At 60.1% G+C, this 57,092-nt stretch carries 54 protein-coding genes, 1 tRNA gene and 1 pseudogene (1 of these 56 running past the window's edge); 21 read left to right on the top strand and 35 right to left on the bottom strand.

Annotated elements, in window-relative coordinates:
* Window positions 1–842, bottom strand: partial view of a hypothetical protein gene (locus FJ320_03340; GenBank protein MBM3925010.1) — the 5' portion only. 7 nt of this gene lie to the left of the window's left edge; 842 of the gene's 849 nt are visible here — the first part of the coding sequence; the start codon lies at window positions 840–842; its stop codon lies beyond the left edge, outside the window.
* A gap of 376 nt (window positions 843–1,218) precedes the next feature.
* Here FJ320_03340 and FJ320_03335 point away from each other — a divergent pair, with 376 nt between their 5' ends.
* Window positions 1,219–2,811: an amidohydrolase family protein gene (locus FJ320_03335; protein ID MBM3925009.1), complete on the top strand. Its 1,593-nt coding sequence runs from the start codon at window positions 1,219–1,221 to the stop codon at window positions 2,809–2,811.
* A 213-nt stretch (window positions 2,812–3,024) separates the two neighbouring features.
* Here the strand turns inward: FJ320_03335 and FJ320_03330 are convergent, their stop codons facing one another.
* The 5 genes from FJ320_03330 to FJ320_03310 form a co-directional block, all read right to left on the bottom strand.
* Window positions 3,025–3,978, bottom strand: coding sequence for an SMP-30/gluconolactonase/LRE family protein (locus tag FJ320_03330; protein MBM3925008.1), 954 nt, complete (start codon window positions 3,976–3,978; stop codon window positions 3,025–3,027).
* Window positions 3,979–4,155: 177 nt separating this feature from the next.
* The gene (locus FJ320_03325) at window positions 4,156–5,520 is read right to left on the bottom strand and encodes a M20/M25/M40 family metallo-hydrolase (protein ID MBM3925007.1); all 1,365 of its coding nucleotides are present in this window, start codon (window positions 5,518–5,520) and stop codon (window positions 4,156–4,158) included.
* A gap of 11 nt (window positions 5,521–5,531) precedes the next feature.
* Window positions 5,532–5,825 (bottom strand): hypothetical protein, encoded by a 294-nt coding sequence (locus tag FJ320_03320; GenBank protein ID MBM3925006.1) that lies wholly within the window; start codon window positions 5,823–5,825, stop codon window positions 5,532–5,534.
* A 24-nt stretch (window positions 5,826–5,849) separates the two neighbouring features.
* Entirely contained in the window at window positions 5,850–6,539 is a 690-nt protein-coding gene (locus FJ320_03315) for a hypothetical protein (protein ID MBM3925005.1), read from the bottom strand.
* 49 nt (window positions 6,540–6,588) lie between these two features.
* A complete protein-coding gene (locus tag FJ320_03310; GenBank protein ID MBM3925004.1) occupies window positions 6,589–7,326 on the bottom strand; it encodes a hypothetical protein in 738 nt (245 codons plus the stop codon).
* Between the two features lie 310 nt (window positions 7,327–7,636).
* On the opposite strand from FJ320_03310, the gene FJ320_03305 reads away from it, so the two are divergent.
* Window positions 7,637–8,209, top strand: coding sequence for a hypothetical protein (locus FJ320_03305; protein MBM3925003.1), 573 nt, complete (start codon window positions 7,637–7,639; stop codon window positions 8,207–8,209).
* On the opposite strand, the gene FJ320_03300 is transcribed toward FJ320_03305, so the two are convergent.
* Window positions 8,206–9,453, bottom strand: coding sequence for an MFS transporter (locus tag FJ320_03300; GenBank protein MBM3925002.1), 1,248 nt, complete (start codon window positions 9,451–9,453; stop codon window positions 8,206–8,208). The two genes, FJ320_03305 and FJ320_03300, sit on opposite strands and share 4 nt — an antisense overlap.
* 229 nt (window positions 9,454–9,682) lie before the next feature.
* Between FJ320_03300 and FJ320_03295 the strand changes: the two genes are divergently transcribed.
* Window positions 9,683–11,668, top strand: coding sequence for a hypothetical protein (locus FJ320_03295; GenBank protein MBM3925001.1), 1,986 nt, complete (start codon window positions 9,683–9,685; stop codon window positions 11,666–11,668).
* Here the strand turns inward: FJ320_03295 and FJ320_03290 are convergent.
* Window positions 11,665–12,852 carry a lipase family protein gene (locus FJ320_03290; GenBank protein ID MBM3925000.1) on the bottom strand — a complete coding sequence of 396 codons (1,188 nt, stop codon included), beginning with the start codon at window positions 12,850–12,852 and terminating at the stop codon, window positions 11,665–11,667. The genes FJ320_03295 and FJ320_03290 overlap by 4 nt on opposite strands.
* A 394-nt stretch (window positions 12,853–13,246) precedes the next feature.
* Entirely contained in the window at window positions 13,247–14,695 is a 1,449-nt protein-coding gene (gene pyk, locus FJ320_03285) for a pyruvate kinase (protein ID MBM3924999.1), read from the bottom strand.
* 279 nt (window positions 14,696–14,974) lie between these two features.
* Here pyk and FJ320_03280 point away from each other — a divergent pair, with 279 nt between their 5' ends.
* Entirely contained in the window at window positions 14,975–15,265 is a 291-nt protein-coding gene (locus FJ320_03280) for a hypothetical protein (GenBank protein MBM3924998.1), read from the top strand.
* A gap of 648 nt (window positions 15,266–15,913) precedes the next feature.
* Here the strand turns inward: FJ320_03280 and FJ320_03275 are convergent.
* The 11 genes from FJ320_03275 to greA form a co-directional block, all read right to left on the bottom strand.
* Window positions 15,914–20,392, bottom strand: coding sequence for an alpha-2-macroglobulin (locus FJ320_03275; protein ID MBM3924997.1), 4,479 nt, complete (start codon window positions 20,390–20,392; stop codon window positions 15,914–15,916).
* Window positions 20,299–20,844: a sigma-70 family RNA polymerase sigma factor gene (locus FJ320_03270; protein ID MBM3924996.1), complete on the bottom strand. Its 546-nt coding sequence runs from the start codon at window positions 20,842–20,844 to the stop codon at window positions 20,299–20,301. Before FJ320_03270 ends, FJ320_03275 begins: the two co-directional genes overlap by 94 nt.
* Window positions 20,845–21,067: 223 nt before the next feature.
* Complete coding sequence (locus tag FJ320_03265) at window positions 21,068–21,454, bottom strand: type II toxin-antitoxin system VapC family toxin (protein ID MBM3924995.1); 387 nt, start codon at window positions 21,452–21,454, stop codon at window positions 21,068–21,070.
* Entirely contained in the window at window positions 21,447–21,710 is a 264-nt protein-coding gene (locus tag FJ320_03260) for a hypothetical protein (GenBank protein MBM3924994.1), read from the bottom strand. Before FJ320_03260 ends, FJ320_03265 begins: the two co-directional genes overlap by 8 nt.
* 156 nt (window positions 21,711–21,866) lie before the next feature.
* On the bottom strand, window positions 21,867–22,073 hold the full coding sequence (locus FJ320_03255) for a DUF433 domain-containing protein (GenBank protein MBM3924993.1): 207 nt from the start codon (window positions 22,071–22,073) through the stop codon (window positions 21,867–21,869).
* A 158-nt stretch (window positions 22,074–22,231) separates the two neighbouring features.
* A tRNA-Ala gene (locus tag FJ320_03250) sits at window positions 22,232–22,307 on the bottom strand.
* 79 nt (window positions 22,308–22,386) lie between these two features.
* On the bottom strand, window positions 22,387–23,004 hold the full coding sequence (locus FJ320_03245; GenBank protein MBM3924992.1) for a pyridoxamine 5'-phosphate oxidase: 618 nt from the start codon (window positions 23,002–23,004) through the stop codon (window positions 22,387–22,389).
* A complete protein-coding gene (locus FJ320_03240) occupies window positions 22,979–23,899 on the bottom strand; it encodes an MBL fold metallo-hydrolase (protein ID MBM3924991.1) in 921 nt (306 codons plus the stop codon). The genes FJ320_03245 and FJ320_03240 overlap by 26 nt, the downstream gene beginning before the upstream one ends.
* 29 nt (window positions 23,900–23,928) lie before the next feature.
* Window positions 23,929–25,197 (bottom strand): serine--tRNA ligase, encoded by a 1,269-nt coding sequence (gene serS, locus FJ320_03235; protein ID MBM3924990.1) that lies wholly within the window; start codon window positions 25,195–25,197, stop codon window positions 23,929–23,931.
* A 3-nt stretch (window positions 25,198–25,200) separates the two neighbouring features.
* Complete coding sequence (gene lysS, locus FJ320_03230; GenBank protein ID MBM3924989.1) at window positions 25,201–26,721, bottom strand: lysine--tRNA ligase; 1,521 nt, start codon at window positions 26,719–26,721, stop codon at window positions 25,201–25,203.
* Entirely contained in the window at window positions 26,721–27,191 is a 471-nt protein-coding gene (gene greA, locus FJ320_03225) for a transcription elongation factor GreA (protein MBM3924988.1), read from the bottom strand. The genes lysS and greA overlap by 1 nt, the downstream gene beginning before the upstream one ends.
* Before the next feature lie 346 nt (window positions 27,192–27,537).
* Between greA and FJ320_03220 the strand changes: the two genes are divergently transcribed.
* The 9 genes from FJ320_03220 (at window position 27,538) to FJ320_03180 (ending at window position 35,583) form a co-directional block, all read left to right on the top strand.
* Window positions 27,538–27,999, top strand: coding sequence for a hypothetical protein (locus tag FJ320_03220; GenBank protein ID MBM3924987.1), 462 nt, complete (start codon window positions 27,538–27,540; stop codon window positions 27,997–27,999).
* Window positions 28,000–28,538: 539 nt separating this feature from the next.
* Window positions 28,539–29,090, top strand: a complete 552-nt coding sequence (rsmD, locus tag FJ320_03215; protein MBM3924986.1) for a 16S rRNA (guanine(966)-N(2))-methyltransferase RsmD — start codon at window positions 28,539–28,541, stop codon at window positions 29,088–29,090.
* Window positions 29,090–29,575 (top strand): pantetheine-phosphate adenylyltransferase, encoded by a 486-nt coding sequence (gene coaD, locus FJ320_03210; GenBank protein MBM3924985.1) that lies wholly within the window; start codon window positions 29,090–29,092, stop codon window positions 29,573–29,575. The genes rsmD and coaD overlap by 1 nt, the downstream gene beginning before the upstream one ends.
* 31 nt (window positions 29,576–29,606) lie before the next feature.
* Complete coding sequence (locus tag FJ320_03205; protein ID MBM3924984.1) at window positions 29,607–30,149, top strand: hypothetical protein; 543 nt, start codon at window positions 29,607–29,609, stop codon at window positions 30,147–30,149.
* Window positions 30,150–30,327: 178 nt separating this feature from the next.
* Window positions 30,328–33,081 carry a DNA polymerase I gene (polA, locus tag FJ320_03200; GenBank protein MBM3924983.1) on the top strand — a complete coding sequence of 918 codons (2,754 nt, stop codon included), beginning with the start codon at window positions 30,328–30,330 and terminating at the stop codon, window positions 33,079–33,081.
* 95 nt (window positions 33,082–33,176) lie between these two features.
* Window positions 33,177–33,989, top strand: a complete 813-nt coding sequence (mutM, locus tag FJ320_03195; GenBank protein MBM3924982.1) for a bifunctional DNA-formamidopyrimidine glycosylase/DNA-(apurinic or apyrimidinic site) lyase — start codon at window positions 33,177–33,179, stop codon at window positions 33,987–33,989.
* 97 nt (window positions 33,990–34,086) lie between these two features.
* Complete coding sequence (locus FJ320_03190; GenBank protein MBM3924981.1) at window positions 34,087–34,485, top strand: hypothetical protein; 399 nt, start codon at window positions 34,087–34,089, stop codon at window positions 34,483–34,485.
* Window positions 34,486–34,499: 14 nt separating this feature from the next.
* Complete coding sequence (locus tag FJ320_03185) at window positions 34,500–35,237, top strand: class I SAM-dependent methyltransferase (protein MBM3924980.1); 738 nt, start codon at window positions 34,500–34,502, stop codon at window positions 35,235–35,237.
* Window positions 35,238–35,307: 70 nt separating this feature from the next.
* A complete protein-coding gene (locus FJ320_03180) occupies window positions 35,308–35,583 on the top strand; it encodes a zinc ribbon domain-containing protein (GenBank protein MBM3924979.1) in 276 nt (91 codons plus the stop codon).
* On the opposite strand, the gene FJ320_03175 is transcribed toward FJ320_03180, so the two are convergent.
* The gene (locus FJ320_03175) at window positions 35,580–36,317 is read right to left on the bottom strand and encodes a TIGR01906 family membrane protein (protein MBM3924978.1); all 738 of its coding nucleotides are present in this window, start codon (window positions 36,315–36,317) and stop codon (window positions 35,580–35,582) included. The two genes, FJ320_03180 and FJ320_03175, sit on opposite strands and share 4 nt — an antisense overlap.
* A 135-nt stretch (window positions 36,318–36,452) precedes the next feature.
* On the opposite strand from FJ320_03175, the gene mazG reads away from it, so the two are divergent.
* From mazG to FJ320_03155, 4 genes are all read left to right on the top strand, one after another.
* Window positions 36,453–37,274, top strand: coding sequence for a nucleoside triphosphate pyrophosphohydrolase (gene mazG / locus FJ320_03170; GenBank protein MBM3924977.1), 822 nt, complete (start codon window positions 36,453–36,455; stop codon window positions 37,272–37,274).
* On the top strand, window positions 37,267–38,637 hold the full coding sequence (locus FJ320_03165) for a nicotinate phosphoribosyltransferase (GenBank protein ID MBM3924976.1): 1,371 nt from the start codon (window positions 37,267–37,269) through the stop codon (window positions 38,635–38,637). The genes mazG and FJ320_03165 overlap by 8 nt, the downstream gene beginning before the upstream one ends.
* Window positions 38,638–38,778: 141 nt before the next feature.
* Entirely contained in the window at window positions 38,779–39,027 is a 249-nt protein-coding gene (locus tag FJ320_03160; GenBank protein ID MBM3924975.1) for a ribbon-helix-helix protein, CopG family, read from the top strand.
* Window positions 39,002–39,448, top strand: coding sequence for a putative toxin-antitoxin system toxin component, PIN family (locus tag FJ320_03155; GenBank protein MBM3924974.1), 447 nt, complete (start codon window positions 39,002–39,004; stop codon window positions 39,446–39,448). The genes FJ320_03160 and FJ320_03155 overlap by 26 nt, the downstream gene beginning before the upstream one ends.
* Window positions 39,449–39,487: 39 nt before the next feature.
* Here the strand turns inward: FJ320_03155 and FJ320_03150 are convergent, their stop codons facing one another.
* From FJ320_03150 to FJ320_03135, 4 genes are all read right to left on the bottom strand, one after another.
* Window positions 39,488–40,075: a nicotinamidase gene (locus FJ320_03150; protein MBM3924973.1), complete on the bottom strand. Its 588-nt coding sequence runs from the start codon at window positions 40,073–40,075 to the stop codon at window positions 39,488–39,490.
* A gap of 22 nt (window positions 40,076–40,097) precedes the next feature.
* Window positions 40,098–40,292 (bottom strand): PspC domain-containing protein, encoded by a 195-nt coding sequence (locus FJ320_03145; GenBank protein ID MBM3924972.1) that lies wholly within the window; start codon window positions 40,290–40,292, stop codon window positions 40,098–40,100.
* Between the two features lie 109 nt (window positions 40,293–40,401).
* Window positions 40,402–41,193: a signal peptide peptidase SppA gene (gene sppA / locus FJ320_03140; GenBank protein ID MBM3924971.1), complete on the bottom strand. Its 792-nt coding sequence runs from the start codon at window positions 41,191–41,193 to the stop codon at window positions 40,402–40,404.
* Window positions 41,194–41,391: 198 nt separating this feature from the next.
* Window positions 41,392–43,032: a thiamine pyrophosphate-binding protein gene (locus FJ320_03135; protein MBM3924970.1), complete on the bottom strand. Its 1,641-nt coding sequence runs from the start codon at window positions 43,030–43,032 to the stop codon at window positions 41,392–41,394.
* 420 nt (window positions 43,033–43,452) lie between these two features.
* Here FJ320_03135 and FJ320_03130 point away from each other — a divergent pair, with 420 nt between their 5' ends.
* Window positions 43,453–44,415 (top strand): alpha/beta fold hydrolase, encoded by a 963-nt coding sequence (locus FJ320_03130; GenBank protein MBM3924969.1) that lies wholly within the window; start codon window positions 43,453–43,455, stop codon window positions 44,413–44,415.
* Between the two features lie 41 nt (window positions 44,416–44,456).
* Here FJ320_03130 and FJ320_03125 read toward each other — a convergent pair.
* From FJ320_03125 to FJ320_03110, 4 genes and pseudogenes are all read right to left on the bottom strand, one after another.
* Window positions 44,457–44,819, bottom strand: a pseudogene (locus tag FJ320_03125) (toxin-antitoxin system, toxin component, PIN family protein).
* 3 nt (window positions 44,820–44,822) lie between these two features.
* On the bottom strand, window positions 44,823–45,068 hold the full coding sequence (locus FJ320_03120; GenBank protein MBM3924968.1) for a DUF433 domain-containing protein: 246 nt from the start codon (window positions 45,066–45,068) through the stop codon (window positions 44,823–44,825).
* Between the two features lie 135 nt (window positions 45,069–45,203).
* Entirely contained in the window at window positions 45,204–47,264 is a 2,061-nt protein-coding gene (gene rhaD, locus FJ320_03115) for a bifunctional rhamnulose-1-phosphate aldolase/short-chain dehydrogenase (protein MBM3924967.1), read from the bottom strand.
* Between the two features lie 86 nt (window positions 47,265–47,350).
* Window positions 47,351–47,707 carry a hypothetical protein gene (locus FJ320_03110; protein ID MBM3924966.1) on the bottom strand — a complete coding sequence of 119 codons (357 nt, stop codon included), beginning with the start codon at window positions 47,705–47,707 and terminating at the stop codon, window positions 47,351–47,353.
* Between the two features lie 76 nt (window positions 47,708–47,783).
* On the opposite strand from FJ320_03110, the gene FJ320_03105 reads away from it, so the two are divergent.
* The 3 genes from FJ320_03105 to FJ320_03095 are packed head-to-tail and all read left to right on the top strand — an operon-like array spanning window position 47,784 to window position 50,632.
* Entirely contained in the window at window positions 47,784–48,731 is a 948-nt protein-coding gene (locus tag FJ320_03105; protein ID MBM3924965.1) for an ornithine cyclodeaminase family protein, read from the top strand.
* Between the two features lie 21 nt (window positions 48,732–48,752).
* Window positions 48,753–49,550 carry an AAC(3)-VI family aminoglycoside N-acetyltransferase gene (aac(3), locus tag FJ320_03100; GenBank protein ID MBM3924964.1) on the top strand — a complete coding sequence of 266 codons (798 nt, stop codon included), beginning with the start codon at window positions 48,753–48,755 and terminating at the stop codon, window positions 49,548–49,550.
* 17 nt (window positions 49,551–49,567) lie between these two features.
* Window positions 49,568–50,632, top strand: a complete 1,065-nt coding sequence (locus tag FJ320_03095; protein MBM3924963.1) for a beta-lactamase family protein — start codon at window positions 49,568–49,570, stop codon at window positions 50,630–50,632.
* Window positions 50,633–50,737: 105 nt separating this feature from the next.
* Here FJ320_03095 and FJ320_03090 read toward each other — a convergent pair whose 3' ends face one another.
* From FJ320_03090 to carA, 6 genes are all read right to left on the bottom strand, one after another.
* Entirely contained in the window at window positions 50,738–51,370 is a 633-nt protein-coding gene (locus FJ320_03090) for a hypothetical protein (protein MBM3924962.1), read from the bottom strand.
* Complete coding sequence (locus FJ320_03085) at window positions 51,361–51,582, bottom strand: hypothetical protein (GenBank protein ID MBM3924961.1); 222 nt, start codon at window positions 51,580–51,582, stop codon at window positions 51,361–51,363. The genes FJ320_03090 and FJ320_03085 overlap by 10 nt, the downstream gene beginning before the upstream one ends.
* Before the next feature lie 191 nt (window positions 51,583–51,773).
* Window positions 51,774–52,064 carry a Retroviral aspartyl protease gene (locus FJ320_03080; protein MBM3924960.1) on the bottom strand — a complete coding sequence of 97 codons (291 nt, stop codon included), beginning with the start codon at window positions 52,062–52,064 and terminating at the stop codon, window positions 51,774–51,776.
* Window positions 52,065–52,196: 132 nt separating this feature from the next.
* Window positions 52,197–55,505, bottom strand: a complete 3,309-nt coding sequence (gene carB / locus FJ320_03075) for a carbamoyl-phosphate synthase large subunit (GenBank protein MBM3924959.1) — start codon at window positions 55,503–55,505, stop codon at window positions 52,197–52,199.
* Window positions 55,506–55,627: 122 nt separating this feature from the next.
* A complete protein-coding gene (locus FJ320_03070) occupies window positions 55,628–56,038 on the bottom strand; it encodes a hypothetical protein (protein ID MBM3924958.1) in 411 nt (136 codons plus the stop codon).
* Between the two features lie 114 nt (window positions 56,039–56,152).
* On the bottom strand, window positions 56,153–57,092 hold a 940-nt coding region (carA, locus tag FJ320_03065), incomplete at its 5' end, for a glutamine-hydrolyzing carbamoyl-phosphate synthase small subunit (protein MBM3924957.1).

Genomic DNA, 57,092 nt, shown 5'->3' with positions numbered 1-57,092 from the left:
ATGACGGCCTTGGTGTACTCGTGATACCTGATGGGGCCCATGTGGACCATATTCACCTTGTATTCCGCTACTATGGCAGGATTGACGTAGCCGTCGTTGAAGACCCAGACCAAGGGCACGCTGATGGCGTTGGCGATCCACCAATCGCCGAAGCCGTGGGCAAGCCGAATTCTCTCCTGGGAGTCAGCGGAGGCGTCGCAGGCTTTCTTAAAGGTGGACACTTCATCGTACTCAATGTAGCCAACCCCTCCTTCATGCCACGAGAAGGATGGGGCAACGCAGATCGGGTCCAAGGAGGGGGCCGAGAAGAAGGTCCAGTTGTGACTGTCCACTTGCCTGGCCTTCACCGTGAGGCTGCCATCAAAGAAGGTGAGCTTAGTCCTGACACCGATGGCTTCCCAGTACTTTTTGATAGTTTCAACAATCTCCGCCTGCTCAAGGACGGCGGCGCTGGTAGGTGTGGCCCAAAGCTCGGTGTCAAAGCCATTGGGGTAGCCGGCCTCGGTCAAGAGCTGCTTGGCGCGGGCAGGATCATAGGGGTAAGGCCAGCCGCCCTCTTTGCCTGTCTTGCCGTTAAGACCGGGGACAGGCGCCCAGGAATCCTTGAAGTCGTTGCGCCAGGGCGGGAAGTAGTCCACAAGCGGAAAGCCTTCATTCTGAAAGAATACCTGATTTATTTCAGCGCGGTTTATCGCCAGATTAAGGGCCATACGAACCTTGGCGTTGCGCGTGGGAGAGTTGGGGTTGAAACCAGGGGTGGCGCCGGTGCGGCCGCCAGGAGGAGCTTTGGATAGATGCCGAGGGAGGAAAGGAACAACCAGGTACAGCGAGCCATATTTCACCTCCAAAGTTGTGGTGCAGTCTTCAGAAGACAGCAGCCCGCACAGGAATGAAATACCCGGAGGGTTTAGGAAGTGGTAAGGCTCCTAATAGCTGGCTGCTGCAATTCTCCTCATCGCTAAAAACTCAGGAACCGAGGGGCTACGTTAGTTATCTGTCGCCAAGACGCAGGAGGTCCTAATGAACGTAAAACGGCGAGAAACTGAGGAACTTCAGAGGGTAGTCTTCGTAGGAGGAAGAAGAAGTAATCTAGCCGCAAACTCTAAATCGAAGAATGACATATTCTGGTCAGCGGGTCAACCGCTCATTTTAGAGCGATAATTTTTGATAAGGTTGGTCTCAGGGAAGGATGGCTAACCCTCACCAGGAGCGGCTTTTGTGAACTCAACGGCGTTGCTATACTGCGGCCATCGACTGACGACGGGAGGGCTTATGGCATCGTCCATTATCAGGGGCAAGTATGTGGTCACGAAAGCGCTGAACGGGCAGTCCAGCGAGATTATCCAGGACGGGGCGGTATTCCAGCGTGACGGGGAGATTATCGAGGTAGGAAAGTTTGAGGAGGTGAGGAGGAAGCACCGGGCAGACAAAGTAGTGGGGAGCGAGAAACAGGTGGTGATTCCGGGGCTGGTGAACGCGCACCACCACGTGGGGCTGACGCCTTTCCAACTCGGCAACCTTGATCTGGCGCTGGAGCCGTGGATTGCGGTGCGAATGGCGAACCGTGACGTGGACCCGTACCTGGACACGCTGTACTGCGCTATCCAGATGGTCGAGTTTGGCATCACGACGGTGATGCACAACCACGCGACGCATCGGAAGATGCCAGGGATGAGCTTTCAGGAGGGCGGGGCGGCGGTGATCAAGGCTTACCAGGACGCGGGGATGCGGGTGGCCTTCTCCTTCTCGCATCGAGACCAGAACCAGATTGTCTATCAAGAAGACCAGGCGTTTTTGAAGACGCTGCCCAAGGAACTGGCGTCGAAGCTGGAGCAGCGGCTGAAGGTGTCGCACCTGCCGACGAAGGAGTACCTGGGGGTGGTGAACGACGTGTACCGCCAGTTTCAGGAAGACCCGAGGGTGCGAGTGTTTGTCAGCCCAGGGAACGTGCAGTGGTGCTCGGACTCGATGCTGGAGGGGATGAAGGAGTACGCGTCGAGGCGGCGGACGGGGCTGCACATACACTTACAGGAGTCGATATACCAGAAGATGTATGGCCTGCGGACGTGGGGCAAGACGCCGCTGGCACACCTGAACGACGTGGGGGTGCTGGGGCCGGAGGTGTCCTGCGCCCACGGGGTGTGGGTGACGGAGTCGGACATCGACACTATGGCGGCGACGGGGACCATGGTGTCGCACAACGCCAGCTCCAACCTGCGGCTGAAGAGCGGGGTGGCGCCGGTGAATCGCATGAACGCCAAGGGCGTGATGGTGGCCATAGGCATCGACGAGGCAGGGCTGAACGACGACAAGGACATGATGCAGGAGATGCGGCTGGTGTCGAAGATACATCGAGAGCCGGGGGTGTCCGCCGCGTGGCCGTCGAGCCACCAGGTGCTGCACATGGCGACGGTGAACGGGGCCAAGGCGACGTTCTTTGCGCCGCAGGTGGGGACGCTGGAGAAGGGGAAGCGGGCGGACATGGTGCTGGTGAACCTGGAGCATATCATGGAGCCTTACCTAGACCCGGACACGAATATTGTCGACGCGATTCTGTACCGGGCGAGGGGCGTGGACGTGGACACGTCGATAGTGGATGGGGAGGTGATTATGGAGGGCCGGAAGATGACGCGGGTGAAGAAGGAGGATGTGTGGAGGGAATTGAAGGCGCATATGGGGAGGCCGTTGGCGCCGCACGAGCAGGAGCGTCGGGAGGTATCGAAGCAGTTGCTGCCGCATGTGCAAAGGTTTTATGAGAAGTGGGAGTTGGGGAAGGGGAGGCCGCACTACTTCTACAACGAGGCTGGATAGGGGACGGGAACCTTCGGCGTCGGGTTGAGTACAGCAAAGTGCATCGTGCCTCTAGGGGTTTCACCCTCTCTTCTATTCTCCCCCATCAAGGGGTAGAAGGTGAAAAATTGGACGCTCATTACCTATGGGCAGCCGACCAAGGCGCGGCCACAACAGATTCTTCGACTGCGGGCGATGGGTACATAGGCCCTTCGCTCAGAATGACAAGCCCGGCTATTTCCAGACGGGGACGCCGGGGTCTTTGACGCGCATGTAGTAGAGGGAGGAGCGGGCGGTGAAGTAGAGGTCACGCCAGTCGGGGCCACCGAAGGCTAGGTTGGCGGGGACTTCGGGGAGCTTGATGACGCCGATGAGTTTGCCGTCAGGTCCATAGACCCAGCAGCCGCCGGCGCCTGTGCACCAGACGCGGCCTTTGGTGTCGACTTTCATGCCGTCGGGGACGCCGTCTTCGTGGGAGGACATGTCGGCGAAGACGCGGTTGTTCTTGAGGGCGCCGTCGGGGGCGACGTCGAAAACCCGGATGAGCTGGTTGGCGCAGTGGCCTTTGCCGCCGACGACTTTCTGGCAGGCGGGCCGCTTGCAGACGCCGCCTTTGGCCTTGTGGTCAACGCAGTACTGCTCCAGGCGGCTAATGGCGACGTACATCTTTTTTTCGTCAGAGGAGAGGGCGAGGCCGTTGGGGAACTCGCATTCTTTGGTGGCGACGGCGACTTTGCCGTCTGGCTTAATCATGTGAACGCCGGCGTAGTCGAGTTCGCGTTCAGACTGGGGGAGGCGGCCGGCGGGGTCGGTGAAGTAGACGGCGCCGCTGGAGTGGATGACGACGTCGTTGGGGCGGTTGAGGCGCTTGCCGTCGAGTCGATCAGCGATGACCTTCCATTGGCCGTCGGCTTCGCGGCGGGTGACGCGGCGGTTGCCGCCTTCGCAGATGACGAAGCGGCCTTGCTTATCGATGGTGGTGCCGTTGCCCTCGCCGGTGTTCTCTCGATAGACCTGGGTGCCGGTCTTGCGGGACCATCGAAGCTGGCGGGAGCGTCGGATGTCGACGAAGTAGAGGAAGCCGTCTTTGGCGTAGACGGGGCCTTCCGTGAAGGCGAAGCCGGTGGCGACCATTTCGCCTTCCAGGGTGTCCAGGATGGCGGCCATGTGGTGGTTGACGATGGACATGGGGTGACTCCTAATAGGACGGAGATTAAGAAGGGAGGGGAGAACCCCCTATCTTAATCTTCCCCCTCAAGGGGGGGAAGAGACCAGAGGGAAGGCCCCAGCCCTACGCAGCCACCATAGGATAGGGGGGAGGCAAAGGTGGGTCAAGGTGGGGAAGGGGGGTACCCTTGTACAGGACTACCCCTTCCCCAGCATATCTACCGCGAGGGCTATGGTGATCTTGGCGGCGCTGGCGAGGCTTTTGGCGCCGATGGACTCGTTGGTGCCGTGCATGCGCGCCAACATGGGGTCGTCGTCGGGGTGGGTGCCGTTGAAGCCGTAGGTGGTGGTGCCCAGGGGGCGGAGGAAGCGCGAGTCGGTGAAGCCGGTGGCGATGGAGGGTATCCAGTTCAGATCCTCGCGGCCTAGAGATTTGCGGGTGGCGTCCTTGATGCGGCGGGCGAAGTCGGTGTCGTAGGGGGAACTGTTGGGCACGGCCATGTAGTCGATTTCAAAGTCGACGCCCTGGACGCCTTGCAGCAGCTTTTCCAGCTCCTTCTTCACATAGGCGTCGTCCTGGTGAGGCAGGGTGCGGACGTCGCATATAAGCTGGCATTTCTCGGGCACGCTGTTGGACTTGATGCCGCCGGCGACGATGGTCGGCGTTACCGTCATTCTCGATAGCGCGCGCAGGGTAGAGCTAAGCTGCGGGTTCTTGGCTTTCACCTCTTCGACGATGCGGTCCACGTTCTCGGGCGTCGCCCTGTCCTCGATAGCCATGGAGGAGAGGTGCTTAAACACTACTACCGAGGTGTCGCGCTTGGGCTGGTAGCTCTGGATGCGCTGGACGACCTCGGCGAGGCGGTAGAAGGCGTTGTCGCCGGTCCAGGGGATGGAGGCGTGGGCGCTGCTGCCCTTAATCGTCAGCTTCACCTCCAGGCGTCCCTTCTCGCCGACACCCAGGAGGTACGTCGTCGCGCCGGCGATGTTAATGTGGGTGCCGCCGCCCTCGTTGACGGCCACGGGGGCCTTTATCTTGTCGGGGTGGTTCTCGGCGAGCCAGCCGAAGCCATAGCGTCCGCCGCTTTCCTCGTCGGCGCCGGAGGCCAGGACAATGTTGTCGCTGAGCTTCACGCCGCTGCGTTTGAGGACTCGGAGGGCCATGAGGTGGGAGGCCAGGAGACCTTTGCAGTCGTAGGTGCCGCGGCCGTAGATGCGGCCTGCATCCATCTCGCCGCCGAAGGGGTCGTAATTCCACTTGGACACGTCCTCGACAGGCACGACGTCCAGGTGGGACATAAGCAGGAGCTTGTTCTGGCCGGACGCGCCGGGAAGGCGGGCGATGAGGTTGCCTCGGCCCGGGGCGGACTCAATGATCTCGCTGTCGATGCCCTCGCGCTTAAGCCACTGGCGGGCGTAGTCGGCGACGGGGGTCTCGTTGCCGGTGGGCATGACGCCGGTGTTGACGGAGTGTATCCGCACCAGGCCTTTGTGCAGAGCCACCAGATCGTCGAAGCTCTTGTCGACCTGGGTTAGTAGGCTATCAACGTTCGCCATCGCCATTCCTCCTAGTGTTATCTGGTCTCGCCTTCGATAACGGTGGGGCCTTCGCTGCCGTCCTGTGGGTGTGGCCCGCGCGAGCGGCGGCCTCGCCACATGCCGAAGGAGACCCAGGGCGGGCGCTGGGCTATGGCGGAGGCCAGGGGGGCCATAATCAGCCACAGGGCAATGGTCACGACCATGGCCTTCTTGTAGCTAATGGTCTGCACACCCACGTCTGGAGCTATTATGCCCCAAAAGATCATGGTGAGCCAGGAACTGAAGAAAAAGCCCACCGCCGCCGAGGGGATTCTGAAAATGCCAAACATCTTGCTCCTTTATGTACGCCCGCTCTAAAACTCCAGCCGCAGCATTTCGCCCGCCATTACCATCCGCCATCGCCCTTCACGATACGCCACCGCGCGGCCTTCCCCCAGCACACGCCACGCTCCATCTTCGCCGACACATCCCGTCGCGCTATCTATTCCCAGGGCGGTGACGGTGGGAGACGTGACGTGTGCCAGCTCTTTGGCGACGCGTTTAGGTTCCGCGCGTTCGTGGTGGGGCAGCACGGCCACGCCCTTCACCAGGCCCAGGGCTTCGACGGGCCCGCCGGCGCGAGTCAGGCCCATCCATTCGGCCATGACCATAGCCCCGGCGCTGGAGCCGGCCAACACGCCTCCCTTCAACAGCCAACGCTTGAGGTCCTCCAACAGCCTGGAACCCTGAAGGACCGATAAAAGGTGGGACGGGTCGCCGCCGGTGAGGTATAGCAGGTCCGCCCCGGTTATGGCGGCGACTTTGGGGGCATCATTGGCGTCGGCCTTATTCAACACCATCAGCGCCTCGGCCTTCGCGCCCAGGCGGCGGAAGTGGGCGACGCCGTTTCGCGCCGCCTTACCCGGGTTCTCGAAGGCTGCCGCTGTAGGCACAATCAGGACCCGCGCCGTGGATGACCTGGCGCGCGACAGCAGGTATTTATCAATCGGATCACATTCCGTCGAGAACTCATCACCACCCACCAAGGCTAGGACGCCAGACATGAAATTCTCCTAGAATTCATGGATTTCATAATGAAGATACCGATAAATATCAGGCGGGGAAGATGCGCTGGAGGAGGTGGTCCTGGCGGTTTTGGGCGCGGGACCAGATGCGCTGAATGTCGGGGCGCTGGAGGTATTTGCCAAGGGACGGGTTGCTCTGGATGACCTCCGGGCCTTTAACCTCCCACAGAACGAGGTACTTGGGCGCCTGGAAGGGCAGCGAATCGACGCGACGGGCTAGGAGGCCGGCGGTGATGCCGAGGCCAGCTTTCACGGTGCGGGGCATGTGGACGGACTGCTGCCACTGCACGAACTCATTTTCGACGTCGGGAGGGAAGTCGGCGGCGACGGTGACGATGGTCTTGGACCGGACGTAGCCGACGGGGTCGTCGCGGCGGCCGGGAGGGCGGGGCCGGGGCTGGCCCATGCCGACGTCGAAGAGTTCTTGATAGACGGCGCGGGAGATGCCCTTGATGTGGCGGGTGATCTGGGGGCCGGTGGGTGTGGGAGGGTCGCCGGCTTTGTTTTTGCAGGCTAGAGTGGGGCAAGAGGGGTCACAGCGGCAGATGTATTTGTAGGCCTGGGTGTTGAAGATTTCCAGGTTGGGAATTTCGTAGAGGTGGAGGTAGGCGGGCAGGGTTAGGAGGGACTGGTATCGGACGGCGGCCCAGAAGCCGATTTCCAGGAGGTCCGGCATGTGCCGCTGGTCGCTCCACCGGGCAAAGCGGGCTTGTTCGCTGGCCTCTACGTCCACCCGGACCATATAGAGATAGGGCTTCTTGGGCATAAATTCCTCAAAAGTCAGCTTAGTATGGGTACTATGGCACAGAGAGAGGGTTGAGGCAAACCCCTGTCTGATAATATTAGGCTGACGGGGCGGCGGAGGCTGGGTTGAATGTATTTGGAGTGAAACGAATATGCGAGGCGTATCTCTAAACAGCATTTCTAGGCTGCGGCCAGAACAGATTCCCTTCGACCAGGCTCAGGACAGGCTTCGACTGCTTCCCGCCAGAGGCGGGCGGACTTCGCTCAGAATGACATGATCGCTTCTTTTTCACAGATTCAATCCTCAGTCAGTATTAGGCGCCTATAGACCCATGATGTGGTCGCCGACAGTAGTCGAAGGCAAGCCGCGTCTATTGGTCATCGACGCCTCGCGAAATGCGGCTGGCTGGGAGGCGGAGGCGGCTGGCCGCTTTGCGTCTACGATGCTGCGGCGTGGAATCGATGTTATGGGCGGCGTCCCGCTGCGTGTGGCATCGCCGGAGGAGTTGGAGGGCTATGGCCGACAGTTCGCGGAGGCTAACTGTTTAGTGCTGTTGACGCAAGGGCAGGCCGGCGGCGCAGCGGACTTGAAGGCTTATTGGGAGTGGCTGGCGGGGCACGTCTCGGGGCCGAAGCTGGTGACCGCGTGCTCCTGGGGGGACTATGACGCGTCGGTTAACGGCCTCATTTTGGGAAAGCAGCAGACCTTTGCGCCGCTGTCGGTGGCGCCCAGGGCTCCCGTCAGCCAGCGCGAGGGGTCGCTTTTTCTGCTCAAGTTCTTTATCGAGCTGGCGCTGCACACAGAAGGACAGATGACGGGGAAGATGGTGTGGTTCTCCTGGTCCAAGGCCAGGGCACTGCTGAAACGGCGTCGGCTGAACGATAATTTTGGCGTGCGGGCTTAGGCCGCCTTCCTCTGCGCCGGCGGCAGGTCTGACGCGACGGCGCGTGGCTGCGACATGCTCTCCGACACCGGCAGCCTGGCCGCGGCATTTAGGGCCACCACGCTGCCGGCCGCGGCGATGGCCCAGGTGACGCCTGTCCAGGCCGCTATGGCCCCTTGGGCCAGGGATCCGAAGCCAATGCCGCTGACCACAAAGGCGTATAACCCCATCATTCGCCCTCGCATGGACTCCGGGCTGGACGTCTGCAGGAGGGTGTGGGCCATAGTGTCATAGATGGTGCCTGCAACTCCCACCAGGAATATGGCGGCCAGGGAAAGGGGCAGGGACCGCGAGACGGCGAACAGCACCAGCAAAGCTCCGAAGCAGAAGGCCGATATGACGAACACGCGGCCTTTTCGCTTGATGTCGCCAAACCCTGAGATAACCAGAGCGCCGACCACTCCGCCGACGCCCCGCAGCGTCGATATTACACCTAATACGACCTCGCCGGCGTGCAGCACGTCCCTGGTCAGGACGGGGAACATGGCCTGGGCGGAAAAGCCCAATCCATCGGTTATCAGCACCGTCCACAAGATGTTGCGCACAGGCCGGTCCTTATAAGCGAACCGCACCGCCTCGCCCAGGTTGTTCAACACCGACCCCGTGGGCGCCGTCTGCCGCACCTTAGGCACTCGCATAACCAGGAAAGCGCCAGCCCCAATGATGCCGCCGATGAACAGGAAGAGTTCGCCGGTGCCCATAGTCGCCATGACCACGCCGGCGCCCAACGGGAACACTACCGAGGCGCTGTGGCTGGACATGAACTGCCCCGCCATAGCGTTCATCACTCCATCCCGTCCCACCACGTCGTACATGAGCGTGTTCCGGGACGCCAGCTGCAGGCCCATCATCAATCGAAGAACGGCCGATACCACCAGGATGTGCCACACGTGGACCATATCGGTGACAGTCAGGACCCCCAGGGTAGTTATAGCAAGGGCCGTAGTGAGCTGGACGGCGGTCAGCACTTTTCGCCGGTCAAACCTGTCGACCAGGACGCCGCCGAAGGGGCTGAAGACCATGTTGACGCCCGCGCCGATGGCTGGCGCCAGGCCCACCATGAGGGGCGAGTCGGTTAGCTCCAGGATGAGCCAGCCTTCGCCCATGTGGTACGGACTGAATCCGGCGGCGCCGGTAAAGCTGTTGATCCACAGCCACCGGTAGCCCGGGACGCGGAAGCCTAGCAGTAGTCGATTGAGAATCACGGCGGGCTAATCATAGCTGGCCTGGGGTCGCGTGGGAATAAGCCTGGTCGCGGGCCAGAACGGCTCCCTTAAACGGCCAAAGAACGGGAAAACACGTCTTCCGGCCCAGTTGCTTTTAGGCAAGTCGTTTTGCAGAATATGTCGATTTGCCTGGCGGCTTGCCTGGAAAGACACGGCGCTTTCAAAAGATACGGTTGCTGAGCCAATTCGCCACTACAAGGGGTAAGAAATGATCTGGGTTCGCAGGCTGATTGCGGTCTTGCTGGGCCTGATTTTCATCGCCTTCGCCATGTTATTCACCGTGGCCTCCCGGGCCAATGCCACGCTGTTGAACGAGGAGTTTTACGTCCAGCAACTGGACAAGGCGGACGTTTACAACTTCATATATGACAAGGCTCTGCCCGCGGCGCTGGCCGAGGCGGACACGAAATCCACAGACTTCCCAGTGAACATGAAGCTCATTGAGGGCGACGTGGTTGGGGTGATGAGGCAGACCTTTCCACCGGAGTGGGTCCAGGAGCAGGTGGAGGAGACGATTGAAGAGGCGATCCCTTATATGCTGGGCGACGAGGACAGCTTCAAGATCACTATACCGATTAAGGACCGGGTTGTTAACGCGGGGGACGCTTTAAAGAAGACGACCCGCGAGGGCAAGGTAGTGGATATCCTGATGGACGACGTCATTATCCCGCGAGTGACCGAATCTCTGGGAGATCTGGAGGATCTGCCCTTTGGGCTGACGTTAACGGAGGAAGATGTAGAAGCGGCGGTGCGCCGAATTGTCGATAGGAAGTGGCTGGAGGAGCAGGTGACGGCGACTATAGATTCAGCGGTGCCGTACCTTCTCTCAGAAAAGGAGAGTTTCACGGTGAGGCTGGACGTGCAGAGCAGGGCGGCGCCAGCGGGGGAGGCTATTACCGATATCTTAAAGAAGGGCGACCTTCCAGATTTTGTGTTCTCGGACGTAGTGGACCCGGAGATAGACCGCCAAATAGGCGCGGAACTGAGGCTTTCCTACGGCATCAGCGTGACCAATCAGGAGGTGAAGAGCGCTGTGCGCCAGGCGCTGCCGAAGGCGTGGGTGGACCAGCGGGTGGATGAGATGGTGGAGGCCACGGTGGCTTACCTAACCAGGCCGAACGAGAAGTTTATGGTGGCGGTGCCGCTGGCGGAGCGGAAAGCGGCCGCGGTGGAGATAGTAGGCGCTCTGTCGGAGACAAAGCTGCGCCAGAGGTACGACTCGCTGCCCGTTTGCACTATCGCACAGGTGAGCCAGCTGAACATCAACAGGATTGCGCAAGAGGGCCTGACCTGCCGCATTCCAGGGGTGTCGTCCAGCCAGCTTCAGCAGCAGGCAGGAGTCATCGTGAGGATAGAGGCGGAGCGGCAGATAAACCAGAAGCTGCCGGACCAGTGGACGTTTGGGGAGGCGGAGCTTGAAGCGCAGATAGGCGAGGAGAGATTCGCGGCTATATCTTACGTCAGGGGCGCTTTAGCCCAGGGCTTTGAATACACCAGCGACAACCTGCGGGAGGCCATGGCGCGGAACGACTTCAACGGCACAGACTTGCAGTGGGACTCGATGACGCCGTCAGCCAAACAGGACTTCATCAATCGCAGCAGTTCGGTGGAGCGCATCAGCGACGTGCGGGGCTGGGTCAGGGACGGGATTGTCCTTGACCACGAAAAGCTGCGAGAGCAGATTGGAGAGGACGACCCGGACAGCCTGAGAGGTTTCGACAATTTCCGAGATTCTATAGGCACGTTTAGGAGTGTATTGTGGATTGGCTGGCTGCTGATAATAGTCATGCTGGCGGCCATAGGGTTCATTGGGGGGCGGAGCATGGTAGGGAGGCTGGTGTGGCCCGCAGTGTTCCTGGCAATCGCCGGGGTGGCGCTGTTCGTTATGGCGGGGCCGGTCTATAACAGCGCGGTGGAGCCAAGGCTGGAGGAGCAATTAGCGGAGTCGTTGGAAGAGTCGGAGGGGTTTGAGGCGCTGATGACGGAGAAGTTTGGGCGGATGGGGATAACGGCGGCGGGGGACGCGATATCGAGTGTCAGAAATCGTGGGATTTTGTTCCTCGGCCTGGCGGCGGGGATGGTGGTGATGGGGGTGGCGCCTTTGAGGGCGATGGGCGTGGGGAAGTCCAAGGGCAAGGGTGAGGAGGGTGACGGGATGGGGAAGAAGAAAGGGAGGAAGAAGGGGAAGGGCTAGGGCACGCAGAGGACGTCGTCAACGATCTGTTGATACATGCCTTTGTATTCCCAATAGGCGGTGTGGGACTTGCCGCCGTCCACGCCCATCTCTAAGCGCCGGTTGTCCTCCCTGGCTACCTGATAGAAGTCCAGGGGGCCGCTGATAGGGTCTTCCGAGTCCCAGAAATTGATCCATCGCACTCCGGCGTCCAGGTAGGGCTTGATATGGCTGTGGATGAGATGCGGAGGCGTCCAGCCCGGCTTGAGGTTCTTGGCTTTGAAGCCGATGTACTGAGAGAGAATCTGGTGCTTGATATATCGATGCTCCTCGACTCGCACGCGGAAGAAGAAGGCGATTTTGTCCAGGGGCGAGCCGAAAGTGACCAGCCCCCTAACCTTGGCGGCAAGCTCAGGGTTGAGCCTGCCGGAGTTGAAGGCGTTGTTCACTCGATTAAGGGCGTCGTAGGCGACGACGCTGCCCAGGGAGTGGCCGACGACGATGATGCGCTGGTACTCAGGGGCCTTGGACTTGATTAAGGCTTCCAGGCTGTCGGTGGCGCCGTCCAGGATGCGCTTTCGCACCTCGAAGTGCTGGGACTTCATATCGACGGCGGTGTATATGGCGATGTCGCCGACGACGTCCACGATTATCGGCCTGACCAGTTTGGCGACGGCGGTGAGGGCCAGCTTTATGGGCGCGCCGATGATTGGCGAGGCCCAGGCCACAGGCCCAAGGGCGCCGATAAGGAGGTGGAAGATTTTGAGACCGCTGGCGGCGTACTTCAGATACCAGTACTTATCGAAGCGGCGGCGGCCCTTCAGAGGCGAGTAGCCGAAGGGCGTGTCCTCCTGGCCCTCATAGGCCTTCACTAATGCCAAGTTCTCGTCGTAATACTTGCGGGCGGCCTCGCCGGTGGTCACCAGCCAATCGAAGACCTGGGAGACATTTATCTGCCGCTGGGTAGCGTGGGCCCAGTAGTACTCGAAGCAGTCAACAGATGTGGCGTCATTGCCGTTATTGACCAGGGATATATAGTTTTGCGCCCAGCCGTCCTGGAGGAATAGCTTGTGGTGGGCGTCGATGGCGGTAGTGTCGAGGGACGACAGGAGCCCGCGCACGAATGCGTCCAGGGTGTCGAAGGGGTTTTGCTGGCCGATGCCGTGGATGACGAGGATGGCGGTCTTTTCTTTAGGCCAGTTCATGGAGGGCTGACCTTGTTCTCAAGCGGATCGCCCTCATCACCCTTTATCCCTCTTCTCCCGACTACGGGAGAAGAGGGAAAGAAATTAAAGACACCACAACCCCCTCTAGCTCCCCCTTCGCCTTCCAGGCCGAAGGGGGAGAACCTGATGGGACACCCAGCCCCATCCGACAAAATACCGCGAGGTTTTTCGTAAGCTAAGCTATTAATACGCATCACCGGTCTGCTGAAAGGGGAGGGAAAATTTCACACCATAATCTACCTGTCGCTCCTCCTTCGCCTTCAAAGATGAAGTAGGAACACCTGAGGAGAGACCCACTCCCCATAAGAGCATCGGCTGACAGGCTAACCATCCCAAATGGGAATGCCAAAGTCATTTTGTTCTGCAGAGACGACTAGCGCGCTCCGGTGGGGACGGCCTCAGACTTCTGGTTGGCGGTAGCCATGTATTCGCGGAGGTCCAGGACCTGGATGGTGTTGGTGGTGCCGGTGACGCCGGTGAGAAAGCCGTGGACTATTGTGACAACGTCGCTCTCCTTGACGGCGCCGGAGCGGAGGGCGGCCTGGATGACGCGTCGAAGCAGGGCCGTGGTGTCTTTTCCCGGCGGCATGACGCCGGCGGGATTCATACCCCAGGCGATGCACAGGCGGTTGAGGACGGCGTCGGAGTGGGAGAAGACGGTGATGTTGGCGTTGGGGCGGAACCTGGAGACCTCCCTGGCGGCGCGGCCGGTGCTGGTGAGGACTATGGGCTGGGCGTTAAGTTCGCTGACCAGGTCGGCGGCCGCGCGGGCAATGGCCTGGGTGCGGTCTCGCGAGGCCAGGTTTTTATAATAAGGATAAATACTTTCAGCCTCCTGGATGGTGCGGTCGGCGGTCTGGACGACCTCGACGGGGAACTGGCCTACGGCGGTCTCATCGGAGAGCATGATGGCGTCGCAGCCGTCCAGGACGGCGTTGGCGATGTCGGAGATTTCTGCGCGGGTAGGGTAAGGCGAGGTCATCATGGAGTGCATCATCTGGGTGGCGATGACGGAGATGCGGGTGGCCTCATTGGCCTTGCGTACAGCCTCCTTCTGAACGATGGGAACGCGGGACATGGGGATTTCGATGCCCAGGTCACCGCGGGCGATCATGATGGCATCCACCTCTTTTAAGATGGAATCCAGGTTCTGAATGGCCTTGGTGCGCTCCAGCTTGGCCATGACAGGAATAGAGCCGCCGTTGCTTTCGATCTGCTTGCGGACGTCGCGGACGTCCTGGGCGGTGCCGACAAAGGAGGCGGCGATCCAGTCCACCTTTTGCTCGACACCGAACTTAATGGCCATCTCGTCGGCGCGGGTGAGGACGGGCTGGTCGATGTCCACGCCCGGCAGGTTGACGCCTTTAAAGGAGGTCACGTGGCCGCCGTGGCGGACCTGGGCTTTGACGGCGCCGTCGACATTTTCCAGGACCTCCAGGCAGATGGTGCCGTCGGATATGAAGACCTGGTTGCCTTTTTGAAGGCTTTTCAGGGCGCCGGGCTGGGGAAAGGGCAGGATGTCCCTGCTGCTGGAGGCGGTCTCCGGCACTATGGTAAGGACATCGCCGACGTTGAGGTGGAAGGTGCCTTTGATGCGGCCCAGACGCATCTTTATGCCGCCCAGGTCCTGGAGGATAGCCAGGGGCCGCTGGTGGCGCTCGGAGATGCGGCGGAGGTTGGTTATGACCTCGCCGTGCTCCTCAAAGGTGCCGTGGGAGAAGTTGAGGCGGGCGCAGTCCAGGCCGGCCAAAAAGAGCGATTCCAGGGTTTCAGGCTTTCTGGAAGCGGGGCCGACGGTGGCGATAATTTTGGTCTTTCGCATGACTGGACTCCTGAAGCCGTACTATCTGTCCACTTTAGTCTCAGAGAAGGCGCAAGTAAAGGCCCATGTATCGCAAGTATCGGGAGTTCCAGCATCAGGTACTGCGGGTTTACGGCTGATATCGCGCGGAAACGTCATTATCTTATATGAGCATTGAAGTGTGTTAGGACAGCGTTTCGGCCCTGTTCATTTGAAGGGCGGCAATAGGCCAAAAATGCGTGCCTGCCATATGGAGACGGCCCCATTATCAATATGATAAGTCCAAAGGAGGACTCTTTAATGGCGCCTCAACAGCCTTTGTTGACACAGGAACAGAGGGAAGGGGTACTGCTGGCGCTGCTGAAACACCTGGAGGAGCGCAGCCCGTTCATGGACGCCTTTGTCGATAGGATTGTTGACCAGCACCCGGACGCCGTAACCATTGAGAGGCAGGAGGACAGCCTAGACCCCGTGGTCAAGGTGCGCATGTCCAAAATTGTGTCGCTGGCGATAGGGGAGTTTATTTTGGATGCGTTTGGGAAGAATTATGTGCTTTATGTTACGACGGATTCGATGGAGGACTGGTCTTAGGTGGTGAGTGGGTTTTTAATAGCCGTTCTCGTTCATAAGCGGGATACCATCCCCTTAATCCCCTTCCTGCTGACGCGTGATGCAAATTACATTCCTGGTCATAAGCGGGGCGCCCTCATCACCCTTTATCCCTCTTCTCCCGACTACGGGAGAAGAGGGAAAGAGAAATAAATTACCACAACCCCCTCCTTCGGCCAGGCTCAGGACGGCGTCTAGCTCCCCCTTCGCCTTTCAGGCCGAAGGGGGAGGACCAGATGAGACCCCCAATCCCCATTGGTGCAAAGGGCTGGTTGTATTCCTTAATCAAGCCCATGATAAGAAGGCCCGGCACTTCCTTTAATGTGCATCACACGTCTGCTGAAGGGGAAGAGAAAATAAGGATCACCTCATCACTCTCCAATTCCCTCTCCTTCCCGATTTACATCGGGACAGGCTCTTTGCAATAGGAGAAGAGGTAGAACCAGATGGGACACCCATACCCCGTCTGTCTAAGGTTCGCGTTTTTATCAGCCAAGTCTTAAATATGCCTCACGGGCCTGATAGAAGGAAAGATACGCCCCATCATCCTCTAGCCCTTCTTCTCCTTCGAAGGAGAAGAAGGGGAACCTCAGGGAAGAGACGCCCAGAACGACAAATCGTGCCTAGCGGCTACTCAACCACCACGTCTACGCTTTGGGACTGGCCGCTCCATTCCGGGCGGTAGTAGGAGTAGGCCTGAGAGGAGACGGCCTTGGCTTTGACGGGGTAGAGGGCCCGGGCCTGGAACTGGAAGGACAGCTTCTCGCCAGGGGTCATGTCTTCGATGTAGAGGATGACCTTTCGGCCCGCGACATCGAACCGCTTGACCTTGGCGCTGTTCTGGACGACGCGCTCCAGGCTTTCCCTGACGGCGTTGAAGCCGGTGGGGACGGAGACGTCCAGCACTACCATGCCGGCCTTCACGGGCTTGGGCGGATTAAAGGTGACGCTGGCGGAAATGGTTATGAGGTCGTTGACTTCCACCTTGTCGGCGCTGTACTTCATGTCGAGGTCGAAGACTTCATCGCCGGCGCCGGGTTGGGGCAGGACGTTGTAGCGGCGGACCACCTGGAGGACCGCCTGGCCCTTTCCTTCGACTCGAACATCCACACTTTGGCCTACAGGCACATCCACGACTTGCAGCACGTCGAAGTTGTCCTTGTTAATCGTGAGCTTCTTCTGGCCGAAGTCGCCGCTGAGGGTCACGGTCAGGTCAACGTCGGCCTGGGCGCCCGTGGAGTAGGTGGTAAGGGCCTGGAGGCCGATGACAGTGTCCTGGGTGGAGGTGTAGCCGCCATAGGCGTTGCGCTGGCCTACAAGCCATCGCGAGGCGCGGGAGGCGTTCAGAAGGTCGCCGTGGCTGATAAGGGCCAGGGTGGCGTAGGCGGTGGTCTCGATGGCGGCGCTATGATGGGGGTATAGGTCTATAGGCATGACGCCGGGCCGGCCGGGCTTGGGCTCAGGCAGGGGCCGGGGTTCGTCGCCCCAGTAGAGAGCGCCGTCGTCCTCTTTGGCTATCGACATCAGCTTCTGGTAGGCGTCGTTGGCGCGGGGGCTTTTGGCTAGCTCCAGGGCGTAGGCGGTGATGGCGAGACCGTAGGCGTCGTCCATGGCGTTCAACTGCTGCTCCAGGTATCGGACGGCCTTGCCGGAGGCCGACTCCTCGCCAGCCTCGCGGAGGGCGATGGCGACGAAGGCGGTGAGGGCATCCTTGCCATCGAGGCCGCCCAGGAGCTCCTGGTGGTGCACGAAGCCGACCTGCGGGAAGGAGCCGTCTGAAAGCTGCTGCTTGATGATCCAGTCCCTGGAGGAGTTCAGGACAGCGTCATCGATGAATATCAGGCCTTTGGCCTGGGCGAAGGTCTTGAGGACAAAGGCGGTGAGCCAGAGGCTGCCTTCCTTGTCGCTCTCGCCGAAGGCGGAGAAAGAGCCGTCGCCGCGGCGGTAGGTGAGCTGGCGCTGGTAGCCGGTGATCATGAGCTTTTCGGCCTTAGCCATGACCTCAGGCTTAAGCTGGTTGGTGGTCTTGAGGTACTGGAGGACAAAGGTGTTGGGGGCCATGAGGAGCATGTTCTGCTCGCCGCAGCCGAAGGGCATCTTTAGAAGCTGCTCCAGCCCCTCCATGGTCTGGGTGAGGTAGCTGCCGGTGACTGATATGTAAGCGCGGGCCGAGCCTTCGACGATGCCGCCGGGAACGTGGGTATCCAGCTGGCGCGCAGCGCCGGGGGAGAGGACAAGGTTTTCGACGGACTCCTGCTGCAGGCCTTCCGCCTCGACGAGGACTTCCTTCACGACGGCGTCGGCGGCCTCTTTGCTTCGGGCCGAGATTTTGACGGTGCGGGTCCCCAGGCCTACGGGCCGCACTTTAAATTCGACGCCGCCGACCTCTTGCGGGGCCACGGTCACGGTCTTGGTGGTGTTGTCCAGGATATCGAAGCCCTTGGCTTCTTCCAGGTTGACGACGATTTCCTGGGGCTTGTCCAGGTAGTTATAGAGAGAGATTTTCAACGGGACTTCCTCGCCTCGAATCAGGGAGAAGGGCAGGTCGGGCTGGAGGAACAGGGGCTGGAAGACGCGAAGCTGCGCCTCGCCGATGCCAAGGCCGTGTTCCTTGGACAGGGCGACGGCGCGGAGGGACCAGGTGGTGATGCTGTCCGGGGCTTTGACGGACAGGGTGGCCTTGCCGCTGCTGTTGGTGGTGACATCCGTCCAGAGCCAGGTCTCGGGGAAGAACTGGCGGACGAGGCCGACTTCCGCCAAGTCGGCCTCGGGGCCGGCGGCGGTTTTGGCGGCAGGGGGCGCGCTGGAGGCGGCGGAGTCCTGGGCGGCGGCCCTGGCTTCCAAAGCGACACCGCGGCCTCCAAAGAAGTTGTTTCCTTCGTATTCCTGGCTGGCGGGCACAGTCTTGTTGCTGAGCACCAGAAGTCCGGCTTCTTTGATGGTATCCTCTGCGCCGCGAGCCTTTACGCCGCCTTCATAGAAGTCGCGGATGTCATGGAGTTCTATTTGCGGGAGGAGGTAGAGGCGCTCCAGCTCGTCGAAGACCTGCTGAAGGTTCAGGCGGTTCTCGGCGAGGATGAAGACGGAGCGGTCCACGGCCACCAGGGCGACCTTGGCGCGCCCGTCGGTCTGAACGTTTATGTCAACCCCCTCGGAAGGCTTGACCTCTTCCTTTCCGAAGCTGGTCTGCACCTGCAAAGGATAGCCAGATTCGACGTTGAAGGGGAGATAGTCGGCGGCGACCTCGCTGTTGGGGAGGAGCTGGTAGACCAGGAGGCGGGCCGAGGGCGACATCTGGGGGGTGACGGTGAAGGCGATGTCGCTGGACTGGGAGAAGTCGGAGAAGACAACCTTGCCGCGGGCCACCACTTCGTAATAGTAGTTGACGGTCTCTTTGGTGGAGTGGACTTTGAAGCTGGCCTTATCGCCGACCTTCAGCGAGGCTTCGGATAGCTGCTCAAGGTGGATGAAGCTGCCGCTGGGGGAGTATTCGGCACGGAGGGCCAGGGGAGCGGAGGAGTCCTGTATGGAGTTGTCCCCGGCGTCCGCCTCGATGGTCACGGCGGCGGCGTTGGAGGGAGGCGTCACTTTAATAAGACCCTTGCCCCGGGTTGTCCTTACTTCTTGCTTCTCCTCTTTAATATTGTCGAGTTCCTTGTCCATCCAACGCAGCCTTAGACTCACGGTCTTGTCCAGAGGCTCGTTGCCCGGGGTCTCAGAGATTACCAGGAGGCCCATGGGAAGCTGAGGCTTGAAGACGCTGCTTTCGGGGATGACCTGGATTCTGACGGGCGAGGAGGCGATATCGATGAGGCGGGTGGTCTTCTCCTCGTAGCCGGTGGCGGGCTCGCGGACCGACACGTCCAAGGTCACCTGGCCCAGGCCGCCGGCGCCGGGGACGCCAGTGACGTAACCGACGGCTGGTATGGCAAAGTCGGCCTGACCGTCGATGGGCCTGGTCACGCGGGCATACTCCTCCCATGTGCCGACGTAACGCTTGGCGATGATTTCGACTTCACCCTTCACTGGCTTGCCGAAGGAGTACTCAGCCTGAATTTTGCCGGTGATGCGTTCGCTGACCAAGGCCCAATCTTTTGCCAGGTCAACTTTCACTTCATACTTGGGAAGGACGTACTCCTCGACACGCACGTCCACCTGGGTCTTGCTCTGGCCGGCCACGGCAGACACTTTCCAGACGCCGAGGTTGGGTTCGGTGGAGAGGGGCATTTCGAGGCTGGTCATGCCATAGTCGTCAGTGGCAACAACTTTTTTGAATACTTTGATGCCCTTGGCGTCCATGACCTCAACGGTCACCTGGCCCTGGACGGGTTTCAGGTCGGAGTTGAGGGTCAGCACGCGCATCATCACCGTCTGGCCGGGCTTATAGATAGGCTTGTCGGTCTCTAAGAAAACCAGGGTGCCTTCCTGGACGGATATGGCGGCGGTGTCTCTAAAGCCGGGGCCTCGCACCTGTATTTCATATTGGCCGGCGGCGCCCTGAGGCACGTTGAGGCTTAACACGCCTTTGCCTTTGATTTGAGACGAGGCGTCGGCGACTTTCTGACCGTCCTTCAACAGCGACACTTCGACATCACCGCGGGCCGGGGTCTCGCCATCGAAGAGGGCGACGGAGATGTCCTCCGTCTGGCCGGAGCGCAGCACGCGGGGAGCCATGGCGACATAGCCGTCTACCAGGGGTGAAAGGGCCACAACCGCACCTCCATTATCACCATTGCCGCCCAACCGTCCCGAGACAAACCATGAGGTGAGGCCGGCCACCAGCAGGACGAAGACTGTGGCGAAGGCGGTGGCGGTGCGAAGGACCTGGGGCTGAGACAAACGGCGATACCAGGGGATGGAGGCTCGGCGCCGTTCCTGCTCCAGCCTGGGGGCTAGACGCGCCCAGAGGCTACGGTCAGCCTCTGGGATGTCCTCACGCTCAGCGCGATAGAAGGCGCGGAGCTTCTTTTCCAGTTCTTCAAATTCGTTGTTGTTTCTGGCCATGGATTCCTCTATTAAAGTGAGGCTTGCACTGTTTCGGATTGGAGGACGGTGCGGAGCTGGGCGAGGGCGCGGTGAAGCCTGGACTTGACAGTGCCTTCCCGGCATCCCAGGACGCGGGCTACTTCAGGGATGGTAAGGTCGGCGAAATAACGGAGGACGGTAACCTGGCGCTGGGCCTCTGGCAGGGTCTCCAGGGCGCCGCGAATGCGCTGGCGCTCTTCGTCCGCCAGGACGAGCTCCTCGCTGTTGCTGTCGCCGGCCTTGCTTTCCACTTCCACCAGTTCCGCCTCCATAACTCGCTTCTTGCGCCGCTCGCTGATGACCTTATTGACCAGGATTCGGACCAGCCAGGCCTTCAAGTTGCCGCTGGCGCGAAGGGTGCCGATGCCGCGCCAGGCCAGGAGAAAGGTCTCCTGGAGCAGGTCATCGACCTGGGCGCGGTCTCGGGTCATAAGGTAGGCGGTGCCGCCCAGGACGCCGCTGTAACGCTCGACAATGAGGCGGAAAGCCTCTTGGTCGCCATTCTGACAGCGCCGGACAACCTCCGATTCATCCACTCAAAGGCTCCTATCCTTGGTCATGGGCCCTTTCACTTAATAGAACGCAAGAATTGGGCAAATCGTTCCATGGCAGCGAGCCAAAGCCAACATTTGGTGCCGAGACGTGTGTACTTTAAGGGAGGAGGGGGAGAGGGGCAATATAAAAGAGGGGTGTAATGAGGGTTGAAAGGGGGTGTTTAAACGCGAAGCAGGACTGAAGCAGGCAGGCGCATAGGGTCTGCTAAGGCTGACGCAGCAACTGGACTTCCTGCATGGGGAAGTCCTTGGCGTTGGCGGTGACCAGCGTAGCCCCTTCAGCCACGGCAGCGGCGGCAATCAGCGTATCAGCGAGGGTGAGGATAGTCCCTTGACGGGCGAACTGATAGCGAAAGTCTCCCGCTTGCTTAGCTGTCTCGCGCGTCACCTGGTAGTAGTCTAAACTTTCGATGAGCGCGTTGGCCCTGGCCTGTTCTTCCCTGCTCAAACCTGCATAGAGTTCGGCAAGGTTGATGCAGCATACCCCTAGTCGGTGGCCCTGGCCAGCCAGTTTGGTGAGGAGTGCCACCGCCGCCGGCTGGCCTCGCAGATGGTCTATGAGTATGGTGGTATCGAGGAGGTAGCTAGGCACGGGTTGGCTTCTCCGACCGGTATTCGTCGCGCCGTCGAGATTCTCTTACCCAGGCCGCCGCCTGTTTCGAGGCAGCCCACTGGGGATGGTCCTCAGCGGAGAGCATTCCAGCTGTTGCAGAAAGGGCCGCAAGCAATGCCTCCCTCCGCAGTTTTTCCCGTACCGCTTCCTCAACGAACCGGCTCCTCTTCCGCTTACCTACGGTCGCATCTACCTGCTTGACCAGGTCATCAGGAAGGATTAGGTGAGTGCGCATACTGCGACTTCCTTTAGCGTGTTACTCACACAGAGTATACACACACACAATGGGCCGACACAACGCCAGGGAGGCTTTAGAGAGGATAAACGCCATGACCAAGGCCCCTGAGCCTAGGAAGCAAGGACTCTGGCAAATTCTCGTCGATCAGGATGCTTAAGCAGCGGTTAACTGGTCAGACTGGGCTAATTCCGCTAAGGTTCCTTTTATGGCACTCTCGCTAAGACTTGGGTATTCCCGCACGATCTCGTCGATAGACATGCCAGTAGTCAGGAGTTCGAGAAGCTGAGCAACAGATACACGCGTGTCACGAATACGCGCCGCACCGCCCAGGTGGTCCTGATCGGAAACAATCCACTTCATGGTATGCCACATAGAACTTAGGGATCAAACTCTTATCCATGATAGAAGAACCTGATGACGCCACTTCTACAGTCTTAGGGCGTTATTCTGCAGACATGGGAGCGCGACTACTGAAGGGAGGAATGTCGGACTACGAATAGCGATGGCAGGGTAAATATTGGTGGAGCTGAGGGGACTTGAACCCCTTACCTCTTCAATGCCATTGAAGCGCTCTCCCAGCTGAGCTACAGCCCCACTCGAACTAATATACCAACAGCCTCAGTAACCCGCAATAGAGGACTAATCCAAATTAGGCATGGATTAGCTACGAGAATTATCTTGAGCTTCTTCTCTTGGTCTCTTTGAAAACCCACCTAGTCGCACTCGTAGTGAAGTCTTTCTCTCGCCAAGCGAAGGCCTTAGACACATCCATGTAGTAAAAGCCAGCGGGACGGACTTTGTATTTGGCGTCGTATTCATCGACGAGACGCCGCAGAAGGGGCGGGTCATCCAACAATCCGGCGGCGCCTTCCAGAATTACAACCTCATCACCGCTTTCCAGATGCACCATCATCGACGGGTTTTTGCCCAGATTGCGGCCTTTAACCGACCTGGGGTCGGTGCCGAAGTAGAACCGGTCTTCAAACCAGAGGCCCCATACAGGCGCGGCGTGGGGGCGGCCGTCGGGGCGGGTGGTGGCAACCCAGTAGTTGCGAGACGAAGCCATGCGCTCGGTGACGAAGCTCCAGGGCAGGATGCCTTCGGTGGCTTTGCGGTCGACGCCGTAGCCTTTGGTGAAGTGGGGTCGGTGCCCTTTGGGGGGATTGGGCTGTTTAGGCGGTTGTTTTCGTTGGCTCAAGGCTGCTCCAGCTTCCCAAGATTTTTGCTCGACGCCAGTCTCCTTATCTCCGTCCATACCGCCCTGCTTACTCGGCTGAGGGCGCCTTAGCATCCGTAGCAGCCATAGCCGCCATAACGCCCTCGAAGGCCTTTTGCTCCGGCCCCAGCAGGGGTTCCATCCCAATAAGCCGGCGCAGGGCCTTCAGATGTGCCTCCGTACGGCCACGGGCCATGGGGGAATGGCATCCAGCAATAACCTGAGGGCCTAGACGGCGGATTTGTTCAAGCACTGTCTCTATCTTGGCTGGGTCTGCCCAAGCCGACCAGGGGTGATTCCCGCGGTTAAAGATTTCAAAGCCCTGGTTATATTCGGCCTCAGGTATGTCGCTAATGTCTTCACCCAGGTTGGGAATGAACGCGCCAAAGGAATCTGCGCTGAATAATACGCGGGACTTGCTATCGAACAGCGCCGAGGTTGATGGCGAGTCGAAAAGCGGCGGGCGCAGGACCACGATCTTACGGTCGTCCACATCGAGCACCTGTCCGGGGTTCGCCATTTGAACACGCTCCGGCCGCATATGATACGCGGTCTCCAATCGGGCGTAGCCGATGAACTGCGTGACCAGTTTGGCGTTGGTAGCGGCGCTGAGGACCTCAATCAGATTTCCCGAATGGTCTACGTCATCATGGGTCAAGAAGAGCCATTTGACGTCTATGGGGTCTATCAGGGACCAAAGAGACTCCAGGAACTCTTCCCGTACTACGGGCATCCCAGTATCGATGACCACTGGCTCGCGGCTTTTGATGAGGTAAGAGTTCAGCACAATCAGCCCCAGGCCTGGAACGCGTAGGTAAGACGGCAGGACCCAGGTGTCCGGGGCAGCACGGTATGGTTTTAGTGCAGGCACGTTACTACTCCTAAATGTCTGTAACAAATAATGCTTAATGCTGCTAACAACCACTCCAACGACTGGCAAGGGAAGCTGATTGCGAGAAGCCGCCCGAATCTATAGAAACGGTCTTGTTGGTAAGAGTATTACGAAGGCTTAATTACGTCAAAGCCCGTGTAGGGCTGCAGGACTTCAGGGATAACAATAGAGCCGTCTTCCCGCTGGCCGTTTTCCAATATACAGATGACGACTCTAGGCAAAGCGAGGCCGGAGCCATTGAGGGTGTGGACGAACTGGGGGTAAGCGCCTTCGGCGGGGCGGTACTTGACGTTGGCGCGGCGGGCCTGGAAGTCGGTGCAGTTGGAGCAGGAGCTGATTTCCAGCCATTCTCTAGAGCCAGGGGCCCACATCTCGATGTCGTAAGATTTGGCGGAGGGGAACCCCATTTCGACAGCGCAGAGGCGGATGATGCGATAGGGCAGGTCCAAAAGCTGACAGATGCGCTCGGCGTTGGAGAGGAGGGCTTCCAACTCCTGGTCGGAGGTCTCCGGCGTAGTGAACTTGTACATCTCTACCTTATTAAACTGATGGACGCGCTTGATGCCTCGTGTGTCCCGTCCCGCCGCGGCCTTCTCGCGTCGGAAGCATGGGGTGAGGGCGGCGAAATTAAGCGGCAGGTCTTTGGCGGCGAGGATTTCATCGCGATAGAGGTTGGTGAGGGGCACCTCGGCGGTGGGGATGAGCCAGAGGTCGTCCTCGGCGTCATGGTAGAGGTTATCGCCGAACTTGGGGAGGTTGCCGGATCCGACCATAATTTCGCGTTTGACGAGGGCGGGAAGCTGCATCTCTCGATACCCGTGATGCTGCGTATGCTGGTCCAGCATGAAGTTGTAAAGGGCGCGCTCAAGGCGGGCGCCGGCACCGGACTGGACGTAGAACCGAGAGCCGGAGAGCTTGGCGCCGCGCTGGAAGTCGATGATGCCGAGGCGCTCCGCCAGATCCCAGTGGGGTTTGGGCTGGAAGGGGAATTCCTTGGGCTGGCCGACGGTGCGGAGGATTATGTTATCTTCCGGACCTTTGCCGTCAGGCACATCGTCGCGAGGAATGTTGGGGAGGTCTAGGAGCAGGTCGTCCAATTGCTTCTCGACGTCCTTGACCTGCTGCTCTAGCTGAGAAATCTGGTCACCGACCTGCCGCATCTGGGTGACCAAAGCGTTGCGCTCGTCGCCTTTCATGCGGCCTATGGCTTTGCTGACCTCGTTGCGCTGGGCGCGGAGGGCGTCGCCCTGGGCGATGAGGTCGCGGCGATTCTTGTCGAGGGAGAGGATTTGGTCTATGGGCGGGGTTTCGTCACGGCGGGCGAGGGCGCGGCGGACGGCTTCGGGGTCGCGGCGGATGAGGTCAAGAGAGAGCATGGGCTAGGCCTTAGAGCGAAGCTGAGGGAAGAAGACCACGTCTCTTATGGTGGGCTGGGAGGTCAGGAGCATAACAAGCCTGTCGATGCCGATGCCGAGGCCGCCGGTGGGGGGCATACCGTGTTCGAGGGCGGTGATATAGTCCTCGTCGGTGCGGTCCGCCTCCTCGTCGGCGTAGCGGCGGCGGATCTCCTCCTGCATCTGGAACCGGCGCTGCTGCTCGATGGGGTCGTTGAGTTCGGTAAAGGAGTTGGCGATCTCCATGTTAGCGGCGAAGGCCTCGAACCGCTCGACCAGATACGGCTTTTCCGGCTTCTGCTTGGCCAGGGGAGACATGACCAGGGGGTGGTCGGTGATAAAAGTGGGCTGCACCAGATGCGGCTCGACGGCCAGGGAGAGGATTTTGTCGAAGACCTGATGGGGCGGGCCATTCTGGACCTGGAGGCCGCGCTCCCGCGCCTCGCGGATTAGAGAGTCAACGTCCTTCTTTTGCTGGACATAGGGGTCCAAGTCAATGCCGGTGTGCTGGTACACGGCCTCGCAGAAAGGGAGACGGCGCCAAGGCGGAGTTAGATCGATGGCGTGGCCTTCGTGCTGGACGGAGGTGGAGCCGAGGACCTCCCGGGCGACGGTGGAGACCATATTTTCCACCAGGGACATGATGTCGTTATAGTCGGCGTAAGCCTCGTAGCTCTCCAGGAGGGTGAACTCGGGGTTATGGTCCTGGTCGATGCCCTCGTTTCGGAAGACGCGGCCTATTTCATACACCTTGTCCAGCCCGCCGACTATGAGCCGTTTGAGATAAAGCTCAGTGGCGATGCGCAGGTATAGCTGTTGGTCGAGGGCGTGGTGGTGAGTGGCGAAGGGGCGGGCCAGGGCGCCGGCGGCGACGGGCACCAGGATGGGGGTGTCGACCTCGATGTAGCCGCGCGAGTCCATAAAATTTCGGATCCCCTGGATGATGCGGCTGCGTTTAATAAAGGTAGGCTTGACCTCTTCGTTGGCGATGAGATCAAGGTACCGCTGGCGGTAACGCTGCTCCACGTCCTTGAGTCCGTGCCACTTTTCGGGAAGAGGCCGGAGGGACTTGGAGAGGACGGTGAATTCTTGGACTTCGACGGTTATCTCGCCAGTGCGGGTGCGGAAGAGGGGACCGGCGGCGCCGAGGAAATCGCCCAGGTCCAAATCTTTGAGGATGGCGTAGGCGTCCCCTAAGGAGTCGCTTTTGAAGAGGAGCTGGACTTTGTCCGTGCCGTCACGCAGGTCGGCGAAGGTGTTCTTGCCCATGGAGCGCATCGCCATAATACGGCCGGCCAGGGTCACGGGCTGGGTCCTGGCGGCCTGGCCCCCGGCCTGTTCGGCCTCGTCGAAGAAGCTGCGGGCCTCGGCGTTGGTATGAGTCCGCTGGAATCGCGGCGGAAAAGGGTTAATGCCGCGGTCTAGGAGTCGCTGAAGCTTTTCTCGTCGGGCGGCAAGGAGGGCGGCCTCGGTGCTGGTGGGCGAATTTTGGCTGGGCGAGACGATTACTGAATCTCCAGGATTTTAAGCTTCAGGACGCCGGCGGGCACCTTGACCTCGGCCACCTGTTCTACGCGCTTGCCGAGGATGGCTTTGCCGATGGGCGACACGTTGGAGATGCGGCCCGCGGCGGGGTCCGCTTCCGGGCTTCCGACGATATGGAACTTCTCTTTTTTGTCCCGGGCCTGATTGAGGACGGTGACTTTGGAACCCACCTTCACGACACCTGCCGGACCTTTGGCGTTTTCGATAATGGCGGCGTTGTTAATAATGTTTTCGAGGTCCATGATGTGGCCTTCGATGAAAGCCTGCTCTTTTTTGGCCTCGTCATATTCGGCGTTGTCCACGGTGCCGCCGATGGCGTTGGCGAGCTGAATGCGCTCCGCGACCTCTTGTCGCTTGGTGGTGCGGTACATATCCAGCTCTTCCTTCAGCTTGACGAGTCCGTCGCGGGTGAGGTAAGTAGGTTGAGTCACACTGCCTCCAAAAAGGAAAGAACTAGGCCATCACGTTTGTGTGAAGAGGCCCAGTCGTGGTCATTTTAGGCTAGGGAGGAGAATTTGTAAAGGTTTGTTGAGGGTTTTCCCATGGAGGGCTGGCTTTTTCTTAGTTGGGATAACATCCGGCGCTTTGCCCTTTCACGTCGCAATCCCAAAACCGTAATGCAACGTATTAAATGAATATATGACGAGAAATGTTGATGACACTACGGCTGCTCTAAGTTAATCAGCTTCTATTTGAGCGTTTTGGCGTCTTCCCGTATCAGTATCAAAAGGGGACTTTACATATGCTAAGAAATCGTAAATGTGGTAAATCCTTGCAGTGGTCGTTGTAACACTCGCCCTGGCGGCGGCCTGTGGCGGCGGCCAAGCGGCTAATACTCCTACCGTACCCGCGGGCACTGTCTTGCCCGGCACCACTGCCACTCCAGGCGGCGGAGGTCAAACCACAGCTTATACCGAGACCAAAGAAGTGAATATCACTCCAGCCAATTTCTGCTCCATTCCGGTACAACTGAAAAGCGGAGATTCATTAAAAATCGAAGTAAAGGTGCGGTCCTCAGCGGTAGGTCTGGGGGACACGGAGGGTCAGAATAAGGCCGATGCCGGCATTATTATGGCTATTAACGACCAGCTTGGAGTCCAGATATTGCCGCCCACCTCATCAGATATTGAGCAAAAAGCTGAGATCACAGCAGACGCAGACGGGGAACACGTGATTGCGTTCCAGAACCCTTTCCCTCTGGCAATGATGATTGTGACGACCACGTATAGCCTTAACTAATAGCGGCTACAGAGTTTGCATTAAAAGGCAAGCCAGCCTTTCTCTGAAAAGATGCTGTCTTCCAGTTTGTCCCTAGGTGCGGATGAGTAATGATCAACACATGTCTAGTCATAAGCGGGGCGACCTCATCACCCTTAATCTCGCCACGGCGAGCTTACAGCCCTCTTCTCCTTTCTGAGAAGAGGGAAAGAATAAAGAAATACCACAACCCCCTCTTTAGGCATACTCAGGACGGCGTCTAAATCCCCCCTTCGCCTTCCAGGCCGAAGGGGGGAGAACCTGATGGGAAGGTAACCCTATACCTTGTTCCCTTAGGCCAGGGCCGATCCTCCTACGGGGACGAGATCCCTCCCGCTCATGTAAAGCCGGGGAGCTAGCGGGATTAAAGTAGCGTATAGTGGTAAAGGTTAGGCAGAGAGTCTTGCGACGACTAAGCCATAGGCCCGAAAAATAAAAAAATGCTAAAACTTGTTAAAAATTGGGGCTAAAATTATTTACTCTAGCCAAGCAGCAAGCCTAAAATCCCAGGATAGTCTGAAATGCGCGTTGTTGGAGGGATAGCCAAGGGAAGAAGGCTTAAACCCCCGGCCATCCCGGACGCCAGGCCCACCTCAGAGCTGGTTAGGACGGCGATTTTCAATGTCCTGGGCCCTGAGATGGTGGAGGGGGCCAGAGTGCTGGACCTCTTCGCGGGGACTGGCTCCCTGGGAATAGAGGCTTTGAGCCGGGGCGCCCAGTGGGCCGATTTGGTGGAGCAAAACCACCGGCAGTGCGCAGTCGCCCAGGGAAACCTGGAAGCGACCAGTTTTTTAGACCAAGGGCAGGTCTATTGTATGGCAGTGGAGCGAGCGTTGTCGGAGTTAAAGGGACCGTATAGGCTGGTCCTGATGGACCCGCCGTATAAGCTTTCTTCTATTGACCCTGTCCTCCAGGGCCTGGATAAGGCCGGGATGGTGGAGGACGGGGGTATTGTGGTTGTCGGGCACTCCAAACGCCAGGAATTGCAGGCCGCCTATGGCCGCATAGTTCACCTGAAAACCCGCCGCTACGGCGACAGCGTGGCCGACTTCTACAAGGCAGGCCCTGTCTAATGACCGTAGCCTTGTATCCGGGCACTTTTGACCCCGTTACCCTGGGCCACCAGGACATCGCTGTACGCTCGTCGAAGATATTCGAGAAGGTGATTGTGGGCGTGTACGCCAAGTCGCCTCGAAGCCTTATGTTCACTGTAGAAGAGCGCATCGATATGTTCAAGAAGGCGGTGGCGCAATACCGCAACATCGAAGTGCGGCCTTTCGAGGGGCTGGTGGTTCATTACGCGCGGCAGGTGGGTGCCGACGTCATTGTGCGGGGCCTGCGTAGCGGTGTGGACTTCGATTATGAATACGACATGGCTTTTATGAACAAAAAGCTGGAACCGGACATTGAGTTGGTGTGCCTTTTAACCCGCCTGGAGTACCAGTTCATCAGGGCCAGCCTCTTAAAAGAGGTGGCGGCTCTGGGCGGCGACATTAGAAACCTGGTGCCGCCTCATGTGGCTGAGGCGGTAAGAAAAAAGCGGAAGCAGTCCAGGTAGAAAATCAATCAATACTTAGGAGGATTCAGGTATGGCCATGGACATTGTCAGCATTTTGGACCGGATGGAGGCGTTGATCAGCACTAGTCTCAAGGTGCCCGCGACTCAGAGGACGTTTCTGGATACCAAGAAGCTCCAGGAGCTCGTCGACCAGCTTCGCATGTCCGTGCCACAGGACGTGAAAGCTGCGAAAGAGATACTGGCCAAGAAGGACGAGATAGTAAACCAGGCGGAACTGGAGCGCCGCAAGATCAGGTCTCAGGCGGAGGACGAGTACAGGAACCGGCTGAACCAGACCGAGGTAATGAAGGACGCCCAGCGCAAGGCCGCCGAGACCATTGAAGATGCGGAGCAGAAGTCGCAGCGCATGCTCAAGCACGCCGACACAGAGGTCAAGGGACGGAAGGCTGAAGTGGACGCCTATTCAGTAAAGACCCTGCGGAATTTGGAGCGGCAATTGACGGCCAATCTGACCAGCATTCGGAACGGCCTAGCATTACTTAATGGAATTGACACATTTGAAGTTGTAGCAACCGGCAACGGCTCCTCGGCAAAAGTCGAAGCGGGCCGCTAAAGCAATAATTTATAATATTTAGGCCCGCGGGGCGTCTTGCTCCGCGGGCCTTTTCTTTATGCGCGGCCCGGCCTGAGACAAGGCCTCCGATTTTGTGCCTGGATAAGAGGCCCTCATGGTGTATAATTCGCCTTGTTAATATGACGCAAGGCGGTGCTTGATGGCGTCGTCGGTAGGAATGAATCTCACGTTACCCTTAGGCCGCGATAAGCCTTTACTGATGCTTATGGACGGCCATGCCATGGTGCACCGCGCGTTCCACGCCATATCGGTGCGGCAGGCGCTGACCACACGATCGGGAGAGAACACCAGCGCCGTGTTTGGGTTCTCCAACACCTTCCTCAGGGCCATCAACGACTTAAAGCCCACCCACTGCATCATGGCCTTCGACACCCACGGCCCTACCTTCCGGCATAGCATGTTCATTGAATACAAAGCCCACCGGCCCGCGGCGCCCAGCGAGATGGTGCCGCAGTTCGAGCGCGTGAAGCAGCTCATGGCGGCTTTCAACATTCCGGTCGTCGAGATGCCAGGGCTGGAAGCCGACGACATCATCGGCACGCTGACAAAAAAAGCGGACGAGCAGGGCATCGAGACCATAATTCTGACGGGAGACACGGACACGCTGCAGTTGGTGTCGCCATACACTCGAGTCCTGCTTTCGTACAGCATCCAGGAGCAGAAGGTCTATGACGAGACGGCGGTGAGGGAGCGGTACGGCGGCCTGGCGCCCAGCCAGCAGATCGATTTCAAGGCCATCAAGGGTGACACCTCGGACAACATCCCGGGCGTGCCCGGGCTGGGGGATAAGACGGCGTCCAAGCTGCTGTTACAGTTCGGCAATCTGGAAGGCGTCTACGAACACATCGGCGAGGTGACGCCGCCGAGGATTCGAGAGCTTCTAATCCAGCACAAGGAGCAGGCGTTCAAGAGCCGCGTGCTGGCGACCATTCGCCGCGACGCGCCGGTGGAGCTGGACCTGGAGTCCTCCAAGTTCTGGAACTACGACCGCCAAGACGTGGTGAACCTGATGCGCGAGCTAGAGTTCACGAGCGTGATACCTCGCGTGCCGGAGGGGCTGAAGACGTCGGTGCGCGACGGCGCGCAGGACAAGAAGGACGTATCGCTGGACTACAAAGTGGTGGACACGCCGGAGGCGCTGGAGGCGCTGAGCGCGGCGCTGCACGAAGCCGGGTCTTTCGCCTTCGATACCGAGACGGACAGCCTGGACCCGATGCGGGCCAAGCTAGTAGGGCTGAGCTTTTCGACATCGCCGGGGCGGTCGTGGTATGTGCCGGTGGGGCACCAGGAGGGGAAGCAGCTGCCGCTGGAGGCGGTGTCGTCGAGGCTGAAGCCGGCGCTGGAGGACGTCAAGCTGTCCAAGAGCGGCCATAACCTGAACTTCGACGTAACGGTGCTGGCCGAGCATGGCATATTGGTCAAGGGCATCACCTGCGACACCATGATCGCCGCCCACCTGCTGGGTCGGAAGGCGTTGGGATTGAAGCAGATGGCGCTGGACGTGCTGCACCACGAGATGACGCCGATAACCGCGCTCATCGGCACTGGACGGAAGCAGAAGACTATGGACCAGGTATCGATTGCCGACGTGGCACCATACGCTTGCGCCGACGCCGATTACGCGGGACAGCTGCAGACGATTGTGGAAAAGGAACTGAAAGAGCAGGGGTGCTGGGACCTGTTCCAGAAGGTGGAGGCGCCGCTGGTGGAGATCCTGGTAACTATGCAGCGCAACGGCATCACGCTGGAGCCAGGCATTTTAGAGCAGATGTCGATAGAGATGGAGGCGCAGATAAAGGCGCTGGAGACGGCTATATACCAGGACGTGGGCCACGAGTTTAATATCGGCTCGCCGCAGCAGCTTAGCGACGTGCTGTTCAACGAACTGAAGCTCGGTAAGGGCAAACGGACCAAGACAGGCTATTCGACAGACGCCAGCGCGCTGGAGGCGCTTAAGGGCACTCACCCGGTCATCGAACGCATCCTGGAGTACCGGCAGGTGACCAAGCTGAAATCGACGTACGTCGATTCGCTGCCGACGCTTATCAACCCCAAGACCCACAGGCTGCACACCAGCTATAACCAGGCGGGGTCAGCCACGGGCCGCATATCCAGCAACGACCCTAATTTGCAGAACATTCCGGTGAGGACGGAGCTGGGCAGGAAGGTGCGAAAGGCCTTTACCGCCACCAGGGACGGTGGCGCCAACTGGCTGCTGTTCTCCGCCGACTACTCGCAAATTGAGCTTCGAGTGCTGGCGCACATGTCCCAGGACCCGGCGCTGGTGGAGGCGTTCCTGCGAGGCGAGGACATACATTCGGCCACGGCGTCGATGATGTTTGAGGTGCCGATAGAGCAGGTCAAGTCGGACCACCGGCGGGTGGCTAAGATACTAAACTTCGGCGTGATATACGGGCTGTCGGCCTTCGGCATATCGCAGCAGACCGAGTTCTCGCCTGACGAGGGGCGGAGGTTCATCGAGACCTATTTCGCCAAGTACCCGGGCATAAAGGGGTACCTGGACGGCGTGAGGGAGCAGGCCCGCAAGACGGGGTATGTAGAGACCCTGCTGGGCCGCCGCCGCTACATCCCTGAGGTGGAGGCCAGCAACGCCATTGTGCGGCAGGCTGGGGAGCGCATGGCTATCAACATGCCGATTCAGGGGACGGCGGCGGATATTATGAAGCTGGCGATGATTCGAGTACACCGCCGGATGCAGGAGGCCAGGCTTCAGTCTAGGATGCTACTGCAGGTCCACGACGAGCTGATGTTCGAGGCGCCGGAGGCGGAGGTGGCCTTGCTGACGTCGATTGTTACCGAGGAGATGCCCAACGCGCTGGAGGGCTTCGCGACGATGGCGGTGCCGCTGAAGGTGGAGGTGAAGACGGGTCTTACGTGGGGGAATATGTAAGGGCGCGCCCTTAACCCTTTGCTTTGCGATTCTTGGTTCCGGCCGAGAAGTAAGTTCCCGAATGCAGGCCAAATTATTATCGGAATGTTTGATAAATGCCTGAACTGCCAGATGTAGAGGCTTTCCGGCGGGCGCTGGAGGCACAGGGGCTGGTGGGCCGGCGGTTTACCGGCGCGACAATTTTGTGGCCCAAGGCGGTGCAGACCAAGCTCATCGAGGATTTTGTGCTGGGGCTGACGGGGCGTCGGGTGCGGGAGATGGGGCGGCGGGCCAAGTATCTAATCGCGAGGCTGGACAACGGGCACAGCCTGATATTTCACCTGCGCATGACCGGGTCGCTGCTGGTGGAGCCGTCGAAGCTGGCGCGGCACCCGATGACTCGGAACTACTTCTCGATGGACGACGGGCGGGAGCTGCGGTTTGTGGACCCCCGGAAGATGGGGATGGTGTGGCTGGTGGAGGAAGAGTCGGAGGTCTTGGGCGGGCTGGGGCCGGAGCCGCTGGAGCCAGCGTTTACGCCATCGGTTCTGGCGAAACAGTTAAGCGGGCACAAGGCGCCCATCAAGGCGTTGCTGTGCGACCAGTCGGTGGTGGCGGGGATTGGGAACATTTATGCCGACGAAGCGCTTTTCGCGGCGGCGATTAATCCGTTGACGTTAGGCACAGACCTGAAGGATACACAGATAAAGCAGATGCACAAGGCTATCGTGTCAGTGCTGCGGGAGGCGGTGGAGGCAATCGCGCCGCTGGGATACCAGGCGGGGCCGCCCACCGAGTCGTCGGAGGGGCTGGCGACGCTGCGGGTGCCTCGACGGGAGGGGTCGGCGTGCCGCAGGTGCGGCGGGGCTATTCGGAGGACGCCGGTGAGGGGACGGAGCACGTACTGGTGCGGGAAGTGCCAGAGGTAGGGGTTGAGTTCTGAAGTACAATTCGCTTTTACTTTAAGGTCTTGCAAACCAGCAAAGCGAACTTGACCAGTTTAAACCATCTTCCTATGATGAGGTCATGGGCACATTCAGTGTAAATATTAGGATAGGGGACGTCCAAGGGCGGCAATGGGAAAGCATTCCAGCCCTAGTAGATACTGGCTCTACATATACCTGGGTTCCTAGAGATATCCTAGACCGCTTGGGGGTTCAGCCAGAATTCCGCCAGGAGTTCGAAACTGCTGATGGTCGGGTAATCGAACGAGAGATGGCCCAAACGAGAGCTCGCCTTAATGGGCAAGAGCGTATAACAATGGTGGTGTTCGGCGGGGAAGGAGATGCAGCATTACTTGGCGCTTATACTCTGGAAGGTTTTTCCTTAGCCCCAGACCCAGTGAACCGCCGCCTTATTCGAGTGCGAGGCTTGGCCATGGTTGGCATTCGCTCGACTAGACTTCATCGACGCAAATCTCCTTAGTCAGAAGGTAATCCGTGCGAGAGTATGAGCCTTCTTCCTACGGCGAACGAAACGCCGACGTCTATGACGAAATGTATGAAAGCATGCAGGACGTGGGGCCTGTCGTTGACTTGCTGGCGGAGCTGGCGAAGGGCGGCCGGGCGCTGGAGCTAGGCATCGGCACGGGGCGCATTGCTATTCCTCTGTCGAAGCGGGGGGTGAAGGTGGAGGGGATCGACGGGTCGGAGAAGATGGTGGACAGGATGCGACAGAAGCCGGGTGGGGAGCGCATACCGGTGGCCATCGGCGACTTCGCGGAGGTGGGCGTGAAGGGCAAGTTCTCGCTGGTATATATACCCTTCAACACCATTTACAACCTGGTGACCCAGGAGGCCCAGGTGCGGTGCTTTCAAAACGTGGCGAAGCATCTGAAGCCGGGCGGGGCGTTCCTCATCGAGGCTTTTGTGCCGGACATGGCGCGTTTTACCAGGGGCCAACAACTGGAGGCCTACACCGTAAGACCAGATCTGGTCGTCCTGGATGCAGGGCGCCTTCATCCCACCGATCCCCAGCGCGTCCAGTATCAGAACGTTCATATCAGCAATAATAGCGTGCGACTGTACCCCGTGGAGCTAAGGCTTGCGCCGCCTGCCGAAATGGACCTGATGGCGCAGCTAGCAGGGCTGAAACTGAAGGACAGGTGGAGCGGGTGGGGGAAGGAGCCGTTTACGACGGCGAGCACAACGCACGTTTCGGTGTATGTATGGTCGTAGATGCCCCATTTGACTTCCCAACCTGCGGTACAATAAATTAGTTCCAATTTCAGTGGAAGAGTAAAAACAGATGCCTATTTACGAGTACAAGTGCGCCCCGTGTAACAATCGCTTCGAGAAGTTACAGCCTTCCGGGACCAGTCATGCCGACTGCCCCAAGTGCAACCTGCCGGCCAAGAAAGCCTTATCCGTATTCTCGGCGGTGAGCACGGGGGCTAATGGCGAGACGGCGTCGCTGGCGGGCATGGGCGGGTGCGGGAACTGCGGCCCCGGCGGCTGCGCCTGCAGCACGGGGATGGGCGGGGGGCACGGCCATAGCCACGGCGGCCACGGACACGCTCATTAAGCCTTGGCTTCTTCTATCGTCTTCTCATGCGCCTTGCTCCAGGGAAGAGCGAGGCGCTTTGTTTTTAGAAGATAAGCTGCGCCAGCCGCCGCTATCAAAAGGCCGCCGAGGATGGAGACGAGGCCGACGAACAAAGTGGCGTCGTACCAGAAGCCGTTGGGGAACATGATGATGAGGTAGTCACAGCAGGGGTCGAGCTGCCAGAAGTCGTTGGCGAAGCTGAGCTGGTGGAAGGCGAGGAATAGCTGATCGAAGGCGACGAGGGCGGTGAGGCCGATGGCGGCGATGAGGCCGACGGTGAGGCCGCCAGCCCAAAATGCCCATCGGGCCAGGGTGGGCGTGAAGGCGCGGCCCTGCCGCCAATAGCCGAGGGCGAAGGCTGACCCGATGGAGACTAAGGCTACAGCCCCGACCACATAGACGCCCCAAATCAGCTTCTTCACGTCGCGCATGTGAGCGACTTCTTTGGGGCTGAAAATCTCCATCTCTCGTCCAAAGACAACGGCGCGTACCTGCAACGGCTCCTGGCGCGAGTTGAAGTAGCCGCGAATGCCGCGGCTGGCTTGCATGAGACCGTCGTCGCTGATGCCGCTGGCCTCGGCGATGTCGAACTTGTCGAAGCCGTGCTGGTAGAGGCGCAGGTCGTTGACGGCCCAGGTGACGCTGGCGGTGACGAGGAAGAGGGGCACGGCCACGATGAATAGGACGGCTATTGGTAGGAGGTGTTTATTCATTACGTTCAGATAATGGCTGACATCTTGTATTCTACCAAGCTGGGGAAGGACTGGATTCCGGGTTCCGCCGGAATGACGAAGAGCGTCCGACACCTTTCCTTGCCAGCAAAAGAAGGGCGAACCTATAATCGGCCTATGGCTGACGCGAATTTGCCCCAAAACCTTGGCACCTTTGACGCGTTGATACGAATTGTGGACAGGCTGCGCTCCCCAGGGGGATGCCCCTGGGACATTGAGCAGACCCACGAGTCGTTGAAGCGGACGCTGCTGGAGGAGTGCTACGAGGTGCTGGAGGCCATCGATTCAGGCGACCCGAAGCGGCTGTCGGAGGAGATGGGCGACATCCTGGTGCAGGTGGCCTTCCACGCCGACATGGCCCGGCGCGCCGGCCAGTTCGACATCGCCGACGTGCTGCGGCAGGTAAACGAGAAGCTGGTGCGCCGCCATCCCCACGTCTTCGGCGATGTGAGGGTGAAGGACGCGCGAGAGGTGGAGCGGAACTGGGACAAGCTAAAGGAGAAAGAGAAGGGCGGTCGGAAGTCGCCAGTGGAGGGGATTCCTGGGGCGACGCCGTCGCTAGCCTACGCCCAGCTTATGCAGGAGCGGGTGGGGAGGCAGGGGTTCGAGTGGGAGGACGTGAAAGGGGTGCTGGACAAGGTGGCGGAGGAGGCGGGAGAGGTAGCGAGGGCCGAGGGACAGGAGGAGAAGGAGAAAGAGATCGGCGACCTTCTGTTCGCCGTGGTGAACCTGGCTCGGTGGGAAGGGGTCCATGCCGAGGATGCGCTGCGACGGGCCAACCTGCGGTTTCGCGCACGATATTTAAAGATGGAGGAGCTGGCGGCTGAACGGGGGCAGGAGTTCAAGGCGCTGCCGCTGGAGGAGAAGGAGCGGCTGTGGCAGGAGGCGAAACGGGTGGTGGGGCAGGGCGAGGCCAGCAAAAGACATGACAATGCCTAACAATAACGCCGACCTCTCGCTTTTTTCCGACTTCTATGAACTGACCATGGCCGAGGCCTACTGGAAAAGCGGGCTAGACGACCGGGCCGTTTTCAGCCTGTACGTTCGCAGCTATGGGCCTGGCCGGGGCTATTACGTCTTCGCCGGGCTAAATGAAGTACTGTCTTATCTTGAGTCCTTCAGGTTTAGCGACGAGGCTGTCGAGTATTTAGGGTCGGAACATCATTTCGACGATGGGTTTTTGCAGTACCTGAGCAACCTGCGGTTTACCGGCGACGTGCGGGCCATGACGGAGGGCGGCATCTTCTTCGCCGACGAGCCGGTGCTGGAGCTAAACGCATCGATCATCGAGGCGCAGCTAGTCGAGACCTACTTGCTGAACCAGATAAACCTCCAGACTATCCTGACCACCAAGGCGTCGAGGGTGATGAGCGCGGCGGGGGGCAAGGCGGTGGTGGACTTCGGGTCGAGGCGCAGCCATGGGGTGGACTCGGCGCTGAAGATGGCGCGGGCAGGGTATCTGGCAGGCTTCGGCGGCACCAGCAACGTCATGGCGTCGAAGCGATATAGCATCCCCACCTTCGGCACCATGGGCCACTCCTTCGTGACCAGCTTCCCGCGCGAGATTGACGCCTTTCGTGCCTATGCCAAAAGCTTCCCCGACACCAGCGTATTTCTTGTCGACACTTATGACCCCATCGACGGCACCAAGAACGCTGTCACGGTGGGGCTGGAGATGCTGCGGGAGGGCCACTACCTGCGTGGCATACGCCTGGACAGCGGCGATCTATTGAACCTGTCGGGCAAGTGCCGGGCGCTGTTGGACGAGGCGGAGCTGCGGTTCGTACGAATCTTCGCCAGCGGCGGCCTGGACGAATATGAGGTGGAGCGGCTGGTGAAGGGCGGCGCGGCCATCGACGGGTTCGGGGTAGGAACAAAGGTGGCAGTGTCAGCCGACGCGTCATGGACCGACTGCGCCTACAAGCTTGTCGAGTACGGCGGCGTGCCGACGCTGAAGCTGAGCGCGGGGAAGGAGACGCTGCCGGGGGCTAAGCAGGTCTATCGTTGTTATGACAACCAGGGTTTATATGACAGGGACGTGATATCGATGGAGGATGAGGAACCGGCTCAGGATGGCGGCGAGCCGTTGCTGCAGGAGGTGATGCGGGGAGGGAGGCGGGTGAAGACGGCGCCGGGGCTGGAGGAGCTGCGGGAGTTCCACCTGTCGGAGATGGCGAAGCTGCCGGAGCAATTCAAGGATATAAACGCCAAGGCTAGGTTTAACGTGGAGATAAGCCCGGGGCTGGAGTCGCTGCGGAAGAGGGTGGTGCAACGGGTGCTCACGAAGGAGTTGGGGGAGTAGGGGAAACCAGCAAGCTCAGCGATGGGTCCGAAAGGCTGGGCTTGGACGCTGTACCAGGCGCTGGTGTTGACACAGAATTAGGATTTGCTAAACTGAAATGAGTAACACTAAGTAACACTCAGTCGATGCGAGGAGTGCCCCATGGGGAGAACAACCAAGACTATTACCATCTCCATTCCGCCGGAGATGGAACAACAGATTGAGGAGCTGATGCGCCTGGAAGGACGAACCCGCAGCGAACTGCTTCGGGAGGCGTTGCGCCGTTACGCAGACGACAGGCGCTTGCGGTTTCTAAGTCAGGAGATTGGTCAGAGAGTGCGAGAGGCAGGAATCACTTCGGAAGAGCAGATCAACGAGCTGATTCATGCGCAGCGGCGCAGCCGAGGATAGGCTCCGCGCGGTTTTAGACAGCAATGTTCCAGTCTCAGCATTCGCTTTTCCTGGCGGCACGCCGAACCTGATACTCCAAGGGGTTGTCGCAGGAAAAATTCTCGCGGTGGCTTCGCCATTTGTCCTGGCAGAGGTGGAGGGCGTGCTCAGGAATAAACTCCGGGTCTCCGAAGAGATTATCCACACCTCGCTGAACTTCCTCCAAGACCGCTGCCTGCTCGTTGATCCGCCTGGAATGGTGGCCATTCCAGACCTTTCGCCAGCAGACAATCGGATCCTTGATTGCGCTATTGCGACAGAAGCCGACTACCTCGTGACCGGCGATAAAGGTATCCAGCGTCTTAGAGAATTTCGTGGAATTCGCATTGTAAGCCCAGGCGAATTCCTAGATGTTATGCTTCGTAATAGGGGCGAGCGCTGAATCGGGAGCGAGGTCCTGCACAAGGAGTTAGGGGAGTAGCTAGGCGCCAGCGGGCAGGAGGCCTTTGGTGTTTTGCAGTTTAGCGCCAGCAGCTAGCATTTTTTCAATCGCACGCTGGCCGTCGCCGGGGTTGACGTTAACGGCGGCGATAGCGTCAATTAACACGCAGGTCTTGAAGCCTTTTTTGAGGGCGTCGAGGACGGTGTTGAGGACGCAGTAGTCGGTAGCGAGACCGCCGACGAAGACGCGCTCGACACCGTTGTCTCGTAGCTGCCGCTCCAGGTCCGAGTCCAGGAAGCCTGAGTAGGCGTCGACTTTGGGGTTGCTGCCCTTTTGTACAACGATGGTGTTGACCAGCAGGTGGAGGCTGGAGTGAAACTGAGCGCCGCGAGTGCCCTGGACGCAGTGAGCGGGCCAGGGACCGCCGGACTCCTTAAAGGACGAGTGGCCGGGCGGATGCCAGTCCTGGGTGGCGAAGACAAAGGCGTCGCGGTCACGAAACACGCGGGCCAGTCGCGTCAACGCCTCGGCGACGATGTCACCTTTGGGAACGGGCAGGGAGCCGCCGGGGCAGAAGTCGTTCTGCACGTCGACGATGATGATGGCGTCGCGGTTGGTGATATTCATTGGCGCCGCCGTTTAATAGGGACTAATCTTGGGGAACTAGGATAGCCGCCAGGAGGTAGACCAGGACCGCGGGCATGAAGCCGGTCAATATCATGACCAGCACGAAAATTACTCGGACCAGGGTAGGATCAGACCCCAGATACTCCGCCAGACCGCCGAGGACGCCGAAGAGCATTTTTTGGGTGCTGCTTTTGTGAAGCCTTCTGGGCGCCGCCATTATGCCCCTCCTCCCACTCGAAACGTTCGAGGTTATGCCATACTCCCACTAACGCTAATTATAAACCATCAGCCGGCAAGGTCTTTCCAATGATGGTGAGCAAGCGGCTTTATGGCAGTTTGTAGTAGAACCCCCCGCCCATCCTGGCTTCCAACTCGGCAGCAACGCCCGCGGCCATGCCACGTCCAAAGCGGCCAGCCATGCGCTCCAGGAGGCCGCGTTTGGGACGGATGTAGAGAGGCCGGGGTTGGACGTCTCCCATTCTTCCCGCTATCTCCAACGCGCGATCGAAGTCACCGATTTCGTCCACCAGGCCCAGGTCTCTGGCGCGGCGGCCGGTGAAGATTTCGCCAGTAGCGAGTTCGCGGACGCGTTCCGGCGGCATCTTGCGGCCCTTGGCGACAACGTCGATGAAGTTGTCGTGGATTTCGGCGATAAGGGACCTGAACTTGTCGTCCTCTTCGGGAGTGGGGCCGCGCCAGAAGCCGGTCATGTCCTTATAGCGCCCGCCCTTGTAGACTGTCAGGTTGACGCCTAGTTTTTCCAATAGTTCTTGCATGGCGGGCCGCAGATAGATGACGCCGATGGAGCCGACCAGCGATGAGGGCAGGGTGATGATTTTCGAGGCGGCGCAGGCCAGGTAGTAGCCGCCGGAAGCGCCCATGCTGCGCACGAAGGCTACGACGGGCTTGGCCTCGGCGATTTTGGTGATGCGGGCATGAAGCACCTCGGCGCCGCCGACAGCGCCACCCGGGGAGTCTATATCAAGGACTAGGGCCTGATAGTGGGGTTTCTTACCGACGTCGTCCAGCAGACGGGCCATCTCCGCTACCTGGCCGCCGCTGCCGATGGGGCCAAAAAATTCGACGACGGCGACGCCGCTGCGGGTGAATAGACCCATAGAAATATCTCCTAAAGTTTCAGCCTTAACTTTTCCATGATTGGACTGCCGGAGAGCACTGTGAAGTTGGTCTTAATAGCCGTATTGTAGTTCCAGGGTTTCACCCCTCAACCTGCGCCTTCTCCCACAAGGGGAGAAGGAATTTTCTTGGCGCCCGTCAGACTTGTCCGTATATTTAGACTTAGCTTGTACTAGGCGTCAGACGGCCCCGGGGGGCTGAAGCTGGAAAGGGGGAGTCCAGCTTTCGATGGGGATTTCGACGACGGTGGTCTTGTCGGACTTCAAGGCTTGCTTAAGGGCGGGGCCAAGCTCTCGATAATGGCCCAGCTTGACGCCGTTGGCGCCGAAGTCTCGCGCCACGGCGGCGAAGTCGGGAGTGTGGAGCTTGGTGCCGATGACTCGTCCCTTATACCGCACCTGCTGGTCGCGAAGTGAGGCGCCCAGGGCTTGGTCGTTGAAGACCAGGACGGTGACGTTGATGCCCTCCTGGACGGCGGTGGCCAGCTCTGACAGGCAGTACATAAACCCGCCGTCGCCGCTGACGGCCACCACGGGCTTGTTGGGGTTGCCGACCTTGGCGCCCAGGGCCGTGGGGAAGGCGTAGCCCAGGGTGGCGAAGTAGGAGGCGTTGAGGTAAGAGCGAGGGGCGCGCACCTCATAGGCCAGGTTGGACCAGTACCCAAGGCTGGCGATGCCGCTGATATACACGGTGTTGTCGGGCAGCTCCTGGCGGATGGTCTTGATGATTTCGACCTGGTTGGGAGCAAGCTGCTTGACTTCGTCGTCGGCCTTGGCCTTCTGCTGGGCTATCTCCTTGGCAGTCCATTCCGAGGCTGACTTCTTGCCTTTAAGCTCCGACAGCAGGGCCTGGAGGGCCAGTTTGGCGTCGGCGGCGATGCTGACCTTTTCGGGCCAGTTGCGGCCTAGCTCGGCGGGGTCGGCGTCGATGTGGATGATGGACTGGTGGGGCTTGAAGGTCCAGTTGGTGGGAGCCAGGAAGTGTAGGCGGGTGCCGACGGCCAGGACAACGTCGCACATGGGCATGACGTTGTGGGCGGGGCCGTGGCTGTAGTAGAAGGAGCCGGCCCATTGGGGGCTGTTCTCGGGGACGGCGCCTTTGCCCTCGGCGGTGGTGATGACGACGGCGCCGATGGCGGAGGCTAGCTGCGACAGCTCGCTATTGGCGCCCGAGGCGTTGACGCCGCCGCCGGCCCAGATAAGGGGCCGCTTGGCCTTGAGCAGAAGCTGGGCCGCCTCTTTAATCGCTTTAGGGTCGCCCTTCTGCCTGGGGAACTCCTCGCGCTCCATCAGTTCGACGTTAGCGGACTTGGGGAGGACGTCGGAGGGAAGTTCCAGGGCTACGGGGCGAGGGCGGCCGGTCTTCATCTGCCGCATGGCTTCGTGGACGGAGCCGGGGACGTCTTTGGCGTCGAAAATAGTCTTACGCCACTTGGTGACGTTTTTGACGATGTCTAGCTGGTCGATGATTTCGTGGGTGGCGCCGCGGTCCTTGCCCCGGTCGCCGGTGGCGACCTCGCCGGCGATAAGCATGACCGGCGACGAGGTGGCATAGGCGGTGCCGATTCCGGCGGAGGCGTTCTGCAACCCCGGCCCAGGCACAACCAGGCAGACGCCGGGCTTGCCGGTGGAGCGGGCGTAGCCGTCGGCCATATAGGCAGCGCCCTGCTCGTGGCGGGTGGTGATGAGGCGAATGCCGGGCTCGTTGTGAAAGGCGTCATAGATGTCCATGATCTGGACGCCGGGGAGTCCAAAGACCACCTCGACGCCCTCTCGGACCAGGGATTTGACCAGGGCTTGGGCTGCCGTCAGTTGGGGCATGGGGGTTTCCTCCAATCGTCTTATGAAGTATTACAACCGGGCTTGAGTCGCGACGAACTCATCCCCCTTGATCCCCCTTCTCTTTTCGGAGAAGGGGGAAAGAAAAAAGAAACACCACAACCCCCTCCTTCTGCATACTCAGGACGGTCCGATTGCATCGGACTCCGCGATATATGCTTAAAGGTAGCAGAGCGTCTAGCTCCCCCTTCGCCTTCCAGGCCGAAGGGGGAGAACCTGAAAAGAAGACTCCTACTCTCATCCAATCTTTCTCAACAAGCCCTGGTGGTCTCCAATGACTCGCAAGGGGCACAAAAGGGATAGGCGACGAAATCAGCCTTCATCATATCGGCTGGCGTTTTGGTGTCAACCTGGAGTTGTGGTTTGCGATAATATATAGCCGACTTCAGGCATGGGGAATGGATGGCAAGACTGCTCTCCTCGGTTCGAACTAACAGCCGCCGGGTGTGGGTGAACCGGTGGGCCAGGTGGTCGTTGATTGGCCTGCTGGCGCTGATGGCCGTGGTCTACGTGTTCATATCGTACATGATAGCGTCAGGAGTGACGGTGGCGGAGAGGAAGGAGCAGGACGACAACCCCAGTAACTACGGCGTCGTGTATGAGGAGGTGCGGTTCAGGTCGAGGGATGAAGAGGTGACGCTGGAGGGGTGGCACATCCCGGCCCAAGGGGGCGCGCCGACGATTATTTTTGTCCACGGCCTCAACAGCCAGCGCACCGCCGACGGCGCGGTGGACCTGGCGGCAAGACTGCATCAAACCGGCTACGGGGCGCTGCTGTTCGACCTGCGGGGCCAGGGGCTATCGGAGGCGGCGAGGGTGTCGGCGGGGTATTTTGAGCAGGAGGACGTGCTGGGCGCGCTGGACTATTTGATGTCGAGGGGCGTGGCGGCGGAGAAGGTGGGGCTGCTGGGGTTCTCTATGGGGGCGGCGACGGCCCTGCTGGCGGCGTCGCAGGAGCCGAGGATATGGGCGGTAGTGGCGGACAGCCCCTTCGCCAACGCCAGCGACCGGCTGTCGGACGAAACGGCGCGGCGCACCATCATACCTGCATACATGGCCCCCATGTTCCTGCCGATGGCGAAGCTCTTCGCCCAGGGGCTGTACGACATAAGCATCGGCGACGTAAGCCCGGAGCGGGCGGTGAGGAGCCTGGACTACCCGATTCTTGTCATCCACGGCGACGCGGACACTCGCATACCCATCGAGCAGGGGCGGCGGGTGCACCGGGCGGCGCCGGCGGGCAGCAAGATATGGATAGCGCCCGGGGCGGACCACGTGGATGCGTTTAACAACTACCCCGACGAGTATGTGCGGCGGGTGGAGTCGTATTTTGAGGAGAGGTTGGGGGGTAGATCGCCTGCTTAGCCTTCCCCTGTTTGTGGAAAAGGCACAACATTCACACTTAGCTACCTCTTAGGTGGCTCTCCAGACCGTATGCGAACCCGACCTGGCTCCACTGTGATGATGGCCCTATGGCTTAGTTCATCTCCGTACTGATCTAGTATACGGAGACACACGGAACCTTGCTGTTGAGCCTGGAAATTGACCAGCCGCACAATGCCAGAATGGGCTTGCCCCCGTACAATCGTGAGCTCGCCAAAGTCCTTATCGAGAGTTATTAGGACTCGGTTCTCGGAATGGGCCCTGGAAAGGATTTCCTCATCACCTGGGTCAGTGTCCTAATTGCCGGCCCAAATAACATCATGGCCGGCTTCAGAAAGGAGTTTGGTAGCACCACCCCATACACATGCGTCCAAGAGCAGCCGCAAGGACTAGGACTCGATGGTCAGAGGTTCGATGCGCTCGCGGCCTACGGTACGGCGAGCATAAACGAGGCAGGCCTGAATGTCTTCAGGCTCAAGCCAAGCATAGCCCTTGAGGATGGTCTCAGGGGTGTCACCGGCCGCCAGCATACCCAGTACGTGTTCAACGGCGAGACGATGGCCCCGAATAACAGGCTTACCGCCAAAGATTTTGGGGTTCACGATGATGCGCTCTAACAGCTTGGCCTCGTTCATAGACCGCTTCAGTTCTATGCTGGCAATGGCGTCATTTATTCTACCAGGAGTTCTGGATTCCAGCTTCCGCTGGAATGACGAGAATCCCCATCCTTTATCCTTCCCCCACAAGGGGGGAAGGTAGGGGACATGGAGCTACCTTACAAACGCATCCTTGATTCCGCCATCCAGCGGGAACATAGCGCCGGTGGTCTTGGCGGCGCGGCTGCCGGCGAAGAGCACCACGATCTCCGCGACATCGGCGGGGGTGATCTGGACCTTAAGCATGTTGCGCTGGCGGTAGAAGTCCGGAAGCTTCTCGACGGTGGTGCCGTGGGTCTTGGCACGCTGCTCCATGATGTCGCGGGACCAGAGCTTGGAGCCTTCAAAGACGGCGTCGGGGTTGATGATGTTACACCGGATGCCGTGGGATGCGTTTTCCAGGGCTATGACCTTGCCTAGCTGGGCCTCGGCGGCCTTGGAGGCGCTGTAGGCAGAGAAGTCGTTGCCGGGGGAGGTGATGTTGCGGGTGCCGATGAAGACGATGCTGCCGCCCATGCCCTGCTGCCGCATGAGCCGTACCGCCTCTCGCGACACCAGGAAGTGGCCGGTGGCATTGACATCGAAGGAGCGCTGCCAGTCCTTCAGCGGCAGGTCGTGGACGGCGCCGGCGGAGGCGATGCCCGCGTTGGAGACCAGGACATCGAGGCCGCCGTAGGCCAGTCGAAGCTGTCGGAAGGCGTCGGCGACATTCTCTTCGTTGGTCACGTCCATGACGCAGGCGGCGGCCCGGTTGTAGCCGTGCTTCTTGTTCAGCTCCTCGGCCAGCTTATGGACGCCATCAGCGTCGATATCGGTGAGGAAGACGTGGGCGCCGTCGGCGGCCAATCGCCGCGCGATGCCGAGGCCGATGCCGCTGGCGGCGCCGGTGACCAGGGCGACTTTTCGAGATAGCTCGCGGTCGGGCGGAAGCAGAGTAAGCTTGTACAGCTCCATGGGCCAGTACTCGACGTCATAGGAATCTTTATCGGACAGCGAGGAGTAGTGGCCGATGGCCGAGGCGGACTTCAAGACGCTGATGGTGTGGTGGTAGATGTCGCCGGCGATGAGGGCGGCGCGGGCGTCCTTGCCGGTGGACCACATACCCAGGCCCGGCGCGAGGATGACGCGAGGGTAGGGGTCCAGCATGGGGTGCTTGTTGTCTGTGTTGGCCTGGTACCAGGCGGCATAGTCGTCGGCGTACTGGTCGGCAGCGGCCTTTATCTGCTTTTTGGAGGCTTCTATATCGTCAGGATTGTCCAGTTCCACCCACATCGGCTTAATCTTGGTCTGGAGGGTGTGGTCGGGAGTGGCAGGGCCGATTTGGGATAACTCGGCGGCCTCCTTGGAATTCACGAATTCGAGGATGTCCGCCGCGTCGTCGTATCGCAGGACGACACCTTGCTTCCGGCTGACGGCGCCTCGCAGGGTGGGGGCCAGGGCGGCGGCGAGGGCGCGGCGGCGGTCGTCGGGGAGGGCGCGGGACTTCACTACGTTGAACACGGCCTTGCCGCGAGACTTGGAGACGATGTACTCCTCGGCCTTAGTGACGATGTCAATGTGGCGGTCGTAGGTCTGCCTGGCGTCGCCGCCCCAGGTGAAAAGGCCGTGGTTGATAAGGATGATACCGTCAACTTTAGGGTTGGCTTTGACGGTCTGGCCGACGAGCTTGGAGAGCTTGAAACCGGGGCGGATATACTCGACCCAGGAGACCTTTTTGCCATAGACGGCCTTGAGGATGTCCAGGCACTCGCGGGTGTTGGTCAGCGATACAATGGCGTCGGCGTGTGAGTGGGCGACGCTGTTGAAGGGGAGGAAGGCGTGGAGCAGGGTCTCGATGGAGGGCCGGGGCGCCTTGGGGTCCAACATGCACATGCCGAGGTACTCAACCATCTCATCGTCGGTCATGGCGTCGCGGTCGAAGAGGGCCAGGGTGTCGTCGAGGCGTAGGCTGGGGAAGTGCTTGCGCTCAATGCTTTTCATGTCCGAGCCGGAGCCTTTGACGACGAGGGCTTCGACGTGGCGGCCTCGGAAGTCCTTGACAGTGGACTTAATCGACGTGTTGCCACCGCCCCAGACCACCAGCGACGTGTCAGCGCCGATGAGGCGGCTTTGATAGACCAGGGTGTCGAGTTCGTTCTTGCCCTGGGCTTCGGACTCAGACCAGAGATTGCGCATGAAGGCCCTCCAGAAGATGGTGCGTGGTTATTATGGCGGATAGAGGACGGATGCGCCAAGAGTGGAGGGGAACAGAGGCGGAACTGCTACATCAACAAGGCTTCTTTAGGCACCAGCTTCTTCTCGATAGGGTCTACTATAAAGAGGAAGGCTTCAAGTGTATGAGCCCCTATCAGCACCGGAGTGTTTTCCGGCCCGAAGAAGCAGAGAATGGGAAGCCTTTTGCCTTCAAGCTGTACTTCAACTTGGCCTAGCTGCCACTGCTCGGTGCGGCCATCAGCAAATCGGACGGGGATGGTCTGGAGAGGCATAACACCCAGTCGCCGCAGGACGGAGGAAGGCGCGACAGTGAACATGGCGCCAGTATCTACAAGGCCATCGAAGGTCTCGGTGTGGCCATTGGCAGTGGCGTGGAAGGTGATGGGTTTAGAGAATATTCCCATAGTGTCTTAATAATAACACTTCGGAAAAATTGAGCGCCATTTGATAGACTTCACGCATCGCCTAAAGGAGTCAGTCATGACCCTTTTTCTGACCGACCAGGACGTGGACAAGCTGGTGAACATGGACGACATGCTGCCAGCCATCGAGGACATGCTGCGACACTATGGCAAGGACGAGGGGTACAACCTGGCGCGCCGCCGCGTCATGTCGCCGACGGGGGAGCTGGCGGTGATGGCAGGCGGGCTGTTCTACCAGGGCGTGTTTGGGGTGAAGGTCTATACGGTGGTAAAGGGCGGCTATAGCTTCCACGTTTCGCTGTACGACGCTTCGACGGGGCAACTGCTGGCCTTTATGCCGTCGAATCGATTAGGGCAGCTTCGCACTGGTGCGACGACGGGCGTGGCGGTGAAATACCTGGCACCGAAAAAGGTGGCGACGGTGGGTATCATCGGCACAGGACACCAGGCCCCGACGCAGTTGGAGGCGATATGCAAGGTGCGGCAGGTATCCAGTATCAAGGCTTGGAGTCCAAACTCGCAGAGGCGGCGGGAGTTTGCGTCGCGGGCCAGCAAATCGTTGGGCGTGAAGGTTGAGGCGGTGGAGACGAACCGCGAGGCGGTGGAGGACTGCGACCTGGTGGTAGGTATCGCGTCCAACATGGAGCCGGTGGTGGAGGGCGCGTGGCTGAAGCGCGGTGTGACGGTGGTGGGAGCAGGCCCGGCGACGTGGCGGGCGCAGGAATTGCATGAGGCGGCGCTGCTGAAGATGGACCGGATATATGTGGACTCGATTGAACAGGCGCCGTACGAGGCGGGGGACATGGCGAGGGCAGTGGACAAGGGGCTGCTGCAATGGCAGTCGATTATAGAGCTGCGAAGGGTGGTGGCGGGGGCAGCGCCTGGCAGAAAGAACGACGGCGAGTCGATTTACGTCAAGCTTATGGGGACGGCGGTGGCGGACGTGGCGGCGGCGCGGCTGGTGTGGGAGCGGGCGAAGGAGAGGAAGATGGGAAGGGAGATATAATTATATAAAAACGGGACGGATATGATCGAGGACCAAGCCGCCCGGAAAGAATTCAGCAAAGCCGAGGTAACAGACCAACTCCGCGCGCTGGGAGTGAGGCGGGGCGGAGTGCTGCTGGCGCACACATCGTTTCGCGCCGTACGCCCCATTGAGGGAGGGCCGCTGGGGTTGATCGATGCGCTGTGCGGGGCCCTCGGCCCCGACGGCACGCTGGTCATGCCTTCATGGACGGGCAACGACGACGAGCCCTTCGATCCCGCGAAGACACCCGCGTCGCCAGACCTAGGCGTGGTGGCGGACACCTTTTGGCGGCAGCCCGGCGTGCTGCGAAGCGACCACCCGCAGGCTTTCGCGGCGGCCGGTCCGCAGGCGACGCTGATAACTTCCGACCCCCTGCCCATTCCGCCCGCCATCCCCGAAAGTCCGGTGGGGCGAGTACACCAACTGGACGGCCAGGTGCTGCTCCTGGGGTGCGGCCACGACGCCAACACCACCCTCCATCTGGCGGAACTCCTGGCGGGCGTTCCATACCGCATTCCAAAACATTGTACCGTTATTAAGAACGGACGCCTGGTCCGAATCGACTTCGGGGAGAATGACCATTGCTGCGCCCGCTTCGCTTTTGCCGACGAGTGGCTGCGAGAGCGGGGACGGCAATTGGAGGGGCGCGTAGGACACGCTTATGCGCGGCTCGCTAGCTCTCGGGACATTGTAGAAGCCGCGGTGGAACACCTGGGCCGCGAACCGCTGCTGTTCTTGCATCCTCCAAGTGAGGGCTGTGGGGAGTGCGACGAGGCTCGAAAAAGCACATATGCCTAGAATTCAGAGGGAGGTGGATGAACATGGTCACAACGTGGCTGGACGCTATGCGGCCTGTAGTCCGAAAGGTCATGGGGGAGTATGAAGTCCCAGGCATGATAACCGCCATCGCCAGGGGGAATCGCCAGCCTGAGTATCTAGTAGTCGGCACGGATGGAGCTGGGACTGCTCTGAAGGAGGACACGCTGTTTCCTGTGGCGTCGATAACCAAGCTGGCTACGGCGCTGGCGGTGCTGCGGCTGGCGGCGGCGGGGAAGCTGACGGTGGACGATATGCTGTCGAGGCACCTGCCGGAGGCGGCGGCGGCGAAGCCTGGCGTGACACTACGGACGCTGATGAGCCACACCAGCGGGCTGCCGGTGGACCTGGCGGAGGGCGCTGCCCCCTACAAAAAAGGCCTGGACTGGCCCAAGCTAGCTAAGGCATGCCTGGCGACACCGCTGGCGGAAGAGCCAAAAACACGAGTGAATTACAGCAACCTAGGGCCTGGACTGCTGGGGATGATTGTGGAGAGGATGACGGGCAAGCCTTTCAACGTGGCTCTGGAAGACCTGGTGCTGGGACCGCTGGAGATAGAGGGTTATTTAGGTGTAGAGCCGCCCCGGACGCCGGCAAAAATTGTCGGCGATTTTGGCGAGCACCAGGGCACCGAATTGGAGTCTTTCAACTCGTCCTTCTGGCGGTCGCTGGCGATGCCCTGGGCCGGGCTGGTAACTAACGCGTCTGGGGCGCTGACGCTGGCGCGGGCCTTCGCGGGCGCGCCGGAGGGGTTCCTGCCGCCTGCCCTGCTATCGGAGGCGACGCATGACCAGACGGGCGGGCTGGGCGGCGAGATGTTTATGTTAAGGTGGCCTCGATTCCCCTGGGGGCTGGGGGTGGAGGTGCGGGGCGACAAAGCGCCGCACTTCACGCCGGAGGAGACTTCGCCCTCGTCTTATGGGCATATAGGGACCAGCGGCTGCATGGCGTGGCACGACCCGGAGGCAGAGGTAAGCCGGGCGATGCTAGGACCGCGCTTGTTCATAGACTGGGTATGGGGGTGGCCGGAGATTGGGAAGGAGATACTCAAGACAGCTCGGTAGCGGGAAAGGGCGCCGTGATAAAGCGTCAGGGCCAGGGCGTCAAAAAAGACAGATACGCCCTGGCCCTAAGTCTTTGGCCTTCTATGATCGTCTGATTGGAGACGCCTAGCCTGGCCGTTGCACCACAAATCCCGCCGGTATGCCCAGGCTTGTCCTGACAGCGGGGCCGTTCAGGGCCTTATACACCGCCTCCGCATCCTTCTGAGTGACAGGCTGGGCAGGCGTCCTGGAGTACACTTCCTCGACCACCTGAGCGGCTTTCGAGTCGGCGCTGCCTACGGCGGCGCGGATGGTCTGGAAGAAGGCCCAGCCTTCCGCCAGGTGTATTTCTTTAACCTTAGCATCGGTATCGTTGGCCAGCCGAGCGGCGTACCTGAGGGAGGCGAGGTAAAAGATGGTGTTGATGTAACCTCGGGCCTCGTCAGCGCCCCTGGCCAGCTTCTGTGCGTCGCCGGCGCGGGAGGCGGCGAGCGCCCTGCTCAAAGCCGACTGGATGCCGCTGTCCAGCTTGCCGACGATATTAAAATCGCGCTCGCGTTTGCGGGCGGTGGAGGAGAGGGAGTAGGGGCGGTCGCCGGTGGCGTCGGCGGCGCCGGCGTAGTAGGCCCAGGCCTCGTCCATGTTGTGAGGAGCGCCCTTGGCGTCGTCGGTGTTGCCCTTCTGGACCTTCATCCTGGCGGCCTCCAGCTCCTCCAGGACCTCTCCATAAATGACGGCCTGGATGCCTTTTAGGGCCACCTGACGGCGGGGTTGGCGGCAATGGCGGCGATGGTGCGATTGGAGCCGTCGCCGCGCTGGGAGTTGCCTCCCTTTTCGTAGACCTTCTTGACGGCGGCCCAGTTGACGGAACCGGCCTTGACGCCCTGGGCCAGAAGACCTTCGATGTCCCGGGTGTCTAAGGCCAGTTTAAGCTGCGGCTCTACGTTGCTGACGGGGGTGTAGGTCGACACATTAAGTCTCCTTTGATTCTTGCCTTTACTGAGGCCGATACACGGTACTCTTGGGACGGAGAAATAACAAGTCAATTAGCCAGCAGACAGAGGCCTTTTTACCATGCCCGCCTTTGGACCGGGGGCTTGGGACAGACTGGATGGACGATGGAGCAGTTGGAGAAGAAAACTGAGCTGTAGCGGCTATTTTGTTATTTCAGCAAACCGTCTACTGGGACAAGGCGTTGGTTAACCGGATCGGGGGCAAGGAGGAAAGCTTCCATCGCAATGGCCCCCAAGAGTGGGGTTGCGTTGTTAGGGCCAAAGACCACGGGGACTACTTCTTCTAGGCCATCCAGACGCATAAGTACTCTGCCCACGGGCATAGAAACTGTGCTCTCATCGGCCAGCCGGAACCTGACTTCACGGACGACCTCTATACCCAGTTCCTGCAGGTATTGACGTGGCACCAGGCTAAAGGTCGCACCCGTATCCACCAGCATAACAAGCCGCAGCGAGCGGCGGTCACCAACTTTTCCTATCTGTACAGGAACGTTGAAAGTACCGATAAACCTTCTTTCTATACTTTGGCGGGACTAATAAAGGCGTTCATTTTTTCGAAAGCTGAAGGTTTTCTATGTTCCGTCTCGCAAATACTTATCCATAGACTCCACGCTGTAGCCGGCGTCCTCGGACAGGAGGCTTTCGGCGGCGACGCGGGCGGTGTCCAGGGAGGTGTAACAGGGAATGCGGCGCTCGGCGGCGGCGCGGCGAATGTAGAAGCCGTCGCGAAGGGTGGTGGCGACGTCGCTGACGGTGTTGATGACAGCCTGGACCGTGCCGTCGTTAATGACATCGACGACGTTGGGGTGGCCTTCCTGGAGCTTCTTGGTGATCATAGTCACGCCGCCACCCATGGCCTCGATCATGGCGGCGGTGCCTTCGGTGGCGTAGAGCTTGCAGCCCGATTGCAGCAGGTCTTTGACGATGCTCATGGCCTCAGCCTTATCCCTGTCGGCGACGCTGATTAGCACCGACGACTTGGCCGCCAGGGTCATGTTGGAGGCGGCGAGGGCTTTGGCGAGAGCGGGGCCGAATTTGTAGTCGAGGCCCATAACTTCGCCGGTGGACTTCATCTCAGGCCCCAGGTACCAGTCCACGCCGATGAGCTTGGACATGGAGAAGACCGGGGCCTTAATGGCGACGATCTTTTGCCGCTTCCACAGTCCGCCCTGATAGCCCATGTCCTTGAGCTTCTTGCCGAGGATTATCTTGGTGGCGAGATGGACCATGGGTACGCCGGTGACCTTGGAAATGAAGGGCACGGTGCGGCTGGAACGGAGGTTGACCTCCAGGATATAGACGGTGGTGGCACCGCTCTCGTCTCGCGGCTGGCGGGGGCTGCGGTAGGGCCGCCCGCCGACGATGACGAACTGGACGTTCATGAGGCCTTTGACGCCCAGGGCGTTGCCGATGCGGGTAGTATAGTCCACGATGGTGTTGACTTCGGCGGGCGTGAGGTTGAGGGCGGGGTAGATAGCCATGGAATCGCCGCTGTGGACGCCAGCGCGCTCGATGTGCTCCATGATGCCGGGAATGAGGACGGTCTCGCCGTCGCAGACGGCGTCGACCTCGCACTCCTTGCCCTCCATGTAGTGATCAACGAGGACGGGCTTGCCGGTCCCGACGGAGGTGGCGGCGGTGAGGTATCGAATAAGTTCGGTGGCGTTGTGGACAATCTCCATGGCGCGGCCTCCGAGGACGTAGCTGGGCCGCACCACCACGGGATATCCGATGTTCTGGGCTATCTTCAGGGCTTCCTCCACGGAGGTAACAGCGGCGCCCGGCGGCTGGGGAATGCCAAGGCGGGCCAAAAACTCCTCGAAGCGCCGGCGGTCTGAAGCTATGTCTATGGCTTCTGCGCTGGAACCGAGGATAGGCAGTCCGGCCTGGCCCAGAATCTGGGACAGGTTAAGGGCTGTCTGCCCTCCGAACTGGACGACGGATGCGGGCGGCGCGCCGTTGTCAGTCTCGTTATCGATGATGTCCCGCAGCGCCTCGCCGTCCAGAGGCTCGAAGTAGAGGCGGTCGCTGGTGTCGAAGTCGGTGGAGACAGTCTCAGGGTTGGAGTTGACCATAATGCTGCGCACGCCCTCCTCCTGCAAAGCCCAGGCAGCGTGGACGCTGCAGTAGTCGAACTCGATGCCCTGGCCGATGCGGATGGGGCCGCTGCCGATGACGATGGCCTTCTGGCCGGGCAAGGGTGGGGCCTCGTTCTCCTGGTCATAGGTGCTATAAAAATACGGCGTGACAGCCTCGAACTCTGCGGCGCAGGTGTCGACCATTTTATAAACTGGGCGGATATCCCACTGGCGGCGGCGCTCGCGGACCTGGTCGGGGAGGAGGTCGGAGAGGCGACCTACCTGCTCGTCGGCGAAGCCCAGGCGCTTGGCGCCGCGAAGCAATTCCGGCGTCAGGTCTTCGGACAGCAGACGGCGCTCCATGGCGTGAATGCGGGCCAGGGCGTGGGTAAACCAGGGGTCGATGCCGCTGGCGGCGGAGAGGGCCTCGGGGGTCTGGCCGCGGCGCAGGGCAGTCATGAGGACCCAGAGGCGGAAGTCGGTGGGCTTGCGGACAAACTCGCCAGCCTTGAACTCGCCGTTCTGGCTCCACTCGGCATCCTCCCACAACAGCGAGCGGCCACCTACTTCCAGGGAGCGGACGGCCTTTTGCAAGGCGGCCTCAAAGGAGCGGTCGATAGCCATAACCTCGCCGGTGGCCTTCATCTGAGTGGAGAGGGTGCGGTCCCCGGCGGGGAACTTATCGAAGGGCCACCGTGGAATCTTGACGACGCAGTAGTCCAGAGCAGGCTCGAAGGCGGCCTTGGTCTTCTGGGTGACGGCGTTGGGGATTTCGTCCAGCCGCCGACCCACGGCGATTTTGGAGGCGACGCGGGCGATGGGGTAGCCAGTGGCCTTGCTGGCGAGGGCGGAGCTGCGGCTGACGCGGGGGTTAACCTCGATGACGTAATATTCAGAGTCAGGTTCCCACTGGCCGTGGAGACTTTTTTCGATGATGGGGTGGGGCCGCAGGCCGAACTGGATATTGCAGCCACCTTCGATGCCCAGGGCGCGAATGATTTTTAGGCTGGCGGAGCGCAGCATCTGGTACTCTTTGTCCGTCAGCGTCTGGCTGGGCGCGACGACAATGCTGTCGCCCGTGTGGACGCCCATGGGGTCCAGGTTCTCCATGTTGCAGATGGTGATGCAGTTGTCAGCCCCGTCCCGCATAACCTCGTACTCGAGTTCGCGCCAGCCCTCCAGGGACCGCTCGATAAGCACCTGGTGGATAGGACTGGCGGCGAGGCCGTCCTTGGCAACCTCCTCGAACTGCCGGCGGGTGCGGGCCATGCCGCCGCCGGTACCGCCCAGGGTGTAGGCGGGCCGGATGACCAGGGGAAGGCCCAGCTCTTCCAGGGCTGCCAGGGCTTCCTTGAATGAAGATACCGACTTGCTGGGCGGCACAGGCTCGCCGATGCGGAGGAGAAGCTGCTTGAAGCCTTCGCGGTCCTCGGCGGTGCGGATGGTCTGGAGGGGGGTGCCGAGGAGCCGCACGTTGTACTTGTCGAGGATGCCGGCGTCAGCCAGGTCCACGGCCAGGTTGAGGCCTGTCTGGCCGCCCAGGGTAGGGAGGAGGCCGTCGGGGCGCTCCTGGGCGATGATACGCTCGATGACGGGAACGGTCAGCGGTTCGATATAGACGATGTCGGCGATGCCCTGGTCGGTCATTATCGTGGCCGGGTTGGAGTTGACCAGGACGGTGGTGACGCCCTCCTCTCGGAGGGACTTGCACGCCTGCGCGCCGGCGTAGTCGAACTCCGCCGCTTGCCCGATAACGATAGGCCCCGACCCGATAACCAGGACCTTTTTTGGTTTGTCCGCCATAACGCCCGCTTTCTCAGGCGCTCTTGGAAAAGAACGCCAGCATATTCCTGCTCACTTCCCGTCCGCCGCGGCGGACGGAACCGAGGGCAGTGCCCGGCGGGCTGGTTAGGGGACCGGGGGCTTTAGGCTACGGGGACGGCGCCAGGGAGCTTGATGTATCCCCGCTTCTGGAAGACGTTAAGAGTCTGGAAGATGAAGCTGGAGAAAAGCTTGGTGTCCTGGTCGCTGGGGCGGTCCTGGCCCTGATGCCACTCAGCGCGGGGCGGCACCTTGAACATGATGTCCCCGGCTTCCGTGCGCCCAATGACCAGATGGCCCACCGTGTTGTCCAGGGTCTTCAAGGACTTGAGATCCCGGGGCTTTACCAGCAGCTTCCACTCGCTGCCGATAATTCCTTTGCCGGAGATGATGCGGTAGCCGTAGTCGCCGCAGGCGAAGGAGGGGATCTCCTTGTCCACAAAGTCCAGGACGTCGTCCAGGTCCGCGTTAAGTTTAAGCTCTACTCCCTGGTCCAGAAGAAACTGTCCGAACATATAGCCTCTGTCCTCCATTGACGCGGCCACAGGCCGCAAAATGAAACCCTCAGGACACGAAGGGCCTTCCCAAGGGACGTGGCTATACATTCTGACCCTTTAACCTCCTTGTCTTCAAGAAATTTTCAAGCCGCCTTGCCCCAGTTTTGCCGCTTCCACCAGCCCGATGAAGCGGTCAAACAGATACTCGTTGTCCTTGGGCCCTGGGGATGCCTCGGAGTGGTACTGGATAGTGATGAGGGGGTGTTCCCGGTGGGACATGCCCTCCACGGTGCCGTCGTTGAGGTTGAGGTGGCTGACGCGCAGGCCTGACGGCAAGGTGTCGCCGTCGACGGCGTAGCCGTGGTTCTGGGCGGTGATATAGACGCGGCCCGTGGCCATGTCCTTAACAGGATGGTTGGCGCCGCGATGGCCAAACTTGAGTTTGAAGGTCTTGGCGCCCAGCGCGCGCCCGACGATCTGATGGCCGAGGCAGATACCCAGGATAGGCACCCGGCCAATGAGCTTGCCAGCGTTGGCGACGGCGTAGTCCAGCAGGGCAGGGTCGCCGGGGCCGGGGGAAAGGACGATGCCGTCGGGTTTCTGGGAGAGGACGTCTTCGGCGGAAGCGGAGGCGGGGACGGCGATGACCTCGCAGTCACGCTGGCGAAGAAGCCGCAGGATGTTGTACTTAAGGCCGTAGTCGTCCACCAGGATACGGTGCTTGGGCCTGTCGGCGCCCTCGGTATCCCAGTGGTAGGGTTTGTCGGTAGTGACGGTGCGGACAAAGTCCACGTCGTCGTATCGCGGGAGGTCGCGGAGGCGGGCGAGGGCCTCTTGGGGCGAGTCGAGGGTGATAACGCCCATCATAACACCTCGATTGCGCAGGCGGCGGGTTATGGCGCGGGTATCGACGTCGTAGATGCCGGGGACGCCCTGGGAGGCCAGGAATTCGTGGAGGGTGCCGCGGCTGCCGGCGCTGCTGGGGGTGTCGGACTGCTCGCGGACGACGAAGCCGGCGGCCTGGATGCGGCGCGACTCGTCGAAGCCCTGGTGGATGCCATAGTTGCCCTGA

Source organism: SAR202 cluster bacterium (assembly GCA_016872285.1).
In the GTDB taxonomy this organism is placed as follows: Bacteria; Chloroflexota; Dehalococcoidia; order Lucifugimonadales.
The sequence above is the reverse complement of the archived record's forward strand: the minus strand, read 5'-3'. Positions and strand labels throughout refer to the sequence as shown.

Bases quoted from the DNA above. Each gene is read 5' to 3' on its own strand.
- FJ320_03305 (MBM3925003.1), top strand. From the start codon at position 7,637: ATGATGTGGTCGCCGACAGTAGTCGAAGGCAAGCCGCGTCTATTGGTC.
- FJ320_03070 (MBM3924958.1), bottom strand. From the start codon at position 56,038: ATGTTCGGACAGTTTCTTCTGGACCAGGGAGTAGAGCTTAAACTTAAC.
- FJ320_03310 (MBM3925004.1), bottom strand. From the start codon at position 7,326: ATGCCCAAGAAGCCCTATCTCTATATGGTCCGGGTGGACGTAGAGGCC.
- coaD (MBM3924985.1), top strand. From the start codon at position 29,090: ATGACCGTAGCCTTGTATCCGGGCACTTTTGACCCCGTTACCCTGGGC.
- FJ320_03290 (MBM3925000.1), bottom strand. From the start codon at position 12,852: ATGAACTGGCCTAAAGAAAAGACCGCCATCCTCGTCATCCACGGCATC.
- rhaD (MBM3924967.1), bottom strand. From the start codon at position 47,264: ATGCGCAATCTCTGGTCTGAGTCCGAAGCCCAGGGCAAGAACGAACTC.
- FJ320_03095 (MBM3924963.1), top strand. From the start codon at position 49,568: ATGAACATGGTCACAACGTGGCTGGACGCTATGCGGCCTGTAGTCCGA.
- mazG (MBM3924977.1), top strand. From the start codon at position 36,453: ATGGCTGACGCGAATTTGCCCCAAAACCTTGGCACCTTTGACGCGTTG.
- FJ320_03150 (MBM3924973.1), bottom strand. From the start codon at position 40,075: ATGAATATCACCAACCGCGACGCCATCATCATCGTCGACGTGCAGAAC.
- FJ320_03130 (MBM3924969.1), top strand. From the start codon at position 43,453: ATGGCAAGACTGCTCTCCTCGGTTCGAACTAACAGCCGCCGGGTGTGG.
- FJ320_03110 (MBM3924966.1), bottom strand. From the start codon at position 47,707: ATGGGAATATTCTCTAAACCCATCACCTTCCACGCCACTGCCAATGGC.
- FJ320_03180 (MBM3924979.1), top strand. From the start codon at position 35,308: ATGCCTATTTACGAGTACAAGTGCGCCCCGTGTAACAATCGCTTCGAG.
- FJ320_03120 (MBM3924968.1), bottom strand. From the start codon at position 45,068: ATGAACGAGGCCAAGCTGTTAGAGCGCATCATCGTGAACCCCAAAATC.
- FJ320_03260 (MBM3924994.1), bottom strand. From the start codon at position 21,710: ATGCGCACTCACCTAATCCTTCCTGATGACCTGGTCAAGCAGGTAGAT.
- mutM (MBM3924982.1), top strand. From the start codon at position 33,177: ATGCCTGAACTGCCAGATGTAGAGGCTTTCCGGCGGGCGCTGGAGGCA.
- FJ320_03080 (MBM3924960.1), bottom strand. From the start codon at position 52,064: ATGCTGGTGGATACGGGTGCGACCTTTAGCCTGGTGCCACGTCAATAC.
- FJ320_03205 (MBM3924984.1), top strand. From the start codon at position 29,607: ATGGCCATGGACATTGTCAGCATTTTGGACCGGATGGAGGCGTTGATC.
- FJ320_03160 (MBM3924975.1), top strand. From the start codon at position 38,779: ATGGGGAGAACAACCAAGACTATTACCATCTCCATTCCGCCGGAGATG.
- FJ320_03245 (MBM3924992.1), bottom strand. From the start codon at position 23,004: ATGCTAAGGCGCCCTCAGCCGAGTAAGCAGGGCGGTATGGACGGAGAT.
- polA (MBM3924983.1), top strand. From the start codon at position 30,328: ATGAATCTCACGTTACCCTTAGGCCGCGATAAGCCTTTACTGATGCTT.
- FJ320_03190 (MBM3924981.1), top strand. From the start codon at position 34,087: ATGGGCACATTCAGTGTAAATATTAGGATAGGGGACGTCCAAGGGCGG.
- FJ320_03175 (MBM3924978.1), bottom strand. From the start codon at position 36,317: ATGAATAAACACCTCCTACCAATAGCCGTCCTATTCATCGTGGCCGTG.
- FJ320_03145 (MBM3924972.1), bottom strand. From the start codon at position 40,292: ATGGCGGCGCCCAGAAGGCTTCACAAAAGCAGCACCCAAAAAATGCTC.
- serS (MBM3924990.1), bottom strand. From the start codon at position 25,197: ATGCTCTCTCTTGACCTCATCCGCCGCGACCCCGAAGCCGTCCGCCGC.
- FJ320_03315 (MBM3925005.1), bottom strand. From the start codon at position 6,539: ATGTCTGGCGTCCTAGCCTTGGTGGGTGGTGATGAGTTCTCGACGGAA.
- carB (MBM3924959.1), bottom strand. From the start codon at position 55,505: ATGGCGGACAAACCAAAAAAGGTCCTGGTTATCGGGTCGGGGCCTATC.
- FJ320_03165 (MBM3924976.1), top strand. From the start codon at position 37,267: ATGCCTAACAATAACGCCGACCTCTCGCTTTTTTCCGACTTCTATGAA.
- rsmD (MBM3924986.1), top strand. From the start codon at position 28,539: ATGCGCGTTGTTGGAGGGATAGCCAAGGGAAGAAGGCTTAAACCCCCG.
- sppA (MBM3924971.1), bottom strand. From the start codon at position 41,193: ATGGGTCTATTCACCCGCAGCGGCGTCGCCGTCGTCGAATTTTTTGGC.
- FJ320_03320 (MBM3925006.1), bottom strand. From the start codon at position 5,825: ATGTTTGGCATTTTCAGAATCCCCTCGGCGGCGGTGGGCTTTTTCTTC.
- FJ320_03325 (MBM3925007.1), bottom strand. From the start codon at position 5,520: ATGGCGATGGCGAACGTTGATAGCCTACTAACCCAGGTCGACAAGAGC.
- FJ320_03135 (MBM3924970.1), bottom strand. From the start codon at position 43,032: ATGCCCCAACTGACGGCAGCCCAAGCCCTGGTCAAATCCCTGGTCCGA.
- FJ320_03275 (MBM3924997.1), bottom strand. From the start codon at position 20,392: ATGCCGGGAAGGCACTGTCAAGTCCAGGCTTCACCGCGCCCTCGCCCA.
- FJ320_03330 (MBM3925008.1), bottom strand. From the start codon at position 3,978: ATGTCCATCGTCAACCACCACATGGCCGCCATCCTGGACACCCTGGAA.
- FJ320_03295 (MBM3925001.1), top strand. From the start codon at position 9,683: ATGATCTGGGTTCGCAGGCTGATTGCGGTCTTGCTGGGCCTGATTTTC.
- FJ320_03105 (MBM3924965.1), top strand. From the start codon at position 47,784: ATGACCCTTTTTCTGACCGACCAGGACGTGGACAAGCTGGTGAACATG.
- FJ320_03280 (MBM3924998.1), top strand. From the start codon at position 14,975: ATGGCGCCTCAACAGCCTTTGTTGACACAGGAACAGAGGGAAGGGGTA.
- pyk (MBM3924999.1), bottom strand. From the start codon at position 14,695: ATGCGAAAGACCAAAATTATCGCCACCGTCGGCCCCGCTTCCAGAAAG.
- FJ320_03255 (MBM3924993.1), bottom strand. From the start codon at position 22,073: ATGAAGTGGATTGTTTCCGATCAGGACCACCTGGGCGGTGCGGCGCGT.
- FJ320_03155 (MBM3924974.1), top strand. From the start codon at position 39,002: ATGCGCAGCGGCGCAGCCGAGGATAGGCTCCGCGCGGTTTTAGACAGC.